Genomic DNA, 57,671 nt, shown 5'->3' on the forward strand with positions numbered 1-57,671 from the left:
ATAGGTTTTTCTTTATTTTCCATAGAATCCAAACGCGATTCAGGATCTGGCAATAAATTTGCTTCCAGTATTTGATATTGAGGCAATGCCTGTGTTGGTATGTTATCTTTATCCATTTTGACTGCTTAAAAATTAATTGGCTTACGCAATCTGAATGATTATTGGAGATGGCGTTTTCTGGTCAACCAAAAAAGTAAATGTAATGATTTTTAAACTTTCAGAACTATTTTTCGAAGAGACTAATTAAACAGCGTTTGGTTTACCATTAAATATTTTCCTTATCAATCCATTTCCCCACCGTTGGCGCAACATAGTTTTCCATTTTGTCCAAAAGATCATCGATAGAATCGCTTACCAAAAGCATCTGTTGGTTTACTTCTTTCAAAAGACCTTTGTCAGCCATTGTCTGAACAAAAACAATCAATGCATCATAATAACCATCAATGTTCAAAATGGCAATCGGTTTTTTATGCAGTCCGAGCTGACCCCAAGTGAGCATTTCGAAAAGTTCATCCAATGTTCCAAAACCTCCAGGCAGAGCGATTACGCCGTCGCAAAGGTCATTCATTTTGGTTTTCCGTTCGTGCATGGTATCGACCAGAATCAATTTGGTTAACTGTTTGTGGGCGATTTCTTTTGACCTCAAAAAGTTGGGCAGCACGCCGATTGCTTTTCCGCCTGCGTTCAAAACTCCGTCGGCAACGGCACCCATAAGCCCAACATTGGCACCGCCGTACACCAATTCAATGTTTCGTTTGGCTAATATTTGTCCAAGCAAAATTGCCTGCGAAGTGTAGATTTCTTCAATTCCTGAACTGGAACCACAGAATACGGTTATTCGTTTCATTTTTTTGTTCTTAAGTTGTACACGAGCAGAAGGTTCACTCTAGCTAGGGAATATTTCTATGATCCAATAAGACCATATAAATATTGATATGCAAAAAAAGATATCATAATAATCTCTGCAATTAAATATGTCATAGCTTTTGCAAATTGATTATTATAAAGCTTGATTATTTTATATAAATTAAACAATAATGGAGGAAAAATTAGAAAATAGTCTGCTACTATACCACATTTAATGGCCATAGCACTACTAGCTCCAGCTCCTGAACCAAAATATCCAAAGAAAAAGAACAGTAAAATAAAAAACATCCCAAAGAAATAAATAATTTCTAAAACTAATATTTTTAGCATAAGGATTAAATCAATTTTCAAGAGACAATCTTTTAAGTTCATCAATTTATTTATTACCAGCTCGATTATCGTTTAGCTATATTATTTTTAAATCAAGATAACTTATTTTGGAACTTTCAACTAACAGTTCACTGATTTTGGTTAAACCAATCAGTTATCATTTGTATCAAATTCCACAGTCCATTCAATGCCATACTTATCTCTAAACATACCGAAATATGTACCCCAAGGACTGTCGTCAATTGGCATTTCTATTTTTCCTCCTGCTGAAAGTCCGTTGAATAATTTATCGGCTTCTTCTCTGCTTTCTGTACTGATTGAAATTTTGGATCTATTTTCGTTTTCATTTACACGTCCCATACTTTCAGGAACATCATTTGCCATTAAAGTGTTATTACCAATTGGCAAAGCAATGTGCATTATTTTATTCGCTTCATTTTCTGATACTTGGAATTCAGGGCTTGAAAAGTCTTTAAAACGAATAATCTTAACGAACTCACCGCCAAATACAGATTTGTAGAATGTAAATGCTTCTTCGGCATTGCCATTGAAGTTAATGTAAGGATTGATAAGTGCCATAATTATTTTTTTAGGTAATTATTTATCTGAAAATTATTTTGTGTTTAAACCAAACTCTTAAATCTTTTATAACAAATGATGTGCAGTTATTTATTTAATTTATACAGATTTTCCAAGAAAATTATCTTTTTATCTTCGCTCCAATTATTTGTATAAACAAGTAAATTTAAAAAATTATTTTTTGCCGAACCAAAGAGGAATACATTATCGAGTTTGTTATCATTATATTTCCAGATTATATATTCTACTTCAGCATTTTCTTTAATCATTTCCGTTTTGAAATTATTCTCTTTATAATAGTTTGAATCCCAAACATAAAACAACTTTACGTTTTCAAAATCTGATTCATTGCTTTTAAAAAAAGGATATGATTTTTTCGGGTTTTGAGCAACTGCAATAATTACTCCGTCTTTATTTTTTAAATACGTTTGACCAGAATCATCCTCTGTATTCAATTGTTCCCATTTCCCGGGAACTTTTATATCACCAGATTTCGTTTTTATACCAAACAAAAATATAATAAATACCAATTTTGATAATTGTTTTTTTTAGATTACATTTGGACTATATTATAACAGTGATCATGGCACATCCAAAAATTTTGGTAATTAAGGAAACTGAAAAAGAGATTAAAAATCTACTTAAGCAATCTATTCCATTTATTGGACAACGCTTGAGAGTACTTTTAATTTTGAAGCAAAATGAAGAAACAGGGATTTCTAGACGTGAAGTTGCTAAATTAGCAGGGGTTGACCCAAACAGTGTTCAGAAATGGCGGACATTATACCTCAATTCTGGAATTGATGGTTTGATTAAACATGGAAAAACAGGCTTCAAGCCATCTGTTTTTAATGCTGCTGAACACACGATGTTGGAAACAAAACTCAATAACCCTCAAAATGGGCTTCAAGGTTATGTAGAATTAAAAGATTGGATTGAAAAAGAAACTGGAAAAAGCTTTAATTACAACACCTTGCTTTATTACTGCATCAGAAATTTTAAATCAAGTGTAAAAGTTGCCCGCAAAAGTCATGTCAAAAAAGATGAAGACCTAGGAAGCTCTTTTAAAAAGACTTCGGAAGAATCTGTCAAGAAACAGCACTAAATGCTGTAGGCGATTTTAGCTCTGTAAATTTATATTTTCAAGATGAGTCACGTTTTGGCTTATTTACTCGAAATGGAAAATCAGTTACTGCAATTAGGGTTAAACCAATTTGCACTTTCCAACAAGTTTTTAAATCAACATGGCTTTCTGGGGCTTTTTCGCCCATAACAGGGGATCATTTTCAATTAATACTTCCACATTGCAACACTGATAATTTTCAAATTTTTCTAAATAATTTTTCAAAAGAAAACCCCAAAGAACTCAAAATAATGGTATTGGATAATGGGCGATTCCATAAGGCTAAAAGATTGATCGTTCCAGAAAATATTGTTTTGGTTTTCCTGCCACCATATAGCCCGGAACTTAATCCAGCCGAAAAAATGTGGGCAAAATACAAAAGAGAATTTTCTAATAAATTTTATAATTCAATCGAAGATGTAGAAGATTTCATTATTACTGCAGTTAAAAACACAAGTAAAAAAGAGGTAATGAGTATCTGTGGTTATGCCTACGTCTTTTTAGATCAAATTTGGTCTAAAAATTAAATGCGTTTGGTATTACATTAGAGTAATCCTTAATATCTTGACAAAAAATAAGATTTGGCAGGAGAAAAAGCATCACGAACATTAAATTTAATTTATTCATAATTTTGGTTTTATAATTATACACTGCGTTCAGATAATAAATCAAGTCTATTTTTGGATTTGTCAAATCATCTCAAATATAAAACCAACTCTTCAATTAAATCAATTACCCAAATCCGTTGTACCTGTTACCTGCTGGTTTTTATTCAGAATATTTTAAGAATAAAATATCTGATTTACAGTTGTAGGTTTTTTGGTCAAGTTTCCAGTAAAATTCTGTTTCTAGACTAGACATATCCATTGATAAACTTGTCAAATGCTCAGTTATCTTTTCTCGAAGGAAAACTAAATTTCTTTTAAGTTTCCAACTATTTGTCATATCTGTCTCATCAGTAAGCACTAAAAAGAATCTATTTGAAGCGTCAAAACGAGCTTCTCCTTGATTTTCATACAACCATTTCTTTAACTCTGTTGGATTAGCCTCTGCTTCTGCAATTATATTTTTCTTATGTGTTTTTAATGCAGTTATAAAGTCTTTTGCTTCTTGTCTTTGATCTTCAGTAATCTTGTTGTAAAGATGAAGTTTTAATGCTTTATCTTTAATATCATTCGGTATAAATATCTTTAATTTTCTACAAATCCCCTTAAGCATTGTTAGTTCATTTCCATATCCAACAGCTTTCAATTTGTCAGCTAATAATTGCTCTGGAAAATATGTGACTTTTAAATCGAAAGGTATGTCATTAATAAAAAAATCAATTTTCTTTACTAGTCCTACAGTCGGAAGAACTGTTTCGTGGTCTTTGAATAAATCTTCAATCAAAATTGAAGTCCAATGATTATACCATGAATTAAGAGTGTAACCTCTTAAACTTGTAAGAAGACTACCTTCTATCTCGTCATTTATAGCATCGTAAGATTGGATTCTCTTAACGTAATTATTTACAATATTCTTTTCTAAACTATTACCAAAAGAACCACCCCAATCGAAGTATTGTAGTCTTGTAAGTTGGTCAACTAAATAGTCTTGATTTCCTATTCTTGTCGCTCTTTCTTCTTGATATTTTGAATTAATGAAATCATTTATTTGGACGTCTGTAATTTGAACTATATTAAAAATGTGTTCAAAATATTCTTTAGATTTTAGCTGTGAAATATCAATATTGTGAATCCTACTAAATTCTTTCATAGTGTCTTTTCTCGACATACTACGAAGTTTAAGAAATCGAATACCTCGATTATCATTCTCTATGTCAGGAAAGTCATTAGTCCTAAAACATTTATCCAGCTGTGCAAAATTCAAGTTTGTCATTTAATATCCATTGTTGATTGTCTGAAAATTTAAAATTTTCAATTAATATTTTAAGTAGGTCAACGTCTCCAATTAATATTTTTTCAGAAAAGACTTTATTCATTGTTTTCAGAAAAATTTCATTTGTATCAAGGCCACCATTATCTAACCATTTCTCAATTTGTTCGATAAATATTTGGGTAATTTCTTTATCTGATTTACAGACAACAGTTTCAATGGTTGAAACTTTTTGAAAAGTAACCAATACGTCTCCTTTGATACTTGTCAATCGATTGATTTGTCTTGGGGTAAAAGATTTTTGAACAAGCCATTTATAATCAACTAATTCAAATCCACTTTTAATACAAGCATTTGTAATAGCTTTCCATTCTTTTCCAGATAATGAATGATAAGTAAGAGAAAAGTACTTATTTGGTTTAAGCACTCTCCGAATTTCAGAAAAAGCTAAATTGATTTCCTCTTCAAATTTAGTACAGTCTTTTCCTCTTTCTTTACTATCTGAAATGACAATTTCGTTTTTGTAGTCGGGCTCAAATTTAAGCCAAGAATTCCAAATTACACTTTGTTCAAAATAGGGTACAGCATCTCCATAAGGTGGGTCAGTAAAAATATAATCAATTGATTCATTTTCGATTGATAAATTTTTAGCATCATTTTGAAGAGTTTGATAGTTATTAGAATAATTTACAGCATTAAAATTAAACTCACCTTTATCCCCAAACTGATTTAAGTAATCTTCTTTTCCTTTAATGATTTTTGAAAATCTATTTTCAAAATAGTGAAGTACATTATTCTCTAAATATGTTTCTCCAATATAAAATCCAGTCATCCACGCTCCAGGAGCCATTGCTCCTCTACTTTTAATTGGAGGCAATAATTTTGAACAATTTGCTAAATTTGCTGTGAAAGCAACTTTAAATAAATCCTTTTCTTTTCCGCTTGAATGTTTTTCTATTAAAGTTAATAGTCTTGCATGACAAGCAAGGGTTCTTTTTGTGAATAAGTCAGAAACATTCATTCCTTCTTTTGCAGAAATTCGTGAGTTTCGAATCAGTTTTGTTATTGGAAACCAATCAACTACTTCTTTATTTTTTTCAAATTTCAAATATTCTTTTGATTCTATTTCTGTAATATCTATTTCTTGTGATTTATTAGAACCTAATATTTTGAACTTACATTTTATGGGATTATCCTCTTTATCTCTTAAAATAGTTATTAACTCAACAGATTGTTCATTGTAGCTCCATTTATACCATTCAAAATTATAAGGTTCAAATTCAGATTTAATTAATTTCCATTGCTTCTTTAGCTTTTCTAAATCAATATTCTTTTCTAAAAGTTGAATGTTAATAAAGTTAGCAATTGGATTTAAGTCATTTGAAATTACATTTCTGTTTAAAATATATGCTTCTGAACAAAATACACCATACCCAGAAAATGGGTCAAGAACAGTATCACCTTCTCTCGAATATTTTTCGATTAGTCCTTTTAAATCATTTGAAGGTTTTTTCCCCCAATACTTATGCATTTCGTATCTGTCTCTTTTCTGTTTCAAATTTTCTAATATTTTCTTTTCAAAGGTAATATTTCTTTTTTGTTATTCGGTGTTTCAGCTTGCAGGTAACTAGCAGCTTGGTCTGACAAACCTTTAGCTTACATCTCTCAAATATAAAGAATTATAGTCATAAACTTACCATGTAAAGTGTAGCAATTTTCCCCCTAAAGCTCTTGTAAACTGCGTGAGGGATAGTAATAAGCTACCGAAGTAGCATGGATAGCCCGACAGCATAAAGAAAAGGGGCCGAATCACCAGTTCGATGATTCGGCCCCTTTTCTTTATGGTGGCACGCCCAAAAGGAGCTTTTACCCCTTAATTTGTTTCAGTGAAGTCTTGATTCCTTTGATTAATGAAGAACTAAAACCGTGAAGCTCCATTTCGTTCAATCCTGCAATGGTACAGCCTTGCGGTGTAGTTACGCGGTCGATTAACTGTTCCGGATGTCCTTTTTCTTCGAGAAGCATTTCGGCAGCGCCTTTGACAGTTTGTGCGGATATCGCCAAGGCGGTCTGCCAGTCAAACCCAATTTCGATTCCCGCCTGCATAGAAGCACGAATGTATCGCAAAGCAAATGCAGTTCCGCTTGCTGCAAGGACGGTTGCAGCATCCATCAGTTTTTCGTCAATAATGGGTGCTGTTCCCAATCCTTGAAAAAGAGCTACGGTTTGCTGTGCCTTTTCTTTATTTTTTTCGTGATAGGCAATACAAGTAGCCGATGCTCCAAATTGTGCCGCAATATTTGGCATAATACGTACAGTGCTATGATTGTCGCCTATTTTGTTTTGTAAATTCTCGATAGAAAGTCCGCTTACCGCCGAAGCGATTACTTTGTTTGAAATAGCTGGCAGTATTTCGGCCAAAACGGTATCTACCTGATATGGTTTTATAGTCAAGATAATAACATCTGCTTCCTGAATGTTGCTTGTATTGTCGGTGGAAACTGTAATTCCTAATTCTTTTAAATGAGAAATAGGCGCCAAGTTGCGTCTTGTTACAGTTACCTGATTATTTTTAGTGAATTTTGCTATTCCTATTGCGACAGAAGCGCCAAGGTTTCCGCCGCCTATGATGTGTACTTTCATTCTGGTATATTTTATCTTTGGTTGATTAATAGTATGTTGAATACTGAAAAAATTGAGCCACAAAGTACACGAATTATCCCGAATTTATTATTTTAAAATCTAAATAAATTCGGGTAATTTGTTATTTTAAAATTGCAGGTTTTAATTAAATCCTAAGATTAATTTGGCTGCCGCAAAATAGATGATGATTCCAAAACATCATTGTTTTTATAGCAGTTTACCTCTCAAGAAAAGCATGGCTATCGAAAAGTAAATAATTAATCCTGTAACGTCCACCAAAGTAGCAACAAATGGAGCTGATGATGTCGCTGGATCCAATTTAAATCTTTTTAACACAAACGGAATCATGGAGCCGGAAAGTGTTCCCCATAAAACTATAAAAACTAAAGAAACAGATACAGTCATAGCTATAAAAAACCAATACACTCCATAATCATGAAAGTTTAATGTTTGCCAGACCAAGATTCTTATAAAACCAACAATTCCCAGAATAGAGCCTAATAAAAAACCAGACGCTATTTCTTTTTTCATGACGTACCACCAGTCTCTCAATGTCAGTTCTTTTAGTGCCATTGCACGGATAATTAAAGTTGCTGCTTGTGAACCTGAATTTCCTCCACTGGAGATAATTAATGGAATAAACAAGGTGAGTACAATTGCTTTATCAATTTCCCCTTCAAAGAAACCCATTGCCGAAGCGGTAAACATTTCTCCCAAAAAAAGAACAACAAGCCAAGTAGCTCTTTTTTTAACCATTTCAAAAAGTCGGGTTTGCACATATGGCAAATCAAGAGCTTCTAATCCCCCAAATTTTTGAATGTCTTCCGTATCCCTTTTTTCTATCTCATCTTTGATAACATCAATAACATCATCAATCGTGATTCTACCAACTAAACGTCCCAATTCATCAACAACCGGAATAGCTTCCAAATCGTATTTTTCCATGATTCTCGCCACATCAACATCGGGAGTTTCAACATCTACAAAGTGTAGTTTCTTAATATAAACATCACTAATCGGTGTTCTTGTGGAGGTACTCAACAAATCCTTGAGCGACAATCTGCCTTTTAAGCGATCCTCATCGTCAACTACGTAAATAGAATGAACTCTAGATATGTTTTCGGCTTGAATCCTCATTTCTTTTACGCAAGTGAGTACATTCCAATTTTCGTTGACCTTAACCAACTCTTTGTGCATGATTCCCCCTGCCGTATCCTCATCGTAACGAAGTAAATCGACAATTCCTTTAGCATGTTCAACGTCCTGTAGTTCGGATATTACTTCAGCTTTTTTCTCTTTTGAAAGTTCACCGATAATGTCAGCGGCATCATTGGTCTCCAATTCATCAAGTTCTTCAGCAATCTCTTTTGCCGAAAGTCTCTTTAATATATTTTCCCTTAAATCATCTTCTAACTCTAAAAGAATTTCGGCCGTTTTTTCGCTGTCTAATACTTTAAAAATATAAGTTGCCTCATCAATATCAATCTCGTCAAGAATTTCTGCAAAATCAGCGTGATGCATATCATTCAACAAAATCTCCAACTCCTGATTATTCTTCGCTTGGATGAGTTGAGCTATTTGCTTAATAAGCTCTTTACTGATTTTAAACTCCATCTGCTTCTATTTTTTGGGTCAATTCTATAAATTCTTTGTAGTCTAATTGTTCTGGACGCAAGTTAAAAACGCTATCTTCTCTCAAACTGTCGGACAAATTTAAGGTTTTTAAACTGTTACGCAAGGTCTTTCTGCGTTGCTGAAAAGCTGTTTTCACGACAGTAAAAAACAATTTTTCTGTGCAAGGCAAACTAAAATCTTCTTTCCTACGCAAACGCAGGACGCCCGACTTCACCTTGGGGGGAGGATTGAACACATTTTCATCTACGGTAAACAAATACTCCGCATCATAAAAAGCCTGCACCAAAACCGATAGAATTCCATAAGCCTTTGTTCCCTTTTTTTCGCAGATGCGTTCTGCCACTTCTTTTTGGAACATTCCTGCAAATTCCGGAATCTGATTCCGATATTCCAATGCTTTGAAAACAATCTGCGTCGAAATATTATACGGAAAATTTCCAATTATGGCAAATTGTTTCCCTTTAAAAACTTCGTTGATATCGTATTTCAGAAAATCCTTTGAGATGATTCTGTCTTTCAATTTATCATAATGAACACCCAAATATGCAACCGATTCGGTATCAATTTCGATAACGAAAGTATTGATTGGTTTTTCCAATAAATACTTCGTCAGTACTCCCATTCCAGGTCCTATTTCCAACACGTCTTCATATCCTTTTAAATTCAAAGTATCGGCGATGTCTTTCGCTACGCTTTCGTCTTTTAAAAAATGCTGTCCGAGGTGTTTTTTGGCTGTTACTTTTTCCATATCGTTATTGAGGCGGGGCAAGACTCGCTTATTTTTTTAGGGTTATATTCTCGCAGAGAAAAAAAGAATCGATTTACACAAAATTTGGGTCTTTCAATCCTAATTCTATCAAATGCTTCTCTATCGAATTCAAATCGCAAACACGCCAATTTTCATTTAACGCATAATCTCCGCCTGCAAAAGTAACTATAAAATTATTTTTAGTTTTCAAATCCATGATAGATTCGGTGTTGCCTCGGCTAATTTTTGGATTATAAACGTATCTCTAAAAAATCAATGTGCTTTTTCACCGAATTACTTGAGATCCCTAATGCATTGAATAATTGATAACCGAGCCTTGAATCGAAACAATCTTTTCGCGAAATATTATTAAAATATACACGATTAATTATATTAAAATCGAATTAGCCTTGTAAATTTTAAATTGAAATTAAAATTTACAAGGTTAATCTATGTTCTAATGATCTGAAATCACTTGTAATTCGGTTCTAAAAGTCAGCATTTTATCACCAAACAATTTCACGCCTTCTTCTCTTAATTTAGGGGCATCTTCTAGGTAATATCTTTCTAATGTTTCCTTACTGTCTGTTGTATATTGAACCGAATAGGTAACGCCTCCCATTTCTTCTTCTACCAAAACACGAACTAAACGTGCTGAAATAAATTTTCCGCAAGCCAGCATTTCTGGTATGTGTTTGTGCTGCATCCAGATCATCCATTTGTCATGAACACTTTCGTGTATGTTTGTAGTAACGTTGTATATTATCATATCAGCCCCCTAACCCCCGAAGGGGGAATCCTACTAGAGGTAAGTAGGGTTAAAAGAATATATTTATTTTTAATTATAATAGTAATGTAAATCCTTAATGAATTCCCCCTTCGGGGGTTAGGGGGCTTTTACAAGTTCGTATCTCCCCGCAATTCCCTAAATTTCCTCCTTGCATCTACAAAATAGATACTGTCCTGATGGCTGAAAATAATTTTTTCATACAAAGCCTTTGCCTTATCGGGTTGCTGCAATTGTTTATTGTAAATATCCGCCGAGAAATACAAAGCTTCGTCTACATAAATTCCGTCACTGTGATGCTCAATAATATCTTGATATTGTGCCAAAGCCAAAGCATAATCTCCCAGCTTTTCATACAATCTGCCCAAACGCAATAAAGTTACTGCTTCAATTTCCTGTCCTTTGAAATTTTTTAGAATCTGCTGAAACTGAGCAATTGCTTCTTGATTTCTATTTTGGTACAAAAGATAATCTCCTTTGGCAAATTGCTTTAAGGCAGTTTGGGTCGAATCGGCGACTGTGTTGTCATTAATCAATAAAAAATACTCCAAAGCATCATTAGCAATTAACTGCGTACTGGCCGATTTTAGTTCTTTAAATTGTTTCAAAGCCCATTCAAAATCAGTTTTGAAATAACTTGTTTTGGCTGATTTCAAACTTGCTTCATGCGACAGCACGTTGTTCTGCAGATTTTCTTGAATCTGCGAATAATAAAGTAATGCCTGATTGAATTTTTCTTCGGAAAGGAGAATATCTGCCAATTCCATTTTACATTGTGCCTGATCAAACTGATTCATCTGCATCTCCATGGCGCGTTTTATAATGGCTTTTCCCTCGGTGGGATTTTTCATTATGAAACTTACAAAATGCGCTTGTTTCAGCTGCAAAGATAAAGTAACTGGCATTATGCCGTATTGTTTTAAAAGTGCATCAAATTGAGAGTTGATAGCCGGAAAATCTTTTTCCTGTGCTTTTTCCATTTCCATCTGCAATAAATAGCTTTGAGCTCTCACAATCAATTCAACATCTGTCGTGTTTTCCAGCACATAGTTCATAACCTCTGTGGCAACTTCCTGATTTCCCTCTTCGATGGTCATTTGCCCTAAACTGATAATATTGATTAGAGATTCCGGATTTCGTTTATAAATTGCCTTTTCCTGAATAAAGGCTTTTCCAAATTCTTTTTGCTGCATGTAAAACCAGCTCAAAAACTGATTCCAAAAAATGTCCTGATTTTTTTGAACTCGGACAATCAACGCTTTTCGAAGACTTTCATTGAATTTGGAATCTTCATCTCTGGACATATAGCGTGTTAATTGATTTTGAATCATCAATACCGATTGCTGACTTTCGAACGCTTCTTCCAAAAAATTAGCAATCATTTCATCAGTTCTCCCTAATTGACCGTATAGCAAGGCCGTTTGATATTTAAAATCAAATGTTGGCACCATTTCACCCGCCACCAAATAAGATTTTAAAGCATATTCGAGCAATACTTTCTTTTCAAAAGTATTGGCCACACCATACACTTCATTTGGGTTTTTTCTGATTTTTTCTATTGCCTCATCATAATATTTTTTGGCTTTAGCGTCATTTTTCTGCAGTTGAAAATTGTATCCTAATTCAACCAAAAGCGTAGACTGTTTGGAGCTTGCCAATCGATCCTGTATTTCCTTTTCGGCAGGGTCAAACTGAAGCAATTGCTGCATACAGTCAATTTTTCGCTGAAAATAAAAAGGGTTAGACGGCAAACTATTCGATAATTCCTGATAGCTGACCAATGCTTTCTCGAAATCACCTTTGTCATAATAATACTGCGCCAATTGCTCGTTTTGGGAAAACCCAATTAATGAAAAAAACAAAGCGATATGTAGTAAGATTTTTTTCATTTTAATAGCAATTTTTTAAAACATATAAGTCATATAAGTTTGCATTTGCTTTGTTTTCAAATTTTTGCAATATTCTTATATGACTTATTGTATAAATTTTCAACAACAAATTACACAAATTGATTGAATAATTTGACGAGTGAAAGTTTAAAAACTTATTCAGTCACAAATACTTATTATGACTTATATATTAAATTTAATCTATAATATCAAACCCACAGTAAGGACGCAATACTTCTGGGATTACGATTCCTTCTGGAGTTTGGTAATTTTCTAAAATTCCAGCAAGAACTCTTGGTAAAGCCAATGAACTTCCGTTTAATGTGTGTGCCAATTGGTTTTTTCCATCTTTATCTTTGAAACGTAATTTCAAACGATTCGCCTGAAAAGTCTCAAAATTAGAAACAGATGAAATTTCCAGCCAGCGTTCCTGTGCCGTAGAATAAACTTCAAAATCATACGTCAAAGCCGAAGTGAAACCCATATCTCCTCCGCAAAGACGTAAAATTCGGAAAGGCAATTTCAATTCCTGCAGAATATTTTTCACATGCTCTACCATTCCGTCAAGTGCTTGGTATGAATTATCAGGGTGTTCTACACGAACAATTTCTACTTTGTCAAATTGATGCAAACGGTTCAAACCGCGAACATGCGCTCCATAAGAACCCGCTTCACGGCGGAAACAAGGCGTATAGGCAGTTCGCAATATTGGAAATTCATTTTCGCTTACGATTACATCTCTAAAAATGTTAGTCACTGGAACCTCAGCAGTTGGAATCAAATATAAATTATCGGTAACGTCATGATACATTTGTCCTTCCTTGTCCGGCAATTGCCCCGTTCCATAAGCCGAAGCTTCATTTACAAAATGAGGAACCTGAACTTCCTGATATCCTGCCTCAGTATTTTTGTCCAAAAAATAATTAATTAAGGCACGCTGCAAACGAGCACCTTTTCCTTTGTAAACAGGAAATCCAGCACCTGTAATTTTTACTCCCAATTCAAAATCGATGATATCGTATTGTTTTACCAATTCCCAGTGCGGTTGCGCTCCTTCATGCAAAACTGGAATATCGCCTTCTTCATAAACATTTAAGTTATCCTCCGGTGTTTTTCCAACTGGGACGATGTCAGCAGGAAGATTAGGCAGTGTGTATAATTTCTCTGTTAATTCATTTGCTAAAACATCAGCGGTTTCTGCCAATGCTTTGCTTTTTTCTTTTAACAGAACCGTTTTTTCTTTAAGAATTGCCGCTTTAGATTTCTCACCGGCTTTCATCAATTCGCCAATATCTTTGGATAATTTATTAGATTCGGATAAAACAGTGTCTAACTCTACTTGCGTAGCACGTCTTTTTTCATCCAATTGTACCACTTCTTCAACAACTTCTCTGGCATCCATATTTCTTTTGGCCAAAGCGCTGATTACTTTCTCTTGATTCTCTCTAATAAATGCAATTTGTAACATAGTTTGATTTTTATAACTAAATAATGGAAGCAAATTTAAGGAAATGTTTGCTAACAATCAGACAAAGTTTTTTGTGCTTTTATTTTAGCTTTTGGATAAATATTCTGAGCCAATCAACTGTATGAATAACTTTTTGCTATTATATCCTAACATGTTAAAGATTCTAAATTGAACCCAACTATTTCTTTTTAGACATAAAACGGACATCATTAAACTTTTTTTTTCTAATTTTACTAAAAACTAGAAATTATGCTATTAAAAAATATAGAAACCGCGCTGAATAAACAAATCCGAATTGAGGCAGAATCCTCTCAAATTTATCTTTCAATGGCTTGTTGGTCTGAGGTAAACGGACTGGAAGGAATTGCCCAATTTATGTATGCTCAATCTGATGAAGAGCGTTTACACATGCTGAAATTAATAAAGTATATTAATGAACGTGGCGGTCATGCTCAAGTTACCGACCTGAAAGCACCAAAAACGACTTACGAAACCTTCAAAGGAATGTTTGAAGAATTATATAAACACGAAATTTTTGTTTCAGAATCTATCAATGAGCTGGTTCATATCACTTTTCAGGAGAAAGACTATGCAACTCACAACTTTCTGCAATGGTATGTAGCCGAGCAAATTGAAGAAGAAGCTACGGCCAAAACAATTTTGGACAAAATCAATTTGATTGGTGACGACAAAGGCGGATTGTATCTTTTTGACCGTGACATTCAGCAGCTTTCAGTTGTAAGCGCTGCTGCCAATAATGCTGCTGCTGCCAAATAATTAAGATACCTCTTAATAAATAATATCCTCAAAATACAGTATATGTATTTTGAGGTTTTTTTTGCTCCAAAAATGTTAAAGTTTATTTAGAATAGATAAAAACAACATACATTTGCATTGGCTTTAAATTCTTTATACCAAAATTTCGAACAGATTCATAACAATAATCCGCAGTTACCTTGAGCAAGAAAGAAAAAGAAAAGGAGAAAAAGGACAAGAAGAAAAAAAGGATAAAAAAGAAATCCTCAAAAAACTGAAAGCAGTCGAAAGTTGCAAATCAACCTGTATGTCCAGCTGTAAAGTGCCATCAAACTGCAAATCCAGCTGTTGCGAAAAATACAAGAAAAGCGAAAAAAAACGCTGCAGCCGTTGTCCAATGTTTGATTTACTGAAAAAAACAGCATAGTTGTTAGTTAATTGTTGTCGGTTTGTTTGACGGTGAATAATTTGTTATTCCCTTTGTCAAAAGACCATTTTAAAAGAACCAACTCAATATGAATATATAGTAATAAATAAAAAGTGTTCGCAAATTGCGAACACTTTTTTTATGCAAAAAATTAGAGATTAAGCCTTACTTCCCTAGCAACATAATTTCGCTTACGACCACTTCGGTGATATAGCGTTTGTCTCCGTTTTTGTCATCGTAGCTTCTGTGGGTAAGTTTACCGTCTATGGCGACTTGTTTGCCTTTGGTTACGTATTTCTCTATAATCTCGGCGGTTTTTCCCCAAGCGACTACGGTATGCCATTCGGTTTGGTCCACACGTTCTCCTTTGTCGTTTTTGTAACTGTCGTTGGTGGCAATTGTTAAATTAGCTAATTTTTTTCCTCCCTCAAAAGATTTGATGATTGGATCGTTTCCTGCATTCCCGATTAATTGAACTCTGTTTTTCATGGCGTGTAAATTTAAATGTTAGTGTGTATATGATTTTTTTGAAATTGAAATTTGCAATTGTTATTGCTATTGCATTGTTTCATTTCGACTTGGCAAAGATGCGACGGCTTGCAAAACTTATTCGGTTGCTAACTGCTTACTTTCGGTTGTAATTATTTGTAACCGTTTGTAAATGGAAATTTTTGAGTATATTTGAGAGGTTGTCTCAATTTGTCTAATATAAAAGTTTGGTTATGAAGAAAATAATATTAATTTTTATTCTAATGTTTTTGCAAAGTTGCAATGGAAAATTAGAGAGTTCGACACTAGAAATCATTAATAATTATTCATTTAATTCAGCAATTTCAAACTCTGATAAAATAATAATTAGACAAAAAAAGGCAAATCAAACTGAAGCAAACAGAGATGAAGCTTGCTTTGAAAATAAATCAATCTTTGAAACAGAGAAAACTGAAAGAATTGAAAGTTTTAAAAAATTGTTTGAAAACTCAAAATATACTGATTATTGTTGTTGTCCTGAAACCAATTATTCAATTGATTTTTATAAAAAATCAGAGAAAATCGTTTCTTTTTTTGCAGACACCTCTCAGAACAAAAATAAAGTTCGTGTTTTTGAAAGTAATTTTCAGTACTCATATTTAATTGATAAAAATAAGTGGAACCTTTTCTTGAATCAAATTAAAGTTAAAAGGCAAAACTAATATCAACAGCTAACGCATATGAAAATCATAAGAACAAACCCATTATTTGAACTCTATATCGAAAATAATGCTTTAATAATTAACAATACACAACATTCAAAAGACAATAAACGCATAAAGATAGAGGATATTGAAAGTGTTGAACTTATTCGGGAGTTGAGTTTTTGGAATAAAATTATAGAAGTAACATTTGGATTTTTTGTTCCAGCTAAGTCTGAATTATTAAGGATTAAGTTTGAAGATAGTTTTAAAGATATATTAGTAACTGATTGTGATTCTAAGAAAGTAAAAAGTTTGGTTTATGAAGTAAATTTGTTGATTATAAAAACACAAAACCATAATCACTAAACTAGCCCTGATGGAGCCGATATCCTCGTAACGGAGTGGAGAGATAAAGGCGACAGCAGGAATCCATGCCTACAAATAAAGCCTAATAATTCGCTCCAAAAAATGAAATGATGTTGAATATAAAACGATAATAGTATGAAAACCTGCCTTGAATGTGGAGATCCAATCGTGGGCCGCGAAGACAAAAAGTTCTGCAGTGATGGCTGCCGAAATGCCTACAACAACAAAATAAATAAGGACAGCACGAATTATATGCGCAATATCAACAACAAATTGCGTAAAAATTACCGAATTTTGTCAGAGCTGAATTCGAATGCCGATGGAAAATCCAAAACAACCCGAGCCAAATTGATGAGCAAGGGATTTGATTTTGAGTTTTTCACCAATGTTTTGAATACCAAATCGGGAAATACCTACTATTTCCTGTATGACCAAGGCTATATGGTTTTGGAGAATGATTTTTATATGCTAGTTAAAAAAGATATTTAATACCCTCAAATAATGAAAAAAAATTACTCCTCTCTTATAACTGTTGTTCTCATAGCAGGGATTTTGACCTTTTTATTTGCTTTCCTAACGCCGTCTTGGTCGCCTAATGAGGAAGAAAAAGTTATGGAGTTTTCGACTAGCAGAGCTTTGGAACATATTACAGCAATGACCAAAGAACCGCATTATGTAGGCACAAAAAACCACGAGACCGTTGCCAATTATATTATCAAGGAACTGCAAAAACTGGGTTTGGAAACTACGGCTCAGGAAGGTTTTACGCTGAGTGACTGGGGAAATCTTGTAAAATCCAAAAATATCATGTGCCGTATTGAAGGGAGCGCAAACGGCAAAGCTTTGCTCCTGCTCTCTCATTATGACAGCGCACCGCATTCGTTTTCGCTTGGGGCGAGTGACGATGCCTCGGGTGTGGCAACTATTTTGGAAGGTGTTCGCGCTTTTTTGAATGCTAAAACAAAAAACAAAAACGATATCATTATTCTATTTACCGATGCGGAGGAACTGGGCTTGAACGGCGCAGCACTTTTTGTAACCCAACATCAATGGGCTAAGGAAGTTGGACTGGTTTTGAATTTCGAAGCCAGAGGTTCTTCAGGGCCGAGTTATATGCTGATGGAAACCAACAAAGGAAATGCAGGTTTGGTAAAGGAATTTGCTAAAGCTGGAGCAACCTATCCAGTTTCGAATTCACTGATGTACAGTATTTACAAAATGCTGCCGAATGATACCGATTTAACGGTTTTTAGAGAGCAAGGAGATATTCAGGGATTTAACTTTGCTTTTATCGATGGTCATTTTAATTACCATACACAACAGGACGATGTCGCTCATTTAGACAAAAGTACACTAAAACATCAAGGTTCTTACTTAATGCCATTGCTGAATTATTTCTCGAATGCCGATTTGAATGCCACGGCTTCGACTGCAGATGATGTTTATTTCACAATCCCTTTTACGTTCATCAGTTATCCTTTTGACTGGGTATTACCGATGACGCTGATTGCTACGGGTCTGCTTATTGTATTGGTGTTTTTGGGTAAAGTCAAAAGAATGCTGAAACTGAATGATATCATGAAAGGCTTTTTCCCGTTTTTGGGTGCTTTAATTTTCACCGGACTGATTACATATTACGGCTGGAAAGGATTACTGCTGTTGAATCCGCAGTACAATGATTTGCTCAACGGATTTACCTACAACGGACACGATTATATTGTGGCCTTCATATTGATGAGCCTTTCGATTTGTTTTTTCTTTTATCAGATCGCCTCGAAGCCAAAAGTAACGATGAACCATTATGTGATTCCGCTAATCTTTTGGATTGTGCTGAATGGTTTTCTTGCCAACAGTCTCCCAGGTGCAGGGTTCCTGATTATTCCAGTGTATTTTGGACTAATTTCTTTTGCGTTTTTTATCTTTAGCCAAAGATCCAATTGGATTGTAAACCTCATTTGCAGTATTCCCGCTTTGTTGATTATTGCTCCGTTTATCCAGATGTTCCCGATAGGTTTAGGATTGAAAGTGCTGTTTGGAAGCGCAATTTTGACGGTTTTGGCATTTGTATTGCTGTTGCCGGTTTTTGGGGCTTTTACCAAAAAAGGAAGCTGGTCATTGTTATTCTTCTTGACTGCTGTACTATTTTTAGCGAAAGCGCAATATCATTCGGGTTACGAGTTGGGCGAAGCCAAATCCAACAGTTTGGTCTATCTCTATAATGCTGATACCAACAAAGCTCATTGGTTGACTTATGATACCAATCTAGATTCCTGGACGAAAAATTATCTTGGTGAAAAGCCAAAAGGCGCAAAAATATTCAATGATTTAAAGTTATTCAGCAAATACAATTCGGAGTTCACTTATGCTTCTGAAGCGCCAGACAAAAGAATTGCTGGGCCAACTATTACTTTCCTAAAAGACAGCGTGGTCGGTTTCAAAAGATATTTAAAAATACAGATTACCCCAAACCGAAAGGTCAACCGCTATGACATTTTTGCCAATGAAATTATGAGGTTTTTTAATTTTAAAGCCAATGGCGCAACAACTTTGGGACAAAAAGGAACGGAATTAGAAAGAGGCGGTAAAAAACTGTTGAGCTATTATGTTGTCAATAACGAACCGCTGGTATTACAGTTCACCATCAACAGAGCCACTGTTCTAGATATGCATGTCATGGAAAGCTCTTTTGACTTGATGACCAATCAGTTGTTTAGCATGACTCCAAGAGAAGACTGGATGATGCCAACACCTTTTGTATTGAATGATGCAATAATCATTACCCAAAAATTAAAACAAACTCCGAAATTCGTAGCGCCTGTTGTAAATCCTGTGGCAGTAAAACCGGAATTGGCTGATAGTTTAAAGGTGGTGAAGGATAGTTTACGATAAAAGTTCTCTCGCAGAGATACACAAAGAAAAAACACAGAGATTTGCAAAAAATAATTTATAACCCTTTGCGAATCTCTGTGTTTTTTCTTTATAAAACTTTGCGAAACAGTTATCGCTTTATAAATTTTAATTGCTGTGAGCCGATATCGGTTTTTACTTTCATTAAATAAACACCCGAAGCCCATGAACTGACATCCCAACTAGTTACAGTATTTGTTGCTTTTATTTTTTGACCAGCCATATTGTAAAATTGTATTTTTTCGACAATTATTCCACTGGGAATGTCAAGCGAAAGAATATTATTGGCTGGGTTTAGGAATAATTGTGCTGCGGTCAATTCGAATTTTTTGGAAGATAAAGTTGTCGTGTTGCTTTTGGAAATAATATTTTTTTCAGGATCAAATGTGATGTCTGTAATTGTAAAAGGGACGTTTTCTGTAAAAATTTCTCCATTAAACGTATTGTTCAAAACCAAATCCAATTGCTGGCCTCCAGTTCCAAAAACCCTAATAGGAACGGGCATCTCAAAATAGGAAACCGAAGCATCTGATTGCGTTTGATTAATCGTAAATTTGGCTTGACCACTACCTAAATTTTGAGCAGCAATAGTGTAAATTGGATAGCCCTGTTTGTAAATCCAGTCATTAAAAAATTCAGCCAGACTATTGCCGTAAACAGCTTCCAAATGCGATTGCAGATCAGCAGTTTTAGCATATTTATAGGCGAGATTTAGGTCTTTCAAGTAATTTTTTACTCCTTGAAAAAACAAAGCATCGCCCATTTTAAAACGAAGCATATTAAGTACCATAGCGCCTTTATCATAAGTTAATCGGGAGCTAAAAATTCTATCTACATCTGAAAGTTCCGTATCTGTTACATACACAGCTCCATTGGTTTTGGAAGTAATACTGCTGATCATTTTATTCTTTTCTGAAATAAAAGCATTTTTGCCGTCAAAATTTTCGATAACCAGCGAAGCGACATAAGTGGCAAAACCTTCGTTGAGCCAAATATCATTCCAAGCACCACAAGTGATTTTGTCGCCAAACCATTGATGGGCCATTTCATGAGCGATTAAGTCTCTTCCAAAACTATTCATAAAAGAAACCGTAGTGTGTTCCATTCCACCACTCCATTCAAACTGAGCATGTCCGTATTTCTCGGCATGAAAAGGGTATATTTCAAAAAGGCTTTCGTATAAATTTAAAATCAATGGCGTTTGATCTAATTGTGTTTTTACCGATGCCAAAGTTTCGGGATAGATATAGTTGATTATTGGATATTGATTGGGTGCAGTTCCTCCTTGTTGACTGTATACGCTATAATTAGTTACAGCTATGGCAACAAGATAAGCAGGAATTGGGTAGCCATGATGAAAATGGGTGGTTTTGCTGACTCCATTAATTACTGGGACTTCCGGTTCAATACCATTTGAAACACTGACATATTGAGAAGGCGCCGTTATGTAAACATCGATTGCATCAATTTTATCATTTAAATCCTGTTTACATGGCCACCAGTCACGAGCACCGTAAGGTTCTGATAAAGTATATAAAATAGGAGAAGCGTTATGTACTGTCGTGATAAAAGCTTCCTGACCAATGGGAGGAGTACCGGAATACCGAATTTCAACTGTTGTTGAAGCCCCCAAATTTAAAATGGCGGGCAAAGTAATGACTAATTCATTATTGGTATTTTGTACAAAGGCTATTGATACTCCGTTTTGAACAACGGTACTTACTATCAGTTTATTGGTTAAATCAAAAGTCACTGTGGAAAGATCAGACAGCGCGGTAAAAGTGCTGGTCACGATTCCTGAAATAAAATATTTGGTTGGATCTACAGTAAATTCCAATTTTTGATAGGTAACATTATAGTTTAGCGTATTCGGATTAACGCTCAGGTTCATTTCCTTCGCCGCCATATTTTGCTCAAGCTGCGCAATATTTAATGTTTGGCTTGCGCTTTTTTGTGCATAAGTCGAAATCATCAAAATCTGTACTATCAGCAAAAGGCTTTTTTTCATTTCAAATTCAATTAGTGTTCCAAATATAATCAATGATTTTGTTTTAAACGCTTTCTAAGCAAATCACCTGTCATCTGCTTTTAAAACTATAATTTTTAGTTTGCTAAAAAAAATCCGTACTAAACTGTTTTATCCGTAGTATTAATGGCTGAAAATAACCCAACAACCAGAATAAATACTTTTTTTGTACAAAAAGACTATATTTGAAATACTTTAAATTATCAAAAAACAATCATTTATAAATACAGTAATACAATGGAAGCAGAATTCAAAGAAAAGCAAAAATTTACTCAATGGTGGTTATGGTTATTTTTAATCGGAATCGGAATTTTCCAAGTTTTTGCCCTTTCCAGCCAGTTAATTAAAGGAGAGTATTTTGGAGATAAACCAATGTCAAATATTGTATTAATTATCTTCACAATAATTCCATTCGGAATCATAATTTTGTTTTGGTATATAAAACTGGAAACAGAAATTGACAAAAAAGAAATACGGGTTAAGTTTACTCCTTTGGTCAAAAAAGCATTTAGATGGGAGGACATAAAAACAGCAACAGTTATACAATATAAGTTTGTAGGTTATGGAATCCGGTTATTTACTTCTTATGGGACAGTTTATAATACCAAAGGAAATATGGGACTGGCGATTGAATTAAAAAGCGGAGAAAAGATCTTAATCGGCACACAAAGAGCTGATGAATTAACCAAGAACATTGAAAAACATTTAGACCAATAAGTTATAATTTAAATCCATTATCATTGTGTTTTGCAATTTCATGATAACAATAATGTAACTAATTTCAATAATTATGTAACAGTCTTCAGGCTCTCTAAAGCTAATTTAGCCATTATTAATTTTTAAAAAAAGAGACATGAAAACTAAAAGCATATTAATTGCATTCTTGTTAAGTATCGGGTTATTTACAACATCTTGTAATTCCAGTGATGAAAACGAAGGAGATACATTAGCCCCAATAGAAGGGAAATGGGATATTGTAAAAGTCGGCACCAGCATTAATGGTGTTGAAACATTGTCTGATCCGCCTCAAAACACACCTGGTTGTAATCATGATTATATTGACCTAAAAATCAATAATACATTAGTTTCAGGGGATTATAGTTCTACTGTTAGTCCTTGTGCATTAACAACTCAGTCAGGAACTTATTCCAGAGGAGACAGTAAAGTAACACTTGTTATAAATGGCGCAAGTACGACTTATGACATTGTTAATCTTACACTTAGCGAATTAAAATTAAAAAATGGAAACGCTATCTCAGTTTACATCAGATAATTTATTTATTCTGGTGTTAAATCCTGCATCTTAAGAGATGAAAAACGAAACGGAAATGACTTTAAAAGTCATTTCCGTTTTTTTATAGATTGAAGGACAATCGAAGTCAAAATATTGTGTTTGTATTGTTTTTTAGCAGAAATTTGCCAAATATTCAAAACACACTCACATGGAATTCGGCAGAATCATTATATCAGAAACCGCGGCAAACAGCGAAAATCCTCAAGATATTATCAACTCTAATATTTCGGTAATCAATTTAATGCGCGAGGAAAAAGTAGATGATGACTTGATTCATGAAGATGCTTTGATGAGTTATTATTTAGATTATTATACTTCCCAATGTACTGAAGGGAATTTTGCCCAATTTGTCTATAATTCCCGTTGGAATACTGAATTAAACGAACTTATCGAAGAAGGTCTGCAATTGCTTGGCGCCGAAAAACATTTGGAATTGTTTCAGCAGCAATGCAAAAAAGTAAAACTAATGAGCAGTGTCAAGCGAGAAAAATTCTTCAAAGGCAAACTCGAAGGCGTAAACCCAATTAGAGATCTATTGAACAACGATACTTTTTTCGAAATAAAAGAAAACTTAGTGGCACTAAATGCCAATTTCTTAAAATCCCATCCTGATACAGAAATCCTTTCTGTAGATGAAATGTTTGCTGCTCTCGAAGAATTCGTGGGGCACGAGATTAAAAGAGAATAATTGTTTTCAAGTTGAGATGTAATTTTACATAAATACTGAAAGAAAAAGCATTGCTAAATTAATTTAGCAATGCTTTTTCTGTTTAACAAGCACATTCAATTTTTTGTCCTGCATTATTTCCTTGAATTCCCTCGGTAGCGTAACCGTCAAATTTCCACCACTCGATTCCTCCTATTAATTCTTTTACTTTAAATCCCAATTTAGTCATATTCAAAGCTCCTTTAGTTGAAGCATTACAACCTATTCCATCACAATACGTTACATACAAAACTTCTTTATCCAAATGACTGGTAGTTTCCGGGCTCATTTCACGATGCGGAATATTAATTGCGTTTGGAATATGTTCTGCCTCAAATCCAAAAGCTTTTCGGGCATCAAGGGCGATTACTTTTTCACCATTGCTTAAAGCGTCAAACAAATCTGAGGGATCCATTTCAAAAGCCAGCTTGTTTTCATAATATTGTATTTGTGCTTCCATTTGTATAGTTTTTTAGATTTAATACTAATCCAAAATTAAGGCAATTGCGTTTAAAAGTTCATCTATTATTCCATAAATCAGGGCAAACGCATTTGTTTTACCGCAGATTCGCAGATTTTAATGTGAATTATCAGCTTTCAGCGGAATTAGCGCACACGAGCGAAGTGAACTGACCAAGTAAATTATTTTGTTCCTTTGTCAAAATAATTTTCAAAAATATAAATGAAACAAATAAGCATATTAGGTTGCGGTTGGTTAGGTTTGCCTTTGGCGAAAGCCTTAATTGCAAATGGATTTTCTGTGAAAGGTTCAACGACTTCCGAAGAAAAACTTTCAGGATTAACAACAGAAGGCATTGATTCTTTTTTGGTTGCACTTGACAGCGAAAGAATAACGGGAGCTATTGATGACTTTATGCTCGGAAGCGAAACTTTGATAATCAATATTCCACCGCAATTGAGAGGAAAAAACAGCGATTCTTCAACTGAGAATGAAAAGATATTTGTCGAAAAGATAAAAATTTTGATTCCGTACATTGAAAAATCGACGATTGAAAATGTGCTTTTTGTGAGTTCGACATCAGTTTATGGCGAAGTCGAAGGAACGATAACTGAAGAAACAGTTCCAAAACCCGATACCGAAAGCGGTAAACAATTACTGGAAGCGGAATCGATTTTGCAAGATAATCCCAACTTCAAAACCACGGTTCTCCGTTTTGGGGGACTCATCGGCGAAGACCGAAATCCAGTCAAATTTCTGGCAGGAAAACAAAACATTGAAAATCCAAACACCCGCATCAATTTTATCCATCAAGAAGATTGCATTGGAATTATCCTGAAAATCATTGAACTAAAATCTTGGAATGAGATTTACAATGGCGTCAGTCCATTTCATCCCACAAGACAAGCATATTATACTCAAAAAGCAACCGAATTAAGTTTACCTTTGCCAGCGTTTGATCATTCCAAAACGGTTGCAGAAAAACTCATTTTGAGCGACAAAGCAGTAGCCGTTTTGGGCTATACCTTCATTAAAACCAATTTATAAGTTGACATCAAGAATAAAAACCGCAATTAAGACAAAAGTTAATTTCATAGGATTACCTATTTTGGCTTTATGCTGGGTGGGCTTTTTTTGGGGGACCACTTGGCTGGCTTCCAAAGAAGGAGTAAGGCACATGCCTGGATTGCAGGTCGCCGCTATCAGACAATTTATTGCTGGATCTCTTTACTTGTGCTACTTCCTTTTGAAAAAAACGCCTTGGCCCAAAGGAAAACAATGGAAAACCATTATCATACTCAGTATTCTCAATTTTTCTTTGAGCAATGGTCTAAGCACATGGGGCGTGAAATATATCACCAGCGGTTTGGGCTCAATTATTTCCGCTATGGTACCGCTATGGATTTTATTGATTACTATTTTTAAAGGAGAACGAATCACCCGATTGGTCGTTTTGGGAATTTTAATTTGTTTTGGGGGAGTTTGCGTAATTTTTTACGAACATCTTCTTGATTTCATGCATCCCAATTTTCGATTTGGCATCATGATTTCGATAGCTTCAACAATAACCTGGTCCTTTGGCACTTTATATACCAAGAAAAAAGCAGCCAGTTTCAATCCGTATTTTAGTTTAGGACTGCAAATGTTTATTTCCAGCATTTTTCTGCATACTCTTATCGGCGTTACAGGAACTGGCATCGCGCTTTCAGAAATTCCTGCCAATTCCTGGTGGTCAATTGCCTATTTGGTTATCATCGGATCAATATTGACCTTTATTGCCTTTATTTATATGCTGCAAAAACTCCCTACCGAATTAAGCAGCCTGTATGCTTATATAAACCCTATTGTTGCAGTTATTTTAGGCTCTTTAATTTTTGGAGAACCCTTGACCACAGCAATTATTTTTGGCGGAAGCATTACTTTACTTGGATTGTACTTGATTAATTATTCGATGCGAAAAAAACGTTAAACCTAGACAGCATTAGAAATCTGCAACATCTGAATTCTTTTATAACATGAAAAAATCCCATCAAGTTTTAAAGCCTGACGGGATTTTATTTTTAGTGAAAATTATTTACTACCAAATCTTAACCCTTTTCTCAGGAACGATAAACATTCCGTCACCCGATTTAATATCGAATGCTTGATAAAAAGCATCAATGTTTTGTAATGGTACATAACCTCTATACATACCTGGAGAATGCGGATCTGTTTTTACACGGCTTTTGATTGCTTCATCTCGCATTTTGACACGCCAAACGGTAGCCCAAGATATAAAGAAACGCTGTTCTGGCGTGAATCCATCAATTAATTCTGGTCTGCCATTCTCTTTCAAATACAATTGCAGACCGTCATAAGCAGCATTTACTCCCCCCAAATCACCAATGTTTTCGCCAAGTGTAAATTTGCCGTCAACGTGTATTCCAGGCAAAGGTTCAAGTGCGCTGTATTGATTGGCAAGAGCTGTCCCTAATGCAGTAAATTGCTTTAAATCTTCGGCAGTCCACCAATCAATAAGATTTCCATCGGCATTATAACGGGATCCAGCATCGTCAAATCCATGGGATATTTCGTGTCCGATTACGGCTCCAATTCCGCCATAATTTACAGCATCATCAGCTTGATAATTATAATATGGAGGCTGTAAAATCGCTGCAGGAAACACAATTTCGTTGTACGATGGGTTGTAATAAGCATTTACGGTTTGTGGAGACATGTGCCATTCTGTTTTATCAACTGGTTTTGGCAGGTCATCAATAGCCTTTTGATAATTCCAAAGTGACACATTTTTTGAATTCTCAAAATAACTCCCTCCTTCAGACGGGTTTTTTATCGCTAGTTTCGAATAATCTTTCCATTTGTCTGGATACCCAACTTTAATAGATATTTTATTTAATTTTTCAATCGCTTTCACTTTTGTTTCAGCAGACATCCAAGTCAAATTATTAATTCTTACTTCATAAGCTCTGATGATGTTTTTAATCATCTTCTCCGCTTTTACTTTCGCTTCAGCGGGAAATAATTTTTCTACATATAATTTCCCTAATGCTTCCCCAATTTTTCTGTTTATAATTAACAAAGCTCTTTCTTCAAGAGGTCTTTGTTTAACAGCACCTGTTAAAGTCTTTTCGTAAAAATCAAAAGAAGCAGTTTCTATATTCATTGATAATAGATTGGCTGAATTATTCAACAGAGTCCATTTCATATATTCTTTCCAGTCAGCCACTTTATTTTCGGCAAAAATAGTTTGCAAAGCTTTCATATATCTAGGCTGATCTACATTGACGCTATTTAATTTTGTAAATCCAACTCCCGAAAAATAGTTTTCCCAATTGATTGCAGGAACGATTTTTTGTAAATCGGCAATGGTAGTCGGATTGTACTGCAATCTAGAATCCCTGCGTTCAACTCTGTCTAATCTGGGTTTTGACATAGCCGTTTCCAAGGCTAAAATCTTTGCAGCGTTTTCACTGGCCTGCTTTGGATTTTCACCAATAAACTGAAGCATTCTAGTAACATGAAGTACATATTTTTCTCTTTTTTCTTTAGAATCTTTATCTTCAGAAATATAATAATCCTTGTCTGGCAAACCCAATCTTCCTAAACCAAGACTAACAGTGTTTTTATTGCTGTCTTTCTCATCTGCACCAACTCCAACGCCAAAAAAACCAATACCGCCGATTGGTTCCATTTCGATCAATATTTTTTGCAGATCATCAATATTTCTCACCTTATCAATTTTTGCCAAATAAGGTTTCAGCGGGTTAATTCCCTGCTTGTTTCTAGCAACCGTATCGAGGATTGATTTGTAAAGATTAATCGCTTTTCCTTGGTCGGTATTGGACTTATACTTGGGATTTTTCGAAGCTTCTTTCAAAATATCTAGAGCATCCTTATCAGTTTTTTTCACCAATTCACTAGAAGATCCCCAAGTTGTTCTATCGTTTGGAATTTCAGTTTTCTCTAACCAAGTTCCATTTACAAATTGGAAAAAATTTTCTGAGGGCTTAATTTTTGAATCCATATAGGAGACATTAATTCCAGGTTCAGCCATTTTTACAGCTGATTGCGCTTGACTTTCAGATACCCAGATCAATGTGGGAATCAAAAATAAAAGCCTTTTCGTTAATACGTTTTTCATCTATTAATTGTTTAGAAGTTGTTACAAACATATTAATAATTTCTCGTTTTGTTATATTTTTTTAGAAATACGCCAAGTTAAAAAGCCCGAAAATGAAACTCCTTTTTGTATTTTTGCACTAAATTACTTTTATGTTATCTATTTTAAAAAAATACCGAATCTATATTGGTGTCGTAACAGTTTTTTCCATCATAACGCTTTACTTATTTTATGGTGCTTTAAAACCTAGTAAAACATTGCCTATCTATAATCCTGCCGATGTAAACCCAGAATTAGTAGACAGCACCGTTCAATATGTTAGTAAATACCACACTATTGCTGATTTTTCATTTACCAATCAAAACGGAAAAACCGTTACCCAAAAAGATTATGAAGGCAAAGTATATGTCGCCGATTTTTTCTTTACGACCTGCGGTTCTATTTGTCCCAAAATGACTACCAACTTGGTCGATGTACAAAAAGCAATTAAAAACAATCCAAAAGTCAAGTTGCTCTCCCTTTCCGTTTTTCCTGAAACCGATAGTGTCCCTGCACTAAAAGCATACGCAAAAAAGTATGGTGTCATTGATGCCAAATGGGATCTGGTAACTGGCGATAAAAAAGAAATATATACGATGGCCAGAAAATCATACTTGGCCGTAAAAATGGGAAAACCAGAAGAACTGTATGATATGGTGCATACTGAAAATTTTGTTTTGGTTGACCAAAAAAGAAGAGTTCGAGGTTTTTATGATGGTACTAAGAAAGAAGAAATTCAGCGTTTAATTGAAGATATTAACTGGCTTTGCGAGAATGAAAAAAATGAGTAAAACTGATAATAATCAGCTTTAATTATAATAAAAAATGTATTTTTGCAATCTTAATTCAATCTAAATAAGCTTTGCAGACAACGATACATTCTCTCAAAAAAGGCCAAAAAGCCACTATCCTAGATTTTGATATCGATTTAATCCCATTAAAACTGCTAGAGATGGGCTGTTTGCCTGGCAATGAGGTCGAATTGCTTCAAATAGCTCCGTTTGGAGATCCTTTGTATTTAGATATAAATGGCTCCCATCTTGCCATTCGTATCGAAACCGCCAAACTTATTGAAGTAGAACTCATTAATAATATTACAAAATGAGTTTAAAAAATATCAACGTTGCTTTAATTGGAAATCCGAATGTTGGTAAAACTTCGGTTTTTAATCAGCTTACTGGTCTAAATCAGCAAGTAGGGAATTATCCTGGAATTACTGTGGAGAAAAAAATGGGTTTTTGCAAATTGCCCAATAATGTAAAAGCCAATATTCTTGATTTACCTGGTACTTATAGCCTAAATGCCAGTTCTATTGACGAAAGTGTTGTTATAGAACTCTTGCTCAACAAAAATGACCGCCTCTATCCAGATGTTGCGTTAGTGGTTACCGATGTAGAAAATCTCAAACGAAATTTACTTCTTTATACACAAATAAAAGACCTAGAAATTCCAACTATTTTAGTCATTAATATGGCTGACAGAATGGAACACAAAGGAATTACTCTAGATATTCCATATCTCGAACAACACTTAAAAACCAAAATTGCGCTGATTAGTTCCAGAAAAGGTCACGGAATCGAAGAATTGAAAAACTTAATTGTCAGTTACAAAACCATTTCGGCAGAACCCTGTTTGAATGCATCGATAATTGATCCCGAATATTTCAACAGTCTTCGTCATGCATTTCCAAATCAGCTGTTATATAAATTGTGGCTGGTAATTACGCAGGACGTCAACTTTTTAAATTTGGAACGTAATGAAATACGAAGTTCGTTTACCAAATCCCATTCTGATTTAAAACGTTTACAACAAAAAGAAACCATCAAGCGATATCAATTCATCAATGATGTTTTAAAAGAAGGTTTAAAAATCGACTCTAGTGTAGCCAAAGATTTTCGCAGTAAACTAGACCGCGTACTTACTCATAAAGTTTGGGGCTATTTGATTTTTTTCATGATTTTATTTGTGATTTTTCAATCTATTTTCGAGTGGTCCAAAATTCCGATGGATTTTATCGACAGCACTTTTGCCACATTAAGCACATTGGCGGGTGAGCATTTACCTTCGGGTATGTTAACCAATTTGATTTCACAGGGAATAATACCGGGAATTGGAGGTATTTTAATATTTATTCCGCAGATTGCCTTTTTGTTTTTATTCATTTCGATACTCGAGGAAAGCGGTTATATGAGCCGCGTTGTGTTCTTAATGGACAAAATTATGCGCCGATTTGGTCTATCCGGAAAAAGTGTGGTTCCTTTAATATCGGGAACAGCCTGTGCCATTCCAGCTATTATGGCAACCCGAAATATCGAAAACTGGAAAGAACGCTTAATCACCATACTGGTAACACCTTTTACAACCTGCTCTGCACGTTTACCGGTTTATGCTATTATCATTGGCTTGGTTATTCCAGACACTTATGTTTTTGGAATTTTAAACCTTCAAGGATTAACCTTAATGCTTTTGTATGTCATTGGTTTTGGAATGGCAATATTAGCAGCTTATATACTTAATCTTATTTTAAAAGTAAAAGGAAAAACCTTTTTTGTGGTAGAAATGCCCAATTATAAATTACCGATGTTCAAAAACGTTGCCATCAACGTAATTGAAAAAACAAAAGCGTTCGTTTTTGGCGCTGGTAAAATTATTTTGGCAATATCGATCATCTTATGGTTTTTGGCTTCTTACGGACCAGGAAAAGAGTTTAAAGACGCCGAAAAGATAGTCTTTGAAAACGCTAAAGAAAATCCGCTGTCTTCTACAGAGTTTGATAATGCTGTGGCTTCCCAAAAACTGGAAAACTCTTATATTGGATTAATGGGAAAAAGCATCGAGCCGGTAATTTCTCCTTTGGGTTACGATTGGAAAATAGGCATTGCTATTATCAGTTCATTTGCAGCCAGAGAAGTATTTGTAGGCACCTTGGCAACCATCTATAGCGTGGGCGGTACTGACAATGAAAACACCATTAAAAACAAAATGGCGGCAGAAATAAATCCTGTAACTGGCGAGAAAATTTTCAACTTTGCTTCGGGGATTTCCTTATTGATGTTTTATGCTTTTGCAATGCAGTGCGCCAGTACTCTTGCTATAACAAAAAAGGAAACCAACTCTTGGAAATGGCCGGCTGGACAATTGGTTTTTATGAGCACACTGGCCTATTTAGTTGCACTGATTGCGTTTCAAGTTTTAAAATAAAGCAATATGATACAAGAAATTATAGCCTTTATCGTCCTTATACTTGCTCTTGCTTTTTTGATCCGAAAGTTTTTCTTCAAAAAAAAATCGGATAAAAACTGCGGGGGTGGTGATTGTGGCTGCAGCTAATTGGTTTTTAAACAAAAAAATCAAAATTTAATCAATCCTAAATTACTTTCACGAATAAATTACTCGCAATTTTATTAGAAATTGCAAATTCTATTCCGTTTACTTTTATTTTTAAGGATAAATCGAAAGTTTCCTTTGCCAAAATTTCAATTTTAGTTCCCAGTCCAATTTGCTGCTTGTCTAGGTATTTTAAGAATTCAGAAGAGTTGTCTTTTACTCCTACGCATATCCCTGACTGATTAGTCAATAACTCCGATAACAATTGTTTTTCAATAGCTATGATTCTCCCCTGTGCATCGGGAATCGGGTCACCGTGTGGGTCTTCGGTAGGATTTCCAAGAAAATCATCAAGCTTATTAATAAGTTTTTCAGATTTGATATGTTCCAGCTGCTCAGCAATGTCATGAACCTCATCCCAAGAAAAATCCAATTTTTCAACCAAAAAAACTTCCCATAAACGGTGCTTTCTCACAATCATTTTGGCACTTAATTTTCCAGCTTCGGTCAAGGAAACACCTTGGTATTTTTTATAATTTACTAAATCTTTATCTGCCAATTTTTTGAGCATATCGGTTACTGAGGATGCTTTGGTCTCCATAATTTCGGCTATGGCATTGGTACTTACTTCACTATCGAGACTAGTTGTAAGATGGTATATGGATTTTAGATAATTTTCTTCGGAGAAAGTCATTTGATTGCAGATTTTAGATTGCAGATTTTAAAAATCTTGATGCTTAATTCTTAATACCCTTTTTAATTTTTTACAATCAGCAAAGGTATGGAAATCTTGTGTCTCAAACGGTCAACTGTAGTTCCAAAGAGCAAATCCTTCATTCCAGTATGTCCGTGAGTACCCATAATAAGTATGTCAAAATCTCCTTTGTTCACTAATTTTGGAATCACTTTATTGGGTCTTCCAAAACCCAAAACAGTCTTGACGTGAAACCCTTTATCCTTAAACATTGATTTATATTCCAGCAGCAAGGTTTCGTCTACCGTAGTTTCATGATCGTCAATCTGTTTACCATACATCATGGCTCCAACTGATTCGACCACGTGAATCAAAGTATAATTTGCATCTTTTCCTCCAACTTTGAAGGCATGATTAATTGCATTTTCATCGGCAAACGAAAAATCGACAGTTATCGCAATATTCTTATTATCTTGAACAACTGCTTCTGTAAACTTTAAATTCATACCATGCGGTGAATGATTTTCAATATTGAGCCTGGATTTAGAAAAGAAAGGTTTTACAACGATATAAAGCAACAAAATAAGGAATCCAAAAGCCAAAGGCACAACTGTTAACCAAAGAACAATTGGATTTTTGGATGTTTCCAGCCAACCCTGTATTTCAGAATAAACCAATTTGGCATTCAGTGAAACTATTATAACAGCTATTAGCCAAGCAGTTACTTGAGTTGCTTTACCAATATGATAGCCTTTCATTTTGGATTTATCACTGACAAAATGAATTAACGGAATGATAGCAAATCCCAGCTGCAGACTCAAAATAACCTGACTTAACACCAAAAGTTTGCCTGTAACGCTTTCGCCATATATCAAAATAATGATTACTGCAGGCACAATCGCTATCAAACGGGTAAGAATACGGCGCACCCAAGGCTGAATTCTCAAATTAAGATAGCCTTCCATCACTATCTGACCCGCCAATGTGCCTGTCACTGTCGAGCTTTGTCCAGCGGCAATCAAAGCAACAGCAAATAAAACAGGCGCCCATTTAGTTCCAAGCAAAGGCTGCAGAAAACGATAAGCATCCTGAATTTCGGCCACTTCATGCATTCCATTCTTAAAAAATGTAGCTGCCGCCAAAATTAAAATAGCTGCATTTACAAAAAATGCAAGGTTTAAAGCAATGGTCGAATCAATTAAATTATACTTTATTGCCTGTTTGATTCCTCTATCAGTACGGCTGAATTTTCGGGTTTGCACCAATGAAGAATGCAGGTATAAATTATGAGGCATAACGGTAGCGCCAATAATCCCAATTGCTATGTAAAGAGCCGATTCATTAGGCAAAGAAGGAATCAAACCATAAAGTACCTTCCCCATTTCAGGTTGTGCAAATATCATTTCGAAAATAAAAGACAGCCCTATAATCATTACTAAAGCAATAATAAAAGCCTCCATTTTTCGGATGCCTTTATTAATTAGAAAAAGCAGTAAAAAAGTATCCAAAACTGTAATCATAACAGCCTCTATCAATGGTATTCCAAATAATAAATTGATACCGATAGCCATTCCCAAAACTTCGGCCAAATCACAAGCCGCAATAGCAATTTCGGCAAGAAAATACAGAATATAATTAATTACAGGAGAATACGTTTCGCGGGAAGCTTGAGCCAAATCACGCTGGGTAACAATTCCCAATCGGGCACTTAAACTCTGCAACAGCAAAGCCATTAAATTACTCATCAGCAACACCCACAACAAAGCATATCCAAACTGACTTCCGCCAGCTATATCGGTCGCCCAGTTCCCTGGATCCATATAACCGACACTAACTAAATATGCGGGACCAAAAAAGGCTAATATTTTTTTGAAAACTGTTTTTTTATTTTGGGTAGACACCGATTGGTGTACTTCTTCAAGGGACTTAGACATCTTTAATGTTTTAATAAACAAATATATAAAAATAACTTTATATTAATGAAATATTATTTTTAGATTTGTCTAAAAATTTAATTAAACAAAATGAAATATTTATTTATACTAGTGCTAATATTTATATACTCCACCTCTTTTTCACAAAACAGCAGTTCTGTCTCTGGAAAAATTACTTTCGAAAACAAAGCAATACAGTCTGCCTCTATTGAATTGATAAGAACCAGCTTCAAAACCCAAACTGACAGTTTAGACAATTATAAATTGGAAAATATTCCTGCTGGCAATTATAAAATACAAATTGCATCACGCGGATTAAAAACCATAACTAAAAACATTTCCCTCAAAGAAAATGAAACTCTTCTCCTTGATTTTCAACTGCAGGAAAACGAAAATGAACTCAACGAAGTCGTAGTTTCGGGAACTTTAAAAGCTGTAAAAAGGCTCGAAAGTGCCGTTCCTGTTGAAGTTTACAGCCCTGTTTTCTTCAAGAAAAACCCAACACCAAGCATTTATGAAGCCCTGCAAAATGTAAACGGAGTAAGACCACAGCTCAACTGTGGCGTATGCAACACCGGCGATATTCACATCAATGGATTGGAAGGCCCATATACTTCGGTAATGATCGACGGCATGCCAATTGTAAGCAGTTTGTCGACCGTTTACGGATTATCTGGAATTCCAAATTCATTGGTAGAACGCATAGAAATCGTAAAAGGACCGGCCTCCTCTTTGTACGGAAGCGAAGCAGTTGGCGGATTAATCAACATTATTACCAAAAACCCAAATAATGCTCCCCTATTTTCTGCCGATGTATTCACCACTTCCTGGCTGGAAACAAATGCTGATTTGGGCGTGAAATTTAATATCAAAAAAACAACTTCCTTATTGGGAATGAATTATTACAACTATGGTCAAACCATTGACAATGATAATGATGGATTTACCGATGTAACGGCTCAAAACAGGATTTCGGTTTTTAATAAATGGAATTTCAACCGAACACAAAACCGTTTATTTACGGTTGCCGTCCGCGGAATGTACGAAGACCGCTGGGGTGGCGATGTGCACTGGGAGAAAAAATACCGTGGCGGTGATGAAATTTACGGCGAAAGTATTTATACCAAACGCGGTGAACTTTTAGGAAGTTATCAATTACCCACAACCGAAAAACTAATGCTGTCTTTTTCGGGAACAATGCATTTTCAAGACAGCCGTTATGGAACAACTTCCTATATTGCGAATCAAAAAATTGGGTTTGTACAGCTGACTTGGGACAAAAAACTAGGAAAAAACGATTTACTGACTGGAATCGCTTCCCGTTACACTTACTATGATGACAACACTACATCGACGGCAACTTTAAACGAAAACAATCCAGAAAAAACATGGCTTCCCGGTATTTTTGTTCAGGACGAAATTACGTTTAGCGAAAAACACAAAGTTCTTTTAGGAATTCGATACGATTACAACTCGATTCACGGGAATATTTTTACACCAAGATTTGCCTATAAATTAAAAATCAATGAAAACAATATTCTACGTTTGAATGCAGGAACAGGCTTTAGAGTAGTCAATTTATTTACCGAAGACCACGCCGCCTTAACAGGTTCGCGAGAAGTAGTTATTGCCGAAAACCTTGATCCTGAAAAATCAGTAAATGCTAATTTGAATTATATCAAGAAAGTTTACTTTTCGAACGGTACGTTTTTAGGGATTGAAACCACTGCATTTTACACTAGATTTAGTAACAAAATTGTATCTGATTACTCGAATCCAGAGAAAATTATATACACCAATATTGACGGTTATGCTTTGAGTCAGGGCATTAGCTGTAATACGGACATCAATTTCACCAATGGATTAAAATTTATATTAGGTGCGACTTATATGGATGTTTCAAATGTGGAAAACGGCATCAAAACAAGACCCTATTTAACCGAGAATTTCACAGGAACTTGGGCTGTTTCGTATAAAATTAATCCAATTAATATAGCGATTGACTACACAGGAAATGTATACAGCCCAATGAAACTGCCTTTATTAAGCGAGACCGATCCAAGAAGTCCAAATTCACCTTGGTACAGTTTACAAAACATACAGTTTACCTATTCGGGCTGGAAAAATTTCGAATTGTATGCTGGCATCAAAAACCTGCTTAACTTTACTCCTAAACAAAAAAATCCATTCCTGATTTCTAGAACAGAAGATCCTTTTGATAAGAATGTACAATATGATACCAACGGAAAAGTATTAATAACACCAAATAATCCTTACGGTTTAACATTCGATACCACTTATGTTTACGGACCCAATCAAGGGATTAGAGGTTTCTTTGGATTGCGATATAATTTATTTTAGATGAAGAAATGGCTTTACATCCTATTGATTTTCTTTTGGGCAATTCCATCCGGTTTTGCCCAATTGAAAACCTATACCTTTGAACAAGCCGAAAAATCATCCAAAGAAAATCCAAAACCATTTGTCGTTTTCATCCATACTTCTTGGTGCAACTACTGCAAAATGATGGAGAATTCTACTTTCAAAAACTCGGAAATTATTGCACTATTAAACGATAATTTCTACTTTATTTCATTCGATGCCGAAAGCAAAGAAGACATTCATATTAATAATCATACGTATCAATTCAAACCAAATGGGCAAAACACAGGAATTCACGAACTTGCCACAGCATTAGCAACTATTAATTCTCAAGTGGTTTATCCAACAGTTACTATTTTACAAACTGATTTTTCGATTGTGTTTCAAAAGGGTTCTTTTTTGAGTGGTAAAGAGTTAATTGCTATTTTAAAAAAGATAAAGTAATTGACTCCTTATCAAACTATAACAAAACTTTATAATTCAAACTTACATCTTGATTTGAAACTTTGTAACTTTGCAGTACAAAAAGTTAAACTTAAAATAAAAAATATGTATCCAGAAGAAATGGTAAAACCAATGCAGGCTGAATTAACAGCAGTTGGTTTTCAAGATTTACATAGTGCAGAAGCTGTTGATAATGCTATCAAAGCTGAAGGCACCACTTTTGTAGTTGTGAACTCTGTTTGTGGCTGTGCAGCAAGAAACGCACGCCCAGGAGCTAAAATGAGCTTAGAAGGAGCTAAAAAACCAAGTCAATTGATTACAGTTTTTGCTGGTGTAGACAAAGAAGCTGTTGATGCTGCAAGACAGCACATGTTTCCTTTTCCTCCATCATCGCCAAGTATGGCTTTATTCAAAAATGGTGAATTAGTTCACATGTTAGAGCGTCACCACATTGAGGGACGACCTGCTGAAACAATTGCAGAAAACTTAAAAGATGCTTTTAACGAATTTTGTTAATTTCAATCTAAAATCAAATAAAACGTACTGCAAATGCAGTACGTTTTTGTTTATATGCAACTCTAAAATTACTATTTTGAAGAAAGAACTTCCTTTTATTGAGTTTGATGTTATTGACACTGAAAAGCGATATCCCATCAAAGTGAAGCATGGCAGTTATCCTAATTTGATGTTTTTATTGAAAGAAGAATTAAGTTTAGATTCCTTTGGAGAATGTGGCGGTGTAGGCCGATGTGCTACTTGTGTGGTAAGAGCCATTGGGATAAAAGGAAACGCTGCAATAAAAGAACGTAATGAACCTACAACTTTACAAAAAATGGGACATGAAGAAGAAACAATTCGGCTTTCCTGTCAATTGTATATCACTAAAGATTTAGAAGGATCGGAAATCACTATTTTAGAATATTAAATTTCTGCCCCAACACTCGTTTACACAAAACTCTTGTTTCTTCAAAAGCATTAAATAAGCTTCTGACAATTCCATATTCTTTTTTAGACTACAACAATAGTAGATTTGGCTACAGCTCTCGGTTTAATGTTGCGCAACTTTGTAACATTAAAAAACAGACAAATGAAAATTATAATCACAGGTTCATTAGGGAACATCAGCAAGCCATTAACACAGGAGTTAGTGCAAAAAGGACATCAGATAACCGTAATTTCGAGTAATCGGAAAAATCAAACAGCAATTGAAACATTAGGTGCTAAAGCAGCTATTGGTTCTGTCGAAAACAGTACCTTTTTAACGGAAACCTTCACAGGCGCAGATGCGGTATATTGCATGATTCCGCGAGCAGACTATTTTGATCAAAATCTTGATTTAGATGCTTTTACTCAAAAAATTGGTGATAATTATGCAGAAGCAATTCAGAAATCAGGCGTAAAACGGGTGGTGTTTTTGAGTAGTATCGGCGCACATTTAGAAAAAGATTCCGGCATAATTCTTCGTTATCATGAAATTGAAGCTGTCCTGAATAAACTCCTGGATGCTGCAATTACTTTTATGCGCCCAACTTCTTTCTTTTACAATTTAGAGGCTTATATCCCGATGATAAAGCATCAAGGGATTATCATTGCAAATTATGGGGCTGACACAATAATTCCGTGGGTTTCTCCATTAGATATCGCATCAGCAATTGCTGAAGAAATTACAACACCACTTGACGGAAGAAAAATTCGCTATGTCGCAAGTGAAGAACTTACTGGCGATGAAACAGCACGTATTTTAGGAAACGCCATTGGCAAACCTGATTTAAAATGGGTTTTAGCAAGTAATGAAGAAACCTTAGCTGGATTAACAAACATAGGAATGCAGCCCAAAATTGCTGAAGGCTTGGTCGAAATGTACGCTGGACTTTACAGCGGTTTGTTGAGTGAAGATTATTGCCGTAACAAACCCGCTATAATGGGAAAAGTAAAACTGACCCATTATGCAAAGGAATTTGCTTCGGTTTTCAATCAAAAATAAGTATCTTGTACTATGGCAAATAATCAACCGCATAGGATAAAAAGCATAAGCGAATTTCGTGAGTTTCGAGGTTTGCCAAAGCCAGAACATCCATTAATCAGCGTTTATAATTTTGAAGAAATTAAAAAACTTAATGACGATGAGCCAAAGAGTATTATGCTTGATTTTTATTCGATTTCTCTCAAAAGGAATACAAATGCAAAAATGCGTTATGGCCAGCAGGAATATGACTTTAATGAAGGCGTAATGCTGTTTATTGCACCTGGGCAGGTTTTTTCTATAGAAGCAAATACAAATTTAGAGCACTCGGGGTGGTCCTTATTAGTCCATCCCGATTTTTTGTGGAATACGCCGATGGCGCAAAAAATAAAACACTACGAATATTTTGGATATTCGGTTTACGAAGCTTTACATCTTTCGGATAAGGAAGAAGCTATGATTATTGGCATTATGAAAAATATTCAGCAAGAATATCATTCGAATATTGATAAATTCAGTCAAGATGTGATTATTGCACAACTCGAATTATTGCTGACCTATTCTGAACGTTTTTACAACCGCCAATTCATTACAAGAAAAATAAACAATCATCAAATTCTGGCTCGTTTAGAAAATCTTCTTGATGACTATTTTAAAGAAGGTTCATTAATCAAAAAAGGACTGCCAACAGTACAATTTATTGCCGAAAATCTGAATATTTCACCCAATTATTTAAGTGGATTATTAAAACTGCTTACAGGTCAAAGCACGCAACATCACATACACGATAAATTAATCCAAAAAGCAAAAGAAAAACTTTCTACAACCGATTTATCAGTAAGTGAAATTGCTTTTGAATTAGGTTTTGAACATCAGCAGTCTTTCAGCAAATTATTCAAAACAAAGACAAATGTTTCCCCTTTAGAATTCAGACAATCATTTAATTGATTTGAACAGTTCTCAAAAAGAATTAAAACTTGTGAAAAACAATAAATACATTTCAAATTTATTTTCAGGACTAGACAATAATCCCCGCAATTGATTTTTTACTAAATTAGTTCATTAAATTATTTAACACAAACAAACATTATTTGTTTTTCAAATAACAGAAGCCTTTCATTAACATTAAATTTCGGTATCATGTCAAAATCAAATAAAAAAGAACTAAATGACTTTGAAGAAAAACTAATAGATTTAAGCTCTTTAAGCAAAAAAGAGTTGGTTCAAAGGGCTAAAAAATTTTCAAAACAATATTGTGTTGGTGATGGAAATGACTTTAAACTAAAAGATTATGAAACCAAAGCCAGTTTTAATTTAGGTGATGAAGGGAAACCGTTAGTAAAGCAAACTTTAGAAATAGGTGTTGAAGCGTTGGCGACCATGCAGGATATACTGTATGCACAAGACAAATGGTCGGTTCTGCTCATTTTCCAAGCGATGGATGCAGCTGGTAAAGACGGAGCTATCAAGCATGTTATGTCGGGAGTCAATCCGCAGGGATGTCAGGTTTTTTCTTTTAAAGCCCCTAGTTCCGAGGATTTAGACCATGATTTTTTATGGCGATGCCAAAAACATCTGCCTGATCGGGGACGCATCGGCATTTTTAACCGCTCTTATTACGAAGAAGTCTTAGTCGTTCGTGTACATGAACAAATTTTAAAAAGCCAAAAACTTCCCGAAAAATTATTTACCAAAGACATTTGGGAAAATCGGTTTGAAGATATCCGCAATTTTGAAAAATACTTAAACAGAAATGGTACTATCGTAATCAAATTTTTCCTTAATGTTTCCAAGAAAGAACAAAAAGAACGTTTTATCGAGCGTGTAGACGATCCAGATAAAAACTGGAAATTCAGCGCCTCAGATGCTAAAGAGCGCGGTTATTGGGACGATTACATGCACGCCTATGAGGAATTAATAAAAAACACCTCAACCAAAAAATCTCCATGGTACGTTATTCCTGCCGACAATAAATCCTATGCACACATCGCTATTGCATCGGCAATTATTACAGCATTGGAAGAACTGGATTTAGAATACCCAAAAGTAAGTGAGGCGAAAATAGCCGAACTGCAAGCTGTCAAACAAACATTACTAAATGAGGAAGACTAGTTTTTTTAGCTCTTAGTGATTAGTCCATGCATATTATTCCAAAAAAAGCAGTATGTCATCACAAATTACAAACAAAACTAATCAGTAATAACTAAGGAATAATCACTTACAATCAGTCACAACCTTTTTATATAATTTAAATTATGATTTCTAGACTATTCCCAATTACTTCTTGGATCAAAGAATACAAAAGAAAAGACTTAAAAAAAGACTTTATATCTGGAATAACACTGGCTGCTTATGGGATTCCAGTATCGATGGCTTATGCAACTCTTGCGGGTTTACCTCCTCAATATGGCATTTATGGCTATCTGATTGGCGGTCTTTTTTATACAATCTTAGGTACTAGCAGGCAATTAGCCATTGGTCCCACATCGGCAATTTCCTTGCTGATTGGCACGACAATTGCCACTATGGCTAACGGCAATGTACAGCGCTGGGCCGATATTGCCTCACTCACAGCTCTAGTGTTTTCAGTCTTAGCTATACTTGCTTACATCTTGCGATTGAGCGGCATTATTAATTTTATCAGTGAAACCGTTTTGGTTGGCTTCAAGGCGGGTGCAGCCATAACCATTGGATTAACACAATTGCCGAAACTTTTTGGCGTAAAAGGTGGTGGCGCAAACTTTCTGGAACGTATTATTATCCTTTTTCAGCAACTTCCAGATACTAATACGGCTGTTTTGCTTTTTGGTATTGCTGCGATTGTCATTCTAATCGTTGGTGAAAAAATGCTGCCTGGAAAACCAATCGCAATACTAATTGTGACCTTATCCATTCTACTCATTTCAACAACATCCTTAGCTCATGAAGATTTTTCAACCGTAGGCGAAATCCCAACAGGACTTCCTCAATTTCACTTGCCAGCATTGCGTATCAAAGATATAGATGGAGTACTTCCTCTCGCCTTGGCTTGTTTTTTATTGTCTTATATCGAGAGTGTTTCAGCCGCAAGAACATTGGCACAAAAAAACGGATACACTATTGACCCTCATCAAGAATTACTAGCTCTTGGAGTAGCCAATGCCGCTGTAGCTTTTGGGCAAGGCTATCCCGTCGCTGGAGGATTATCTCAGTCTGCCGTAAATGATACTGCAGGAGCAAAAACAACAATATCCTTAGCGTTTGCATCAATTGCAATTGCTTTTTGTTTACTGTTTTTAACGGGATTTCTTCAAAACTTGCCTACTGTAATTTTGGCATCCATAGTTCTCGTAGCAATTAGAGGGCTATTTGACCTAGAAGAAATCAAACACCTCTACAGAATAAACAAACAAGAATTTTATATCGCAATGATTGCATTGATTGGAGTACTCATTTGGGGAATCCTAACAGGCGTTTTATTAGCAGCTATAATCACTTTGTTATTGCTAATAAAAGCAACTTCTGCTCCACATGTTGCATTTTTGGGCAGAATACCCGGAACCAAACGCTATACAGATATACAACGTCATTCCGATAACGAAAACATTAAAGGAATATTAATTGTTAGAATAGAATCTTCCATATTTTATTTTAATACGGAACACATCAAAGAGCAGATATGGGAGAAAATTAATAGTGAATCCGATTCGGTCAAGGCAGTAATATTAGACCTCAATTCCTCTCCCCGCATCGATATAGCGGGTGCCCGCTTTTTAAAACAGCTTTTTATTGATTTGAAATCCAGAAATATTTCTCTAAAAATTGCCGAAGCCCGATCCGAAGTTCGTGACGCATTACGCTCCGAAAATCTGGAGACTCTTTTAGGCCACATTAGCCGAAGCGTTTCTGTAGATGATTTAGTCGTTAGTGCTATTAATTCTAATTTGGAGATGCCACCTGCTTAGCCTAAACAAGTACCTTTAGGATATAAAATTATAACCAAAAACACTAAATAATACCAAACAAAAATATAATAAATACCAATTTTGATAATTGTTTTTTTTAGATTACATTTGGACTATATTATAACAGTGATCATGGCACATCCAAAAATTTTGGTAATTAAGGAAACTGAAAAAGAGATTAAAAATCTACTTAAGCAATCTATTCCATTTATTGGACAACGCTTGAGAGTACTTTTAATTTTGAAGCAAAATGAAGAAACAGGGATTTCTAGACGTGAAGTTGCTAAATTAGCAGGGGTTGACCCAAACAGTGTTCAGAAATGGCGGACATTATACCTCAATTCTGGAATTGATGGTTTGATTAAACATGGAAAAACAGGCTTCAAGCCATCTGTTTTTAATGCTGCTGAACACACGATGTTGGAAACAAAACTCAATAACCCTCAAAATGGGCTTCAAGGTTATGTAGAATTAAAAGATTGGATTGAAAAAGAAACTGGAAAAAGCTTTAATTACAACACCTTGCTTTATTACTGCATCAGAAATTTTAAATCAAGTGTAAAAGTTGCCCGCAAAAGTCATGTCAAAAAAGATGAAGACCTAGGAAGCTCTTTTAAAAAGACTTCGGAAGAATCTGTCAAGAAACAGCACTAAATGCTGTAGGCGATTTTAGCTCTGTAAATTTATATTTTCAAGATGAGTCACGTTTTGGCTTATTTACTCGAAATGGAAAATCAGTTACTGCAATTAGGGTTAAACCAATTTGCACTTTCCAACAAGTTTTTAAATCAACATGGCTTTCTGGGGCTTTTTCGCCCATAACAGGGGATCATTTTCAATTAATACTTCCACATTGCAACACTGATAATTTTCAAATTTTTCTAAATAATTTTTCAAAAGAAAACCCCAAAGAACTCAAAATAATGGTATTGGATAATGGGCGATTCCATAAGGCTAAAAGATTGATCGTTCCAGAAAATATTGTTTTGGTTTTCCTGCCACCATATAGCCCGGAACTTAATCCAGCCGAAAAAATGTGGGCAAAATACAAAAGAGAATTTTCTAATAAATTTTATAATTCAATCGAAGATGTAGAAGATTTCATTATTACTGCAGTTAAAAACACAAGTAAAAAAGAGGTAATGAGTATCTGTGGTTATGCCTACGTCTTTTTAGATCAAATTTGGTCTAAAAATTAAATGCGTTTGGTATAAATAAAAGCTTTAAAGAAACTAAAAAAGCTACAGGATTTAAATAAGTCCTGCAGCTTTTAGTTTTTAACAGCCGATATTTTGTAATGGAAAAGAAAATCCTTTTTCATCACTCTAATCAAAGATTTAGCTTAACAAGCTAGTAACTAAGAATAAAATTAGCAAACCGATGGCTATGTATTTTGTGTATTTTGACATTTTTTTTATTGTTTAAAATTATAATCATTGTATTTTTTTCAAAAGAATGAAAAATAAATTAAAACTCCTAGAATTATTACTACATCATTCTGTTAAAATTGATTACCAGAATATAATTCATTTACCAATAACAGATTATATTCTATTGAACTACTACTATGGATAAAATCCATTGCTATAATATGGATTGTTCTTACGGAACTTATGTATTTCATAGAGCCATCGGCTCGGACATTTTGTAAGGCTGGACTTTAGTCCAGTTAACTTACTGAATCATAATCAACAAAGAGCCATAGGCTCGGCACATATATAATTCATGGGATTCATATCAAATCTTCAAAAATATATCTTTCATCAAAGGGTATTTCAAACTTATCTAAAAATTCCAAATATTCTTCTTTGAAAGTAAGTTTCTTATGGTGTTCTTCTTGATTCGCAATATATTTATAAACAACATTAATTTGAGAATGACCGTAAGAAAACGCACCATAACCTTCCTGCCATTCAAATCTTGATTTTGTCAAATGATGGTCATTAATATATTTTGATGATTTTGCCTTTATAGTTTTCATCAGCTCCGATATTGAAACTACAGGTTTAAGACCTAAAAAACAATGAACGTGATCTTCAACTCCATTTACAATGATAGTTTTACAACCCGTTTCATTTATTAAATTACCAATAACACCAAATAATATAGATTTCCATTCATCAGTAATAACCGCTTCACGATATTTTACTGCAAAAACAACCTGAATATATACTTGATGATAGGTATTTGCCATATTGGGTCTTTTATGAACCGTTCCTACGGAACTTTATTTATTACTTGTTATTCATATCATCAACGGATTAAAATCCGTTGTTACAATATAATTCGTTCCTACGGAACTTTTAAACACTTCAAAGAGCCATCGGCTCGATGCCATTTGTAAGGCTGGACTTCAGTCCAGTTAAGTAAAACACCTTATACTAATGAGAGCCTTAGGCTCGGTACATTTCGCAAGCGATGGATTTTAACCTGTTTGTACTAAAAAAACCAGCTTGCTACAAAAATCGCCGTAACCACACAAATTAAATCAACTAAAAGCATTGTTCCTAAAGCGTATCGGGTATTTTTGATATTTACCGAACCAAAGTAAACGGCAATTACATAGAAAGTACTCTCGGCACTGCATTGAAAAATACTGCTTAATCTTCCTGTCATAGAATCGGCACCAAAAGTATTCATCGAATCTATCAGAAACCCTCTTGATCCTGCAGAACTAAACGGTCTGAGCAATGCAACCGGCAAAGCATCGGTAATTTCTTTGCTTACTCCCATATTCGAAAAAGCAAAAGCAATCCAGTTGCTGATAATTTCAAACAACCCACTGTTTCTGAATAAAGAAATTGCAACTAACATCCCTAAAACATAAGGAAAAATGGTAACTCCTGTTTTAACTCCATTATTGGCTCCTAATACAAAAGCTTCAAAAACAGTAGTTTTAGCCTCGGTAAATTTTTTCTCTTTAATAAATGAAAATATCAATGTGAAAGCAATAATTCCGACCAATATTAAAGCCGAAAGATTTGATGTAAAATAGTTTTTCCCGATTAAATCCAAATGGTTTACATACATCAGCAAACCAACAATTGCTGCTATTAACGCCATCAGGACAACAACCAAAGAGGCACTCTTGAAATTAATTTTTTGCCTGATTCCAACAATCAAAAAAGCAGCAATCGTACCTATGAAAGAAGTTATAATGCAAGGAAGCATTACATCGGCAGGATTTGTTGCATTTGCAGCCGCTCGATAACCAATAATAGAAGTTGCAATTAATGTTAGTCCCGAAGCATGGAGGCACATAAACATAATTTGAGCATCGCTCGCTTTGTCTTTTTCGGGATTTATTTCTTGTAAGCTTTCCATGGCTTTAAGACCAAATGGTGTAGCTGCAGAATCCAATCCCAAGAAGTTAGCGGCAAAATTTAAAGTCATGTAGGAAATAGACGGATGATCTTTTGGAATACTCGGGAACACCTTTACAAATACTGGGCTCAACAATTTAGCCAATTTTCCAGAAGCTCCAGAAATGATTAAAAGCTCCATCAATCCACAAAAAAACGCCAAATAAGCCATAAGCGGCAAAATCAAATCGAGCAACGTGTTTTTGCATGTTGGCAATAAACCGTCCGATTTTTGAACACCGCTGAAGATTTTTACGGTTTTGTTTTTATAAACATAAGTCGTGTCGGCATTTAGCGTATCACGATTGATAATCATCGTTTGATCTGGTGCTTTCTTGATACTGTCTTTGATAAAAGCAGGAACTTGTTCAATATATTTTTCAGAAATTAAAACTGGGTCGTCTTTTTTTCCGTTCAAAACATAATCAATGGTATACGTATTGGCAGAAAACAAACTGACAACAATAAAGATAATCGATGAAATAAAAATAACTAACCAGAATCTGCTTAATACCATAATTTATAATTTTTGTAAATGTAATTATTTATTACAAAAAAGACCTAACAGGTTTTGAAAACCTGTTAGGTCTAAAACTAAACGTGAATAATCTCCTCTTCAATCAATAAATCCTCTCGTCTTAAACGAAGAAATATCTGTGCCACTGCAATCGTATCCTTTTCGCAGTAAGTGACTATTCGGTCAATGTCTTTTTCTACATAAAAAACATGACCAACCTGACTGCCGTCAATATCACCTTTGGGAGAAGGGATTCCGAGTACTTTACACATTAATTTCAACGAAGTAAAATGCTTGTAATCGCCAAATTTCCATAACTCTAAAGTATCCAAATGCGGAATTTCCCAAGGTTTTTTTCCAAATAAATTCAGCTTGTCGGGAATCGGAATCTGATTGATAATCATTCGGCGTGCCAGGAACGGAATGTCAAATTCTTTGGCATTATGCCCGCATAAAACATGCTGCGGCCCATTGAAATGATTGTTCAGCAGATTATTGAAATCTTTCAGAAGTTTTGCTTCTTCTCCAAAAAAAGAAGTCACTCTAAAATTCCGAATATCTCCTTTAACGACAAAATAACCCACCGAAATACAGATGATTTTTCCAAATTCAGCCCAAATTCCGGCGCGGTCGTAAAACTCTTCGGCACTAAAATCGTCTTTGCGCTGGTATTGGGTTTTTTGCTCGTACAAAACTTGCATTTCAGAATCCAAAGTGTTGAAATCTTCTGTTTCCGGGACTGTTTCAATGTCAAGGAAAAGGATATTGTTGAGGTTTATTTTTTCAATCATTTTTAAACACAGATTACACAGATTTGCACAGATTTTAAATATACAAAAATGCAATTGGGAATTTAAAAGTAATTAAAATTTATTACAAAAAACAATTTGTGATAATTTGTGCAATCTGTGTTAGTTTTTAGAACAAACTTTGTTGCGCTGTTGGGTTTTCGTGTTCCAACAGCCATTTTTTTCGCCATAATCCGCCTGCATAACCTGTAAGCGAGCCATCAGTACCAATAACTCTGTGGCAAGGAACCACAATCCAAAGCGGGTTTTTTCCGTTGGCAGAGGCCACAGCACGAATAGCTTTAACATCTCCTAAAAGTTTAGATTGTTCCAAATACGTTCTAGTTTTTCCGTACGGAACTTCTAATAAAGCTTTCCATACTTTTTGCTGGAATTCGGTTCCTTTCGGATTGAGTTTGAAATCAAAATCGGTTCGTTTTCGTTCGAAATAATCATTGAGCTGCAAAACGGCATCCTGCAAAACGGTTGGAATTTCTGCCGAAACAGTACCTTCATTGTATACTGAGATTTCCGATACGCCATTTTCATCTCCTATAATTTTGGCGATTCCTAAAGGTGTTTTGATGTAGGCTGTTTCCATACTTGCTAATTTGAACTGTAAAGTTAATTTAAAAATTAATTCCTGAAATTATACTTTACAAAACGGTCATTTCTTTTTCAAAAATTCTATGGCAGTTTTTGCTATTTCAGATTGATGTCCTTTTGGCGTAGCCAATAAAATATCCGTAAAAAGCTTAACCGATTGTATTTCGATATACCCTATTTCAGGGTAGTTATGGCTTTTTAAAATGGTAGTTGGAACGATAGAAACTCCCAATCCATTTTTGACTAATTGAATAATCGAAGAAATATTGTTGGACTCGTGAACTACTTTTGGCGCAAAGCCAAAATGAGCACAGATTTCTAGTAAATTATCATAATACTGCGGTGAATATTCTTTATTGAAAAACACAAAAGTAGTTTCGCTCAGCGTTTCTATTTCCTGTTCGAATTGAATGGGATACAAATTTTTATTGAATACCAAGGAAAAATTGTCTTTGAACCAAAGCTGTGTTTCTATTTTTGGCGAATACAAAGGAGCGCGAACGATCCCTAAATCGATTTTGAATTCTTCTAATGCTTTAATTTGTTTAACTGTCGGCACTTCGTACAATCTAAAATTTACATACGGAAATTGTTGTGATAGATACTGAATCAAAGCAGAAATATCTCCCGAAAAAGTAGAACTCACATAAGCAATTCGAAACTCCCCGCTTTGATTTTCGCTTATTTTTCTGGTTTTGATATTGATACGCTCGATGTTTTTCAATACTTCAAGCATTTCTTTTTCATAAAATTTTCCAGCTTCGGTAAGTATTACGCGTTTGTTGTTACGCTCAAAAAGCTGAGCACCAATTTCGGTTTCCAATTCTTTTATCTGGCGGCTTAATGGAGGTTGTGATATGAACAGTTTTTCCGCAGCGCGAACAAAACTCAGCTCTTCGGCTAATTTTAGGAAGTATTTTATATGACGTAATTCCATGTATACCTTTTAAGTATTAATTGATGACAAAATAAGTATTTTTAAGTTATATATAAAAATTATAGGTTTGTTAAACAAAAAAACTACATGAAACAAATTTGGAGAGACAGATGGGACGAAAGATACAGCAGCAAACAGTTTGCTTATGGCGAAGAACCTAACAAATACCTCAAAAAAGAATTAGATAAACTGAAAGCAGGAACCATTCTTTTTCCCGCAGAAGGCGAAGGACGGAATGCTGTTTATGCTGCCAAAACTGGCTGGAACGTTTTTGCATTTGATATAAGCATGGAAGGAAAAAAGAAAGCCCTGCAACTCGCTGAATCCAATAATGTAAAGATTGATTATCAAGTTGGGGAATTAGAGAATTTACAGTACGGGACAGATCAATTTGATGCAATTGGACTTGTTTATGCTCATTTCCCTGCTGCCATTAAATCTCATTATCACACCATTTTGGATAAATATCTACGAAAAGGAGGAGTTGTAATTTTTGAAGCTTTCAGCAAAAAACATCTTGATTATGTCCAAAAGGAGGAGAAAGTTGGAGGTCCAAAAGATATAGAATCTTTATTCTCCATTGAAGAAATAAAATCAGATTTTCCAGATTATGATTTTGAAGAATTGGCAGAAATGGAAATTGAGCTTAATGAAGGACTATTCCACAACGGAAAAGGTTCAGTAATACGATTTGTGGGAAGAAAAAAATAAAATAAATGTTATGAAAAAATCAACAGTGAACGAAATCAAGGAACGTTTTGATAATGATGTCGAACGTTTTGCAAATTTAGAAACAGGTCAGGTCGCTACGATGGATGCGCAAATTTCATTAGAACTTTTAACATCGACTGCAAAAACCATAAAACCAAAAGCTGTAAATGTTTTGGACATTGGCTGTGGAGCTGGTAATTATACTTTGAAAATGCTGTCCAAAGTACCTAATTTGAATGCGACCTTGATTGATTTGAGCCAGAATATGCTGGACAAAGCTTTGGAGCGTGTATCGGAGGCTACAACTGGAAAAGTCGAAACGATTCAAGGCGATATTCGGGATATAGCATTACCGCAAAATCATTTTGACATCATCTTGGCTGGTGCCGTTTTACATCATTTAAGAGAAGATTCTGACTGGGAATTTGTTTTCCAAAAATTATATGACAGTTTAACATCTGGTGGATGTTTGATGATTTCAGATTTATTGATTCAGGATCACGAAGAGGTGAATAAATTGATTTGGGGAAAATATGGCGATTATTTGAAGCAGCACGGTGGCGAAGAATACCAGCAAAAAGTATTTGATTATATCGAAAAAGAAGACACGCCGAGATCGATGACGTATCAATTGGATTTAATGAAGAAAGTCGGTTTTTTGAGTACCGAGATTTTACATAAAAATGCTTGTTTTGGGGCTTTTGGAGGAATTAAATAACTTGCAAAAAATAAAAACCATCTCTTAATCGAGATGGTTTTTTGTATCCTGAATTTTTTAGCCCCGATAGCAGTGAAAATCCTTATGTGCTAGGGTTCGGCACATAAGATTGCAACGGATAGCGGGAAATAGCTCCTGAAAATTATTATTTGATATTAGAATTAATATAAGCTTCTACCGCTTTTAATTCTTCGTCTGTAAAGGTTTTGGTGATTTCTAAATTGGCCTGCATCACTGGAAATTGTGCTGGGTCAACTATGGCTTCACTATCGCCTTTAAGGAAAGTAACTATATTTCCGTTTTTGTCTTTATAGATTTTGGCAATTCCCTGAATGCTTGACCCAATCACTTTTTGATCTACTTGATGACAGGCAACGCAATTTCCTTTTCCTTCGAAAATTTCTTTTCCTAAAGCTTCTGGAGTTTGAACTTCTGCAGCAGTTTCTGCAGGTTTTCCAAAAGGTTCTTCGCTTTCTTTCTTACAGGAAAACGCAAGAATAGCTATGGCTATTAATGCTAGTTGTTTCATAAAAGTTTATTTTTGGTTCAGGATTATAGCGGCTTCTTTGGCAAAATAAGTCGAAATCAAACTGGCTCCTGCACGTTTAATACACATCAGCTGTTCCATCATAATTTTGTCGTTGTCCAGCCAGCCTCTTTCGGCAGCAGCTTTGATCATCGCATATTCACCCGAAACATGAAAAACGGTTACGGGAACATTCACTGCATTTTTGACTTCGCGAACGATGTCCAAATAAGCAATTCCTGGTTTTACCATTACCATATCAGCTCCTTCTTCGACATCCCAAACAGCTTCTTTAATAGCTTCGATCCGGTTGGCATAGTCCATTTGGTACGTTTTTTTGTCCTTTGGAACGGCAATATCAGCTTCTCTGGGCGCACTGTCCAATGCATCGCGAAAAGGCCCGTAAAACGCCGATGCGTACTTGGCCGAATAGCTCATAATTCCCACGTTGTGGAAACCTGCAGCGTCCAATCCTTCACGCAGACGCAGCACGCGGCCGTCCATCATATCGGAAGGAGCGACAAAATCGGCTCCAGCCTGGGCATGAGAAACTGCCATTTTTACCAAAGCAGCGTTGGTAGCATCGTTTTCGACATCGCCATTGCTAATAATTCCGTCATGGCCATAAATGGAATACGGATCCAAAGCCACATCAGGCATTACAATCATTTCTGGACAAGCGGTTTTGATGGCACGAATGGCTTGCTGCATCAATCCGTCTTTATTCCAAGCTTCTTTTCCTGTATTGTCTTTCAAGTTTTCGCTCACTTTTACATAAATATTCACTGCATGAATACCCAAAGCAAATAATTCTCTGACTTCTTCAACAGTCAAATCAATCGAACGGCGGTAAATCCCCGGCATTGACGGAATGGCTACTTTTATGTTTTCGCCTTCGGCAATGAACATCGGAAACATAAAATCGGACGGACTTAATGTGGTTTCGCGAACTAATGAGCGAATGGATTCGTTTACGCGTAATCTTCGGCCTCTGTGTAGTGGGAACATAACTAAATAATATTGGTAATAATTAATTCTATTTGATAATATAGACAAGCAAAAAGACAATAAACATTAAAATAAATATTGACATTTGAAACCAATTACTCATCTTTTCGATTTTTTCATCTTTATTAAAAAAGATTCTTATCATAAATAAAAATGAAAAGAGTACTATAAACATTAATATAAAAGTTAATATTTTATATCCAAAATGCTCAGAACTCTGAGCAGTATTAACACCTTGAAAAAGCAATGCTATTATTGCAGAAAAGATACCCAATAACTCAAGATTTTTCTTTTCCTGATCTTTTAACTGGGCTTGTATTTCTGTTTGCTTTTCAATTAATTTGTTAGTAGAATAATAAATATTTTTAAGACTCTTAATCTGATTATTAAAATTCAAGATAAAAGATTCAATTTCCTTTAAAAACTCACTATAATCTGAATAGTTTATACTTAATGAAAAAGATGAAGGGCTAAATACATTAATTGATAGTTCATCATCTATTACAATATTTACATTAGACTCTTCAAATGGCATTTGATAAGCATAATACAGATGATTTTCAGACCATTGAAAATTATTCTTATAAAGTTTAAAGCATAATTTTAATTTTTCTAATGCGATTTCAATATTAGCAAGATTACTTATATTTAAATCTTCTAATGATATATTATCCTCAATATACTTCTTTAAAAACCCGCAAATTTTAAAATAAGGAAAAAAGTTATTTATTGATGAGCTTTCTTGTAATTTTTTATACTCAGAAATCAAGCTGTCAATTTCTTGCAATTTTACAGTTGTAATTTTCAAAGACAAAATATTATTCATTAAATAGTTCGTAGAAACATTTAACGCAAATTTATCGAAATCTGATTTAGGTTTAAAAAATGTAAAAAAATTACTAATTTTCTCTAAACTATTGAGATCTGGATTTATATCTTTGTAATATTTTATTAAAGAATGAGCTTCGTAAAAAGATTTAATCTCGCCATTGCCTGTTTTTAAGAGTCTTTTAACATCTTTCTTTAAGCAATTCACTCTTTCCTGACTTGACTCACTATAAAAATGATTTTGTGAATAACTATCCCATTTTTCAAAATATGGTCTTTTAAGACAATGTTGAGTTAATAAAAAATCATATTCTTGAAAGTTTTGAATATACCCATCGTTATTCCTGCTTTCATCTTGGTCTATTCTTATAATTATTTTCCTCTGATAAAAAGTACAAGTTTCAACGAGAATATCTACAATTTTATCGTAATGAGTATCAGGTAAATTAATAATACTTTTAAGTTTATTTAATTCATCTTTTATAACAAGTATATCCCTAAATTCACCATTGTCTTTTTCTAAAAAAAAACCTGTTCTTGAAATCACTAAATTTTGATGAAATAAATCGAACAAACTTTCTTCTAAAATGTCATCTTTGGATGAAAAATATTTTCTCGTACCGTCGTAAGTATCAGACACATCGAGCACGATTGTTTTATGTAGATTTTCAATTTGCTTATTAATGTTGTCGGAAATTCTCCTATATATATCTAATGCCTTTTTTAGAGAGAATAAAAACTGTTGATCATTTAATGCTTTTGAAAATAAGAACTCATCATTATCCGTAGTCATTAAACTATTTTGATAACTGCCAACTTTGTTATGAATTTCTTTTAGCTTTTGATAAAAAGATAATTGATCGAAAACATATTCCCCCTCCAAAACTGAGAAATTTAAAATTTCAAAAGCTCGAATCAATATTGTCTTTTCTTTTTCTACTAGATTTAATATAAATTTTTCAATAGATGCATCAGTATTTAGTCTATCGGCCCAATCTGGGTTTTTAAATTCGGTTTCTAAAAAAGAATCTAATTTATCTAACCACTTCATTTAATAGGCCAATTCTAAGTTGAAAATTTTATTATCCTTTTTTATTAATTCTTTAGGAATTGGTTTAGAATACACACCGCTATTTCTTGCTTCATTGAATATAACTTTCCAAGAATTCCATTTATGTGTTAATTCAACTAATGTTCCTGCATCAGCATTTATAAACGAGCAATCAATTTTTTTAATACTCAAAATAGCATTATTAATAGAATCTATTTTATCCTGAGTAATTTCAACTCTTGGAAATTCTTCTTGGAAATTAGCTTTAAAATTATCAATTGAAAAATTAGAGAAGACACAACTTTCTTTGATTTTACTATAAATATCCGTTTCTACTGGCCCATAAGGCATAGCGAAAAAATCAAACTCTTCAATTAATGTATTGTCTTCATTACTATTAATTGCAGTAACAAAAAAGTGCAACTTAATTAACTTTAAAATACTGAAATCATTGTTATCATTAAAATCAGCAATAGAAACCATATTGTTCTCTTCCATAAACCAATCTTTTAGTTTATGAACAATTGTTTCGAATATTTCTATTTTTGAATCCATAATAAATAAATTTTATCGTAAATATAATACATTTAAACCCAATCACTTGGATTTTCTAATACTTTTAATAACTTTTCTTCTTCACTTCCTGTTTCTGGATGGTGATCGTACACCCATTGTACGTAAGGTGGTAAACTCATTAGGATGCTTTCGATTCTGCCATTAGTTTTTAATCCAAAAAGCGTGCCTTTGTCGTGTACCAAATTGAACTCGACATAACGCCCTCTTCTTATTTCCTGCCAAGTCTTTTGCTCTTGGGTATATTCTAAATTTTTTCTTCTTTCAACTATTGGAACATAGGCTTCTAGGAAACTATTCCCAACTTCGGTAACAAAGTTAAACCAATTTTCCATTGACATTTGCTCTGTTGCTTTGCAATAATCAAAAAACAATCCTCCAATTCCTCGGGCTTCGTTGCGATGTGCATTCCAAAAATAGGCGTCGCATTGCTTTTTGTATTTGGGGTAAAATTCCGAATTGTGTTTGTCGCAAGCCGTTTTACAGGTTTGATGAAAATGAATCGCATCTTCTTCAAACAAATAATAAGGCGTTAAATCTTGTCCTCCGCCAAACCATTGCTGAATCACATTTCCGTTGTCATCATACATTTCGAAATAGCGCCAATTGGCGTGAACTGTCGGTACCATTGGATTTTTCGGATGCAAAACCAAACTCAAACCACAAGCAAAAAAATCGGCTTTACCTACGTTGAACAATTTTTGCATACTGTCCGGTAATTTTCCGTACACTGCCGAAATGTTCACACCGCCTTTTTCGAAAACGGCTCCGTTTTCGATTACGCGGGTTCTTCCACCTCCACCTTCCGAGCGTTCCCAAAGATCTTCTTTAAATTTAGCCTGACCGTCAACAGCTTCTAATCCTGCTACGATTTGGTCCTGAAGATTTTGTATGTATGCGTAAAATTTATCTTTCATCGTTATTATATTCTGATTTAAGCAGTCCGAAATAAACAGTGTTTTGCAAATCGCCATCACCATTTCTAAATTCGTCCCGTAAAATTCCTTCTTGTTTGAAATTGTGTTTTAATGCAATTCGCTGACTTGCCAAATTAATTTCTGAAGTGCAAATAAAAACTTTGTTCAGCATTAATTCATTAAAACAAAATTCAAGTGCATCAGAAACCATTTTTGAGGTGATTCCTTTTCCCTGATAATCTTCGTCAGCAAAATATCCTAATTCACATTTTGAAATGCGATAATCTATAGTTTTTACGCATAAATAACCAATTAAATCGTTGGTTCTTACATTTCTTGCATAAAAATAAAAACCTTCCTTATTCTTTTCTTTGTCAATACTAACAGCCAGAAAATCTTGCGCTTTCTTTGGAGAATCCGAATAGGCAAGCGTTACTGGAAAAGTTTTCCCAATGTGATTTCTGTTCTTATCTATTAGTTCGTAGAACTCTTCAGGATGAATGTTTTCAATTCGGTCTATTTTCCAATCTGTAAAACTCATTTCTATTTATTTTTAGCAGAAGCTATTTTACTAATAATTCCAAATGAAAAAGTCTTGCTTTCCTCTTGGATATAATTGTAAACGGCAATGGCTTTTTGTAAAAAATCAAACTGACTTTCTTTAGAAAAAGCAACCAAGAAATCAGCAAATAACTCCAACTGATTCCAATCCAAATGAAGTCTTTGCAAGTGAATAATCAATTCCTCTTCACTAAATTCATTAAGACTTTCGACATTCATCACCAAGTCTTTTAATTCATTTTCTAGGAAAAGAAGGTCTTCTAAATTCCAAAACTTAGGCACATGAACCAATGACATCAGCTTTTTGAGCACGTTGTCAATTCGAATACTTTCTTGGTCTCTTAAGCCTTTGTTTAGCATTTCTTGTCTGTATTTTGTTATCCTGCAAGGTTTTTTTCGAACCTTGTAGGTATTACTTTTAAACGGTCGTTTTCAAAAACACCTACAAGGTTCGAAAAAAACCTTGCAAGAGAAAAGCCTTCTGTGTCTTTCTTTTAGGCCAACATTTTCTAACATACCTACAAGGTTTGAAAAAAACCTTGCAGGAGATCACTGTAAACCGAATTCTAATTCCCGTATTCCTTCACCGCATCAATAAACGCCTTCGCGTGATCTACAGGGATATTTGGTAAAATTCCGTGACCTAAATTCACGATATATTTATCTTTACCGAATTCGTCGATCATTTCGTGAACCATTTTCTTAATGGTTGGAATTGGCGAAAGCAATCTTGACGGGTCAAAATTTCCTTGTAAAGTCACGTTTCCACCTGACAAATAACGGGCATTTCTAGCCGAACACGTCCAATCTACACCAAGTGCCGATGCCTTACTTTTCCCCATTTCGTTCAAAGCAAACCAACATCCTTTTCCGAAAACAATAACCGGAGTAACGGCAGCCAATGCTTCTATGATTTGGTTAATGTATTTCCATGAGAATTCTTGGTAATCCACAGGTGAAAGCATTCCGCCCCAAGAATCGAAAATCTGAACGGCATTTACACCCGATTTAACCTTCTCTTTCAAATATAAAATAGTGGTGTCGGTGATTTTTTGAAGCAAAGTATGAGCTGCTACTGGGTTTGAAAAACAAAATCCTTTGGCAGTATCAAAACTTTTAGAACCTTTACCTTCAACTGCATAACAAAAAATTGTCCAAGGTGAACCTGCGAAACCAATCAACGGCACCTCATCGTTCAGCATTTCTTTGGTTAATTTGATAGCATCAAAAACATAACCTAAAGTTTCATTTACATCCGGAACATAAACTTGGTTTACCTGTTCCATTGTACGAATTGGATTTGGGATAATCGGACCCAAATTGTCCTTCAATTCTACGTGAATTCCCATTGCTCTTGGCACTACCAAAATATCCGAGAACAAAATCGCTGCATCTGGAGCAATTCTGCGAATAGGCTGAACGGTGATTTCTGCCGCCAATTCCGGAGTTTCGCAACGGGTGAAAAAATCATATTTGTCACGCAAAGCTCTAAATTCCGGTAAATATCTTCCGGCTTGACGCATCATCCAAACTGGCGGACGTTGTACAGTTTCTCCTTTTAAAGCTTTTAAAAATAGGTCGTTCTTTATCATTTTTAATTTTTTATCATTCGAAGACCTAACAGGTTTTAAAAACCTGTTAGGTCTAAATTATTTATATTCTT

Annotated in this window: 62 protein-coding genes (2 of these 62 running past the window's edge); 28 read left to right on the forward strand and 34 right to left on the reverse strand. The window is 34.7% G+C overall.

Annotation, left to right across the window (positions count from 1 at the left end):
- The 5 genes from CLU83_RS16005 to CLU83_RS16025 form a co-directional block, all read right to left on the reverse strand.
- A protein-coding gene (locus tag CLU83_RS16005; protein ID WP_232727147.1) for a hypothetical protein crosses the window boundary here: on the reverse strand, positions 1-116 show its 5' end (the start). It extends 601 nt beyond the left edge of the window; 116 of the gene's 717 nt are visible here — the first part of the coding sequence; its start codon is at positions 114-116; its stop codon lies beyond the left edge, outside the window.
- A gap of 149 nt (positions 117-265) precedes the next feature.
- The gene (locus CLU83_RS16010) at positions 266-847 is read right to left on the reverse strand and encodes a TIGR00730 family Rossman fold protein (protein ID WP_100432531.1); all 582 of its coding nucleotides are present in this window, start codon (positions 845-847) and stop codon (positions 266-268) included.
- A 56-nt stretch (positions 848-903) separates the two neighbouring features.
- On the reverse strand, positions 904-1,218 hold the full coding sequence (locus CLU83_RS16015) for a hypothetical protein (RefSeq protein ID WP_157802119.1): 315 nt from the start codon (positions 1,216-1,218) through the stop codon (positions 904-906).
- 129 nt (positions 1,219-1,347) lie between these two features.
- On the reverse strand, positions 1,348-1,776 hold the full coding sequence (locus CLU83_RS16020) for a VOC family protein (protein WP_100432533.1): 429 nt from the start codon (positions 1,774-1,776) through the stop codon (positions 1,348-1,350).
- 86 nt (positions 1,777-1,862) lie between these two features.
- Positions 1,863-2,306, reverse strand: a complete 444-nt coding sequence (locus tag CLU83_RS16025; protein WP_157802120.1) for a hypothetical protein — start codon at positions 2,304-2,306, stop codon at positions 1,863-1,865.
- A gap of 53 nt (positions 2,307-2,359) precedes the next feature.
- Between CLU83_RS16025 and CLU83_RS16030 the strand changes: the two genes are divergently transcribed.
- Together CLU83_RS16030 and CLU83_RS16035 are read left to right on the forward strand one after the other, a co-directional pair.
- On the forward strand, positions 2,360-2,881 hold the full coding sequence (locus CLU83_RS16030) for a helix-turn-helix domain-containing protein (RefSeq protein WP_100429852.1): 522 nt from the start codon (positions 2,360-2,362) through the stop codon (positions 2,879-2,881).
- On the forward strand, positions 2,860-3,426 hold the full coding sequence (locus CLU83_RS16035) for an IS630 family transposase (RefSeq protein WP_100429851.1): 567 nt from the start codon (positions 2,860-2,862) through the stop codon (positions 3,424-3,426). The genes CLU83_RS16030 and CLU83_RS16035 overlap by 22 nt, the downstream gene beginning before the upstream one ends.
- Before the next feature lie 241 nt (positions 3,427-3,667).
- Here the strand turns inward: CLU83_RS16035 and CLU83_RS16040 are convergent, their stop codons facing one another.
- From CLU83_RS16040 to serS, 9 genes are all read right to left on the reverse strand, one after another.
- Positions 3,668-4,672 (reverse strand): hypothetical protein, encoded by a 1,005-nt coding sequence (locus tag CLU83_RS16040; protein WP_157802121.1) that lies wholly within the window; start codon positions 4,670-4,672, stop codon positions 3,668-3,670.
- Between the two features lie 73 nt (positions 4,673-4,745).
- On the reverse strand, positions 4,746-6,332 hold the full coding sequence (locus tag CLU83_RS16045) for a DNA methyltransferase (protein WP_157802122.1): 1,587 nt from the start codon (positions 6,330-6,332) through the stop codon (positions 4,746-4,748).
- 308 nt (positions 6,333-6,640) lie between these two features.
- On the reverse strand, positions 6,641-7,417 hold the full coding sequence (proC, locus tag CLU83_RS16050) for a pyrroline-5-carboxylate reductase (RefSeq protein WP_100433776.1): 777 nt from the start codon (positions 7,415-7,417) through the stop codon (positions 6,641-6,643).
- 207 nt (positions 7,418-7,624) lie between these two features.
- The gene (gene mgtE, locus CLU83_RS16055) at positions 7,625-9,031 is read right to left on the reverse strand and encodes a magnesium transporter (protein WP_100432537.1); all 1,407 of its coding nucleotides are present in this window, start codon (positions 9,029-9,031) and stop codon (positions 7,625-7,627) included.
- Entirely contained in the window at positions 9,021-9,800 is a 780-nt protein-coding gene (gene rsmA / locus CLU83_RS16060) for a 16S rRNA (adenine(1518)-N(6)/adenine(1519)-N(6))-dimethyltransferase RsmA (RefSeq protein ID WP_100432538.1), read from the reverse strand. Before rsmA ends, mgtE begins: the two co-directional genes overlap by 11 nt.
- Before the next feature lie 73 nt (positions 9,801-9,873).
- Positions 9,874-10,017, reverse strand: a complete 144-nt coding sequence (locus CLU83_RS22165; RefSeq protein ID WP_157802123.1) for a hypothetical protein — start codon at positions 10,015-10,017, stop codon at positions 9,874-9,876.
- A 240-nt stretch (positions 10,018-10,257) separates the two neighbouring features.
- The gene (locus tag CLU83_RS16065) at positions 10,258-10,569 is read right to left on the reverse strand and encodes a DUF4286 family protein (RefSeq protein ID WP_100432539.1); all 312 of its coding nucleotides are present in this window, start codon (positions 10,567-10,569) and stop codon (positions 10,258-10,260) included.
- A 128-nt stretch (positions 10,570-10,697) separates the two neighbouring features.
- Positions 10,698-12,476 carry a tetratricopeptide repeat protein gene (locus CLU83_RS16070; RefSeq protein WP_100432540.1) on the reverse strand — a complete coding sequence of 593 codons (1,779 nt, stop codon included), beginning with the start codon at positions 12,474-12,476 and terminating at the stop codon, positions 10,698-10,700.
- A gap of 196 nt (positions 12,477-12,672) precedes the next feature.
- Positions 12,673-13,944, reverse strand: a complete 1,272-nt coding sequence (gene serS, locus CLU83_RS16075) for a serine--tRNA ligase (RefSeq protein WP_100432541.1) — start codon at positions 13,942-13,944, stop codon at positions 12,673-12,675.
- 249 nt (positions 13,945-14,193) lie between these two features.
- Here serS and CLU83_RS16080 point away from each other — a divergent pair, with 249 nt between their 5' ends.
- Entirely contained in the window at positions 14,194-14,721 is a 528-nt protein-coding gene (locus CLU83_RS16080; protein ID WP_100432542.1) for a ferritin, read from the forward strand.
- 571 nt (positions 14,722-15,292) lie between these two features.
- Here the strand turns inward: CLU83_RS16080 and CLU83_RS16085 are convergent.
- Complete coding sequence (locus tag CLU83_RS16085; RefSeq protein ID WP_100432543.1) at positions 15,293-15,616, reverse strand: single-stranded DNA-binding protein; 324 nt, start codon at positions 15,614-15,616, stop codon at positions 15,293-15,295.
- A 233-nt stretch (positions 15,617-15,849) separates the two neighbouring features.
- On the opposite strand from CLU83_RS16085, the gene CLU83_RS16090 reads away from it, so the two are divergent.
- The 4 genes from CLU83_RS16090 (at position 15,850) to CLU83_RS16105 (ending at position 19,554) form a co-directional block, all read left to right on the forward strand.
- A complete protein-coding gene (locus CLU83_RS16090) occupies positions 15,850-16,317 on the forward strand; it encodes a hypothetical protein (RefSeq protein WP_157802124.1) in 468 nt (155 codons plus the stop codon).
- An 18-nt stretch (positions 16,318-16,335) separates the two neighbouring features.
- A complete protein-coding gene (locus tag CLU83_RS16095; protein WP_100432545.1) occupies positions 16,336-16,665 on the forward strand; it encodes a hypothetical protein in 330 nt (109 codons plus the stop codon).
- A 135-nt stretch (positions 16,666-16,800) separates the two neighbouring features.
- On the forward strand, positions 16,801-17,154 hold the full coding sequence (locus CLU83_RS16100; protein ID WP_100432546.1) for a DUF2116 family Zn-ribbon domain-containing protein: 354 nt from the start codon (positions 16,801-16,803) through the stop codon (positions 17,152-17,154).
- A 12-nt stretch (positions 17,155-17,166) separates the two neighbouring features.
- A complete protein-coding gene (locus CLU83_RS16105) occupies positions 17,167-19,554 on the forward strand; it encodes a M20/M25/M40 family metallo-hydrolase (protein WP_100432547.1) in 2,388 nt (795 codons plus the stop codon).
- A gap of 109 nt (positions 19,555-19,663) precedes the next feature.
- On the opposite strand, the gene CLU83_RS16110 is transcribed toward CLU83_RS16105, so the two are convergent.
- Complete coding sequence (locus CLU83_RS16110; RefSeq protein ID WP_100433777.1) at positions 19,664-21,580, reverse strand: M1 family aminopeptidase; 1,917 nt, start codon at positions 21,578-21,580, stop codon at positions 19,664-19,666.
- A 255-nt stretch (positions 21,581-21,835) separates the two neighbouring features.
- Here CLU83_RS16110 and CLU83_RS16115 point away from each other — a divergent pair, with 255 nt between their 5' ends.
- The 3 genes from CLU83_RS16115 to CLU83_RS16125 all read left to right on the forward strand — a co-directional run bounded on the left by CLU83_RS16115 (position 21,836) and on the right by CLU83_RS16125 (position 23,580).
- Positions 21,836-22,315 (forward strand): hypothetical protein, encoded by a 480-nt coding sequence (locus tag CLU83_RS16115; protein ID WP_100432548.1) that lies wholly within the window; start codon positions 21,836-21,838, stop codon positions 22,313-22,315.
- 136 nt (positions 22,316-22,451) lie between these two features.
- On the forward strand, positions 22,452-22,871 hold the full coding sequence (locus CLU83_RS16120; protein ID WP_100432549.1) for a lipocalin family protein: 420 nt from the start codon (positions 22,452-22,454) through the stop codon (positions 22,869-22,871).
- Positions 22,872-23,040: 169 nt separating this feature from the next.
- Positions 23,041-23,580 (forward strand): DUF4375 domain-containing protein, encoded by a 540-nt coding sequence (locus CLU83_RS16125; RefSeq protein WP_100432550.1) that lies wholly within the window; start codon positions 23,041-23,043, stop codon positions 23,578-23,580.
- An 82-nt stretch (positions 23,581-23,662) separates the two neighbouring features.
- Here CLU83_RS16125 and CLU83_RS16130 read toward each other — a convergent pair whose 3' ends face one another.
- Positions 23,663-24,058, reverse strand: a complete 396-nt coding sequence (locus tag CLU83_RS16130) for a rhodanese-like domain-containing protein (protein WP_100432551.1) — start codon at positions 24,056-24,058, stop codon at positions 23,663-23,665.
- A gap of 222 nt (positions 24,059-24,280) precedes the next feature.
- Between CLU83_RS16130 and CLU83_RS16135 the strand changes: the two genes are divergently transcribed.
- Positions 24,281-25,105: an SDR family oxidoreductase gene (locus tag CLU83_RS16135; RefSeq protein WP_100432552.1), complete on the forward strand. Its 825-nt coding sequence runs from the start codon at positions 24,281-24,283 to the stop codon at positions 25,103-25,105.
- A 1-nt stretch (position 25,106) separates the two neighbouring features.
- A complete protein-coding gene (locus CLU83_RS16140; RefSeq protein ID WP_100432553.1) occupies positions 25,107-26,027 on the forward strand; it encodes a DMT family transporter in 921 nt (306 codons plus the stop codon).
- A gap of 108 nt (positions 26,028-26,135) precedes the next feature.
- On the opposite strand, the gene CLU83_RS16145 is transcribed toward CLU83_RS16140, so the two are convergent.
- Entirely contained in the window at positions 26,136-28,199 is a 2,064-nt protein-coding gene (locus tag CLU83_RS16145) for a M13 family metallopeptidase (protein WP_100432554.1), read from the reverse strand.
- A 131-nt stretch (positions 28,200-28,330) separates the two neighbouring features.
- Between CLU83_RS16145 and CLU83_RS16150 the strand changes: the two genes are divergently transcribed.
- From CLU83_RS16150 to CLU83_RS16165, 4 genes are all read left to right on the forward strand, one after another.
- Positions 28,331-29,008 carry an SCO family protein gene (locus tag CLU83_RS16150; RefSeq protein WP_100432555.1) on the forward strand — a complete coding sequence of 226 codons (678 nt, stop codon included), beginning with the start codon at positions 28,331-28,333 and terminating at the stop codon, positions 29,006-29,008.
- Between the two features lie 71 nt (positions 29,009-29,079).
- Positions 29,080-29,322 carry a FeoA family protein gene (locus CLU83_RS16155; RefSeq protein ID WP_100432556.1) on the forward strand — a complete coding sequence of 81 codons (243 nt, stop codon included), beginning with the start codon at positions 29,080-29,082 and terminating at the stop codon, positions 29,320-29,322.
- Complete coding sequence (feoB, locus tag CLU83_RS16160) at positions 29,319-31,418, forward strand: ferrous iron transport protein B (protein ID WP_100432557.1); 2,100 nt, start codon at positions 29,319-29,321, stop codon at positions 31,416-31,418. The genes CLU83_RS16155 and feoB overlap by 4 nt, the downstream gene beginning before the upstream one ends.
- 6 nt (positions 31,419-31,424) lie before the next feature.
- Complete coding sequence (locus tag CLU83_RS16165; RefSeq protein ID WP_100432558.1) at positions 31,425-31,547, forward strand: FeoB-associated Cys-rich membrane protein; 123 nt, start codon at positions 31,425-31,427, stop codon at positions 31,545-31,547.
- A gap of 37 nt (positions 31,548-31,584) precedes the next feature.
- Here CLU83_RS16165 and CLU83_RS16170 read toward each other — a convergent pair whose 3' ends face one another.
- Both CLU83_RS16170 and CLU83_RS16175 read right to left on the reverse strand, forming a co-directional pair.
- Positions 31,585-32,238 carry a metal-dependent transcriptional regulator gene (locus CLU83_RS16170; protein WP_100432559.1) on the reverse strand — a complete coding sequence of 218 codons (654 nt, stop codon included), beginning with the start codon at positions 32,236-32,238 and terminating at the stop codon, positions 31,585-31,587.
- A gap of 62 nt (positions 32,239-32,300) precedes the next feature.
- Positions 32,301-34,172 carry an Nramp family divalent metal transporter gene (locus tag CLU83_RS16175; RefSeq protein ID WP_100432560.1) on the reverse strand — a complete coding sequence of 624 codons (1,872 nt, stop codon included), beginning with the start codon at positions 34,170-34,172 and terminating at the stop codon, positions 32,301-32,303.
- Between the two features lie 90 nt (positions 34,173-34,262).
- On the opposite strand from CLU83_RS16175, the gene CLU83_RS16180 reads away from it, so the two are divergent.
- The 10 genes from CLU83_RS16180 to CLU83_RS16225 all read left to right on the forward strand — a co-directional run bounded on the left by CLU83_RS16180 (position 34,263) and on the right by CLU83_RS16225 (position 44,104).
- Positions 34,263-36,533 (forward strand): TonB-dependent receptor, encoded by a 2,271-nt coding sequence (locus tag CLU83_RS16180; protein ID WP_100432561.1) that lies wholly within the window; start codon positions 34,263-34,265, stop codon positions 36,531-36,533.
- Positions 36,534-36,998, forward strand: a complete 465-nt coding sequence (locus tag CLU83_RS16185; RefSeq protein ID WP_100432562.1) for a DUF255 domain-containing protein — start codon at positions 36,534-36,536, stop codon at positions 36,996-36,998.
- A 105-nt stretch (positions 36,999-37,103) separates the two neighbouring features.
- The gene (locus CLU83_RS16190; RefSeq protein ID WP_100432563.1) at positions 37,104-37,514 is read left to right on the forward strand and encodes a BrxA/BrxB family bacilliredoxin; all 411 of its coding nucleotides are present in this window, start codon (positions 37,104-37,106) and stop codon (positions 37,512-37,514) included.
- 76 nt (positions 37,515-37,590) lie between these two features.
- Positions 37,591-37,923, forward strand: coding sequence for a 2Fe-2S iron-sulfur cluster-binding protein (locus CLU83_RS16195; RefSeq protein ID WP_157802125.1), 333 nt, complete (start codon positions 37,591-37,593; stop codon positions 37,921-37,923).
- A 162-nt stretch (positions 37,924-38,085) separates the two neighbouring features.
- Positions 38,086-38,982 (forward strand): SDR family oxidoreductase, encoded by an 897-nt coding sequence (locus tag CLU83_RS16200; RefSeq protein ID WP_100433778.1) that lies wholly within the window; start codon positions 38,086-38,088, stop codon positions 38,980-38,982.
- Positions 38,983-38,994: 12 nt separating this feature from the next.
- Positions 38,995-39,909: an AraC family transcriptional regulator gene (locus CLU83_RS16205; RefSeq protein WP_100432565.1), complete on the forward strand. Its 915-nt coding sequence runs from the start codon at positions 38,995-38,997 to the stop codon at positions 39,907-39,909.
- A 192-nt stretch (positions 39,910-40,101) separates the two neighbouring features.
- Positions 40,102-41,073: a polyphosphate kinase 2 family protein gene (locus CLU83_RS16210; RefSeq protein ID WP_100432566.1), complete on the forward strand. Its 972-nt coding sequence runs from the start codon at positions 40,102-40,104 to the stop codon at positions 41,071-41,073.
- A gap of 143 nt (positions 41,074-41,216) precedes the next feature.
- Positions 41,217-42,905: a SulP family inorganic anion transporter gene (locus CLU83_RS16215; RefSeq protein WP_100432567.1), complete on the forward strand. Its 1,689-nt coding sequence runs from the start codon at positions 41,217-41,219 to the stop codon at positions 42,903-42,905.
- Between the two features lie 132 nt (positions 42,906-43,037).
- Positions 43,038-43,559 carry a helix-turn-helix domain-containing protein gene (locus CLU83_RS16220; RefSeq protein ID WP_100429852.1) on the forward strand — a complete coding sequence of 174 codons (522 nt, stop codon included), beginning with the start codon at positions 43,038-43,040 and terminating at the stop codon, positions 43,557-43,559.
- Positions 43,538-44,104 (forward strand): IS630 family transposase, encoded by a 567-nt coding sequence (locus CLU83_RS16225; protein WP_100429851.1) that lies wholly within the window; start codon positions 43,538-43,540, stop codon positions 44,102-44,104. The genes CLU83_RS16220 and CLU83_RS16225 overlap by 22 nt, the downstream gene beginning before the upstream one ends.
- A gap of 533 nt (positions 44,105-44,637) precedes the next feature.
- Here the strand turns inward: CLU83_RS16225 and tnpA are convergent.
- From tnpA to CLU83_RS16250, 5 genes are all read right to left on the reverse strand, one after another.
- Positions 44,638-45,099, reverse strand: coding sequence for an IS200/IS605 family transposase (gene tnpA, locus CLU83_RS16230; RefSeq protein ID WP_100432568.1), 462 nt, complete (start codon positions 45,097-45,099; stop codon positions 44,638-44,640).
- A 245-nt stretch (positions 45,100-45,344) separates the two neighbouring features.
- Positions 45,345-46,784 (reverse strand): nucleoside recognition domain-containing protein, encoded by a 1,440-nt coding sequence (locus CLU83_RS16235; protein ID WP_100432569.1) that lies wholly within the window; start codon positions 46,782-46,784, stop codon positions 45,345-45,347.
- 77 nt (positions 46,785-46,861) lie between these two features.
- Positions 46,862-47,575, reverse strand: a complete 714-nt coding sequence (locus CLU83_RS16240) for a 3'-5' exonuclease (RefSeq protein ID WP_100432570.1) — start codon at positions 47,573-47,575, stop codon at positions 46,862-46,864.
- Positions 47,576-47,702: 127 nt separating this feature from the next.
- The gene (locus CLU83_RS16245) at positions 47,703-48,173 is read right to left on the reverse strand and encodes a methylated-DNA--[protein]-cysteine S-methyltransferase (protein ID WP_100432571.1); all 471 of its coding nucleotides are present in this window, start codon (positions 48,171-48,173) and stop codon (positions 47,703-47,705) included.
- A 66-nt stretch (positions 48,174-48,239) separates the two neighbouring features.
- Positions 48,240-49,115, reverse strand: a complete 876-nt coding sequence (locus CLU83_RS16250; RefSeq protein WP_100432572.1) for a LysR family transcriptional regulator — start codon at positions 49,113-49,115, stop codon at positions 48,240-48,242.
- Positions 49,116-49,202: 87 nt separating this feature from the next.
- On the opposite strand from CLU83_RS16250, the gene CLU83_RS16255 reads away from it, so the two are divergent.
- Entirely contained in the window at positions 49,203-49,826 is a 624-nt protein-coding gene (locus CLU83_RS16255) for a bifunctional 2-polyprenyl-6-hydroxyphenol methylase/3-demethylubiquinol 3-O-methyltransferase UbiG (protein ID WP_100432573.1), read from the forward strand.
- A 10-nt stretch (positions 49,827-49,836) separates the two neighbouring features.
- On the forward strand, positions 49,837-50,544 hold the full coding sequence (locus CLU83_RS16260; RefSeq protein WP_100432574.1) for a trans-aconitate 2-methyltransferase: 708 nt from the start codon (positions 49,837-49,839) through the stop codon (positions 50,542-50,544).
- Between the two features lie 145 nt (positions 50,545-50,689).
- Here the strand turns inward: CLU83_RS16260 and CLU83_RS16265 are convergent, their stop codons facing one another.
- From CLU83_RS16265 to CLU83_RS16305, 9 genes are all read right to left on the reverse strand, one after another.
- The gene (locus tag CLU83_RS16265) at positions 50,690-51,073 is read right to left on the reverse strand and encodes a c-type cytochrome (RefSeq protein WP_100432575.1); all 384 of its coding nucleotides are present in this window, start codon (positions 51,071-51,073) and stop codon (positions 50,690-50,692) included.
- A 6-nt stretch (positions 51,074-51,079) separates the two neighbouring features.
- Positions 51,080-52,078, reverse strand: coding sequence for a porphobilinogen synthase (gene hemB, locus CLU83_RS16270; RefSeq protein ID WP_100432576.1), 999 nt, complete (start codon positions 52,076-52,078; stop codon positions 51,080-51,082).
- 28 nt (positions 52,079-52,106) lie between these two features.
- Positions 52,107-53,957 (reverse strand): hypothetical protein, encoded by a 1,851-nt coding sequence (locus CLU83_RS16275; RefSeq protein WP_100432577.1) that lies wholly within the window; start codon positions 53,955-53,957, stop codon positions 52,107-52,109.
- Positions 53,958-54,512 (reverse strand): type II toxin-antitoxin system antitoxin SocA domain-containing protein, encoded by a 555-nt coding sequence (locus tag CLU83_RS16280; RefSeq protein ID WP_100432578.1) that lies wholly within the window; start codon positions 54,510-54,512, stop codon positions 53,958-53,960.
- Positions 54,513-54,544: 32 nt separating this feature from the next.
- Positions 54,545-55,447 carry an oxygen-dependent coproporphyrinogen oxidase gene (gene hemF, locus CLU83_RS16285; RefSeq protein ID WP_100432579.1) on the reverse strand — a complete coding sequence of 301 codons (903 nt, stop codon included), beginning with the start codon at positions 55,445-55,447 and terminating at the stop codon, positions 54,545-54,547.
- On the reverse strand, positions 55,437-55,988 hold the full coding sequence (locus CLU83_RS16290) for a GNAT family N-acetyltransferase (protein WP_100432580.1): 552 nt from the start codon (positions 55,986-55,988) through the stop codon (positions 55,437-55,439). The genes hemF and CLU83_RS16290 overlap by 11 nt, the downstream gene beginning before the upstream one ends.
- A gap of 2 nt (positions 55,989-55,990) precedes the next feature.
- Complete coding sequence (locus CLU83_RS16295; RefSeq protein ID WP_100432581.1) at positions 55,991-56,368, reverse strand: hypothetical protein; 378 nt, start codon at positions 56,366-56,368, stop codon at positions 55,991-55,993.
- A gap of 206 nt (positions 56,369-56,574) precedes the next feature.
- A complete protein-coding gene (gene hemE, locus CLU83_RS16300; protein ID WP_100432582.1) occupies positions 56,575-57,600 on the reverse strand; it encodes a uroporphyrinogen decarboxylase in 1,026 nt (341 codons plus the stop codon).
- Positions 57,601-57,657: 57 nt separating this feature from the next.
- On the reverse strand, positions 57,658-57,671 hold the 3' end of the coding sequence (locus CLU83_RS16305) for a uroporphyrinogen-III synthase (RefSeq protein ID WP_100433779.1). Its footprint extends 649 nt past the window's final position; the window shows 14 of its 663 coding nt (coding positions 650-663); the start codon falls outside the window, past its right edge; the stop codon is at positions 57,658-57,660.

The organism is Flavobacterium sp. 1 (assembly GCF_002797935.1).
In the GTDB taxonomy this organism is placed as follows: Bacteria; Bacteroidota; Bacteroidia; order Flavobacteriales; family Flavobacteriaceae; genus Flavobacterium.

Bases quoted from the DNA above. Each gene is read 5' to 3' on its own strand.
- CLU83_RS16215 (WP_100432567.1), top strand. From the start codon at position 41,217: ATGATTTCTAGACTATTCCCAATTACTTCTTGGATCAAAGAATACAAA.
- CLU83_RS16095 (WP_100432545.1), top strand. From the start codon at position 16,336: ATGAAAATCATAAGAACAAACCCATTATTTGAACTCTATATCGAAAAT.
- CLU83_RS16190 (WP_100432563.1), top strand. From the start codon at position 37,104: ATGTATCCAGAAGAAATGGTAAAACCAATGCAGGCTGAATTAACAGCA.
- CLU83_RS16235 (WP_100432569.1), bottom strand. From the start codon at position 46,784: ATGGTATTAAGCAGATTCTGGTTAGTTATTTTTATTTCATCGATTATC.
- feoB (WP_100432557.1), top strand. From the start codon at position 29,319: ATGAGTTTAAAAAATATCAACGTTGCTTTAATTGGAAATCCGAATGTT.
- CLU83_RS16205 (WP_100432565.1), top strand. From the start codon at position 38,995: ATGGCAAATAATCAACCGCATAGGATAAAAAGCATAAGCGAATTTCGT.
- CLU83_RS16105 (WP_100432547.1), top strand. From the start codon at position 17,167: ATGAAAAAAAATTACTCCTCTCTTATAACTGTTGTTCTCATAGCAGGG.
- CLU83_RS16265 (WP_100432575.1), bottom strand. From the start codon at position 51,073: ATGAAACAACTAGCATTAATAGCCATAGCTATTCTTGCGTTTTCCTGT.
- CLU83_RS16245 (WP_100432571.1), bottom strand. From the start codon at position 48,173: ATGGAAACAGCCTACATCAAAACACCTTTAGGAATCGCCAAAATTATA.
- CLU83_RS16100 (WP_100432546.1), top strand. From the start codon at position 16,801: ATGAAAACCTGCCTTGAATGTGGAGATCCAATCGTGGGCCGCGAAGAC.
- hemB (WP_100432576.1), bottom strand. From the start codon at position 52,078: ATGTTCCCACTACACAGAGGCCGAAGATTACGCGTAAACGAATCCATT.
- rsmA (WP_100432538.1), bottom strand. From the start codon at position 9,800: ATGGAAAAAGTAACAGCCAAAAAACACCTCGGACAGCATTTTTTAAAA.
- CLU83_RS16145 (WP_100432554.1), bottom strand. From the start codon at position 28,199: ATGAAAAACGTATTAACGAAAAGGCTTTTATTTTTGATTCCCACATTG.
- CLU83_RS16275 (WP_100432577.1), bottom strand. From the start codon at position 53,957: ATGAAGTGGTTAGATAAATTAGATTCTTTTTTAGAAACCGAATTTAAA.
- CLU83_RS16130 (WP_100432551.1), bottom strand. From the start codon at position 24,058: ATGGAAGCACAAATACAATATTATGAAAACAAGCTGGCTTTTGAAATG.
- CLU83_RS16030 (WP_100429852.1), top strand. From the start codon at position 2,360: ATGGCACATCCAAAAATTTTGGTAATTAAGGAAACTGAAAAAGAGATT.
- serS (WP_100432541.1), bottom strand. From the start codon at position 13,944: ATGTTACAAATTGCATTTATTAGAGAGAATCAAGAGAAAGTAATCAGC.
- hemE (WP_100432582.1), bottom strand. From the start codon at position 57,600: ATGATAAAGAACGACCTATTTTTAAAAGCTTTAAAAGGAGAAACTGTA.
- CLU83_RS16295 (WP_100432581.1), bottom strand. From the start codon at position 56,368: ATGCTAAACAAAGGCTTAAGAGACCAAGAAAGTATTCGAATTGACAAC.
- CLU83_RS16010 (WP_100432531.1), bottom strand. From the start codon at position 847: ATGAAACGAATAACCGTATTCTGTGGTTCCAGTTCAGGAATTGAAGAA.
- mgtE (WP_100432537.1), bottom strand. From the start codon at position 9,031: ATGGAGTTTAAAATCAGTAAAGAGCTTATTAAGCAAATAGCTCAACTC.
- tnpA (WP_100432568.1), bottom strand. From the start codon at position 45,099: ATGGCAAATACCTATCATCAAGTATATATTCAGGTTGTTTTTGCAGTA.
- CLU83_RS16090 (WP_157802124.1), top strand. From the start codon at position 15,850: ATGAAGAAAATAATATTAATTTTTATTCTAATGTTTTTGCAAAGTTGC.
- CLU83_RS16080 (WP_100432542.1), top strand. From the start codon at position 14,194: ATGCTATTAAAAAATATAGAAACCGCGCTGAATAAACAAATCCGAATT.
- CLU83_RS16125 (WP_100432550.1), top strand. From the start codon at position 23,041: ATGGAATTCGGCAGAATCATTATATCAGAAACCGCGGCAAACAGCGAA.
- CLU83_RS16280 (WP_100432578.1), bottom strand. From the start codon at position 54,512: ATGGATTCAAAAATAGAAATATTCGAAACAATTGTTCATAAACTAAAA.
- CLU83_RS16065 (WP_100432539.1), bottom strand. From the start codon at position 10,569: ATGATAATATACAACGTTACTACAAACATACACGAAAGTGTTCATGAC.
- CLU83_RS16210 (WP_100432566.1), top strand. From the start codon at position 40,102: ATGTCAAAATCAAATAAAAAAGAACTAAATGACTTTGAAGAAAAACTA.
- CLU83_RS16220 (WP_100429852.1), top strand. From the start codon at position 43,038: ATGGCACATCCAAAAATTTTGGTAATTAAGGAAACTGAAAAAGAGATT.
- CLU83_RS16110 (WP_100433777.1), bottom strand. From the start codon at position 21,580: ATGAAAAAAAGCCTTTTGCTGATAGTACAGATTTTGATGATTTCGACT.
- CLU83_RS22165 (WP_157802123.1), bottom strand. From the start codon at position 10,017: ATGGATTTGAAAACTAAAAATAATTTTATAGTTACTTTTGCAGGCGGA.
- CLU83_RS16150 (WP_100432555.1), top strand. From the start codon at position 28,331: ATGTTATCTATTTTAAAAAAATACCGAATCTATATTGGTGTCGTAACA.
- CLU83_RS16255 (WP_100432573.1), top strand. From the start codon at position 49,203: ATGAAACAAATTTGGAGAGACAGATGGGACGAAAGATACAGCAGCAAA.
- CLU83_RS16290 (WP_100432580.1), bottom strand. From the start codon at position 55,988: ATGAGTTTTACAGATTGGAAAATAGACCGAATTGAAAACATTCATCCT.
- CLU83_RS16175 (WP_100432560.1), bottom strand. From the start codon at position 34,172: ATGTCTAAGTCCCTTGAAGAAGTACACCAATCGGTGTCTACCCAAAAT.
- CLU83_RS16120 (WP_100432549.1), top strand. From the start codon at position 22,452: ATGAAAACTAAAAGCATATTAATTGCATTCTTGTTAAGTATCGGGTTA.
- CLU83_RS16040 (WP_157802121.1), bottom strand. From the start codon at position 4,672: ATGTCGAGAAAAGACACTATGAAAGAATTTAGTAGGATTCACAATATT.
- CLU83_RS16185 (WP_100432562.1), top strand. From the start codon at position 36,534: ATGAAGAAATGGCTTTACATCCTATTGATTTTCTTTTGGGCAATTCCA.
- CLU83_RS16020 (WP_100432533.1), bottom strand. From the start codon at position 1,776: ATGGCACTTATCAATCCTTACATTAACTTCAATGGCAATGCCGAAGAA.
- CLU83_RS16200 (WP_100433778.1), top strand. From the start codon at position 38,086: ATGAAAATTATAATCACAGGTTCATTAGGGAACATCAGCAAGCCATTA.
- hemF (WP_100432579.1), bottom strand. From the start codon at position 55,447: ATGAAAGATAAATTTTACGCATACATACAAAATCTTCAGGACCAAATC.
- CLU83_RS16085 (WP_100432543.1), bottom strand. From the start codon at position 15,616: ATGAAAAACAGAGTTCAATTAATCGGGAATGCAGGAAACGATCCAATC.
- CLU83_RS16115 (WP_100432548.1), top strand. From the start codon at position 21,836: ATGGAAGCAGAATTCAAAGAAAAGCAAAAATTTACTCAATGGTGGTTA.
- CLU83_RS16180 (WP_100432561.1), top strand. From the start codon at position 34,263: ATGAAATATTTATTTATACTAGTGCTAATATTTATATACTCCACCTCT.
- CLU83_RS16240 (WP_100432570.1), bottom strand. From the start codon at position 47,575: ATGATTGAAAAAATAAACCTCAACAATATCCTTTTCCTTGACATTGAA.
- CLU83_RS16250 (WP_100432572.1), bottom strand. From the start codon at position 49,115: ATGGAATTACGTCATATAAAATACTTCCTAAAATTAGCCGAAGAGCTG.
- CLU83_RS16070 (WP_100432540.1), bottom strand. From the start codon at position 12,476: ATGAAAAAAATCTTACTACATATCGCTTTGTTTTTTTCATTAATTGGG.
- CLU83_RS16260 (WP_100432574.1), top strand. From the start codon at position 49,837: ATGAAAAAATCAACAGTGAACGAAATCAAGGAACGTTTTGATAATGAT.
- CLU83_RS16165 (WP_100432558.1), top strand. From the start codon at position 31,425: ATGATACAAGAAATTATAGCCTTTATCGTCCTTATACTTGCTCTTGCT.
- CLU83_RS16135 (WP_100432552.1), top strand. From the start codon at position 24,281: ATGAAACAAATAAGCATATTAGGTTGCGGTTGGTTAGGTTTGCCTTTG.
- CLU83_RS16170 (WP_100432559.1), bottom strand. From the start codon at position 32,238: ATGACTTTCTCCGAAGAAAATTATCTAAAATCCATATACCATCTTACA.
- proC (WP_100433776.1), bottom strand. From the start codon at position 7,417: ATGAAAGTACACATCATAGGCGGCGGAAACCTTGGCGCTTCTGTCGCA.